Origin of the sequence: Methylobacterium sp. WSM2598 (assembly GCF_000379105.1) — a bacterium.
Taxonomy (GTDB): Bacteria; Pseudomonadota; Alphaproteobacteria; order Rhizobiales; family Beijerinckiaceae; genus Methylobacterium.
This window is the reverse complement of the sequence record NZ_KB900609.1, coordinates 2579641-2636731: the sequence shown is the minus strand read 5'-3', so window position 1 is coordinate 2636731 and position 57091 is coordinate 2579641. Positions and strand designations below refer to the sequence as shown.

Here is a 57091-nt window from a genome sequence, read left to right as displayed (position 1 = left end):
GCTCCCGCGACCGGCCTCGTCCGCGCCGTTCGCGACGCCGATCCGGCTCGTCGCGGTCCTGCCGCCGACCCGCGCCTTCTCTTGACGGCCGAGGCTCCGCCGGCGGGCCGCCCTCGCCGACGGGCGCTCACGGCGGCGCGAGCGCCCGCGCCATCGCCACGAAGCCCGCCACCGGCACCTCCTCGGCCCGGGCCGTCTCGGGGATGCCGGCGGCGGCGAGGAGCGGGCCGGGATCCGGCGTCGCGGCCCGCAGGCTCTGGCGCAGCATCTTGCGGCGCTGGCCGAAGGCCGCGCCCGTCACCGCCTCCAGCGCCCGCACCCGGCAGGGCAGGGGCGCGGCGCGCGGCACCAGCCGCACCACGCTCGACGTCACCTTCGGGGGCGGCACGAAGGCGGAGGGCGGCACGTCGAACAGGATGCGCGCCTGCGTCCGCCAGCCGCACAGGACCCCGAGCCGCCCGTAATTCGCCCGGTCGCGCTCGTCGGCCACGATGCGCTCGGCCACCTCGCGCTGGAACATCAGGGTCAGCGAGTCGAACCAGGGCGGCCACGCCTCCGCGGCGAGCCAGCCGGTCAGCAGCGCCGTGCTGACATTGTAGGGCAGGTTCGCCACGATCCGCGCCGGCCCCGCGCCGACGAGCGGGCGCGGGTCGAAGGCGAGCGCGTCCGCCTGGACCACGGTGAGCCGGCCCGGGTAATGCGCGGCGATCTCGGCCAGGGCCGGCAGCGCCCGCTCGTCGCGCTCGATCGCGACCACCCGGGCCGCGCCCTCGGCGAGGAGCGCGCGGGTGAGCCCGCCCGGTCCCGGGCCGACCTCCACCACGGTCACGCCCGCGAGCGGCCCGGCCGCGCGCGCGATCCGGCCCGTCAGGTTGAGGTCGAACAGGAAGTTCTGGCCGAGCGCCTTGCGGGGCATCAGGTCGTGCGCCCGCACGACCTCCCGCAGGGGAGGCAGCCCGTCCGCGCTCACCGCGTCCGCACTCATCCCGTCCGCGCTCACGCGGCCGGGCGGCCGGCCGCCGCCAGGCGCCCGGCGAGGCGCAGCGCCGCGATCAGGCTGGCGGGCTCGGCGATGCCGCGCGCGGCGATGTCGAAGGCCGTGCCGTGGTCCGGCGAGGTGCGCAGGAAGGGCAGGCCGAGCGTCACGTTCACCCCCTCGTCGAAGGCCAGCGTCTTGATCGGGATCAGCGCCTGGTCGTGGGTCGGGGCGAGGGCGACGTCGTAGCCGGCCCGCGCCCGGGCGTGGAACAGCGTGTCGGCGGGGAGCGGGCCGCGGATCTCGATCCCCTCGGCGCGCAGCCGCGCCACCGCCGGGGCGAGCACGTCCCTGTCCTCGTGGCCGATGCCGCCCTCCTCGCCCGCGTGCGGGTTGAGGCCGGCCAGGACCAGCCGCGGCCGCGCGAGGCCGAACCGCGCCCGCAGATCCCGGTCGACGATGCGGGCCGTCTCGACGACGAGGTCCTCGGTCAGCAGCTCCGGCACCTGCCGCAGGGGCACGTGGATCGTCACCGGCACCACCGCCAGCAGCTCCGACCACAGCAGCATCACGGGCCGCGGCGCGACGCCGTCGGGCCCCGCCGCGAGGGCGGCGAGGTACTCCGTGTGGCCGGGATGGCGGAACCCCGCCGCGTAGAGCACGTGCTTGGCGATCGGGTTCGTGACCAGGGCCGCCGCCCGGCCCTCGCGCACCAGCCGCACCGCCGCCTCGATCGAGGCCAGGGTCGCGGGCGCCGTCGCCGGGTCGGGGCGGCCGGGCTCGGCCCGCACCCGCTCGCCCAGCGGCCAGACCGGGAGCGCCCGGGAAAAGGCGGCGGCGGCCTCCTCGGGCGCGGCGGCCGCGACCGGCACGGCGAGGCCCAGGCGCGCGGCCCGCTCCGCCATGAAGTCCGGGTCGCCGATCAGCACGAAGGGCGCCAGCCCCGCCGCCTCGCGGGAGGCCCAGGCCTTGAGCGCGATCTCCGGGCCGATGCCCGCCGGGTCGCCCTGGGTCAGGGCGAGGATCTGGCGCATGGCGCGTCTCCTGCCGGCCGGGCCGTCACCGCACCGTCGTCGTGGCGATCCCGTCCGTGGTCGTGCTGGAATTCAGGTTCTGGCGCAGGTTCGCCTCGCCGAGCGTGCGCAGCTCAAGGCGCAGCAGCACGGTCTGGTTCCGCTCGCGCAGGCCCACCGCCGTCTCGATCGGCGAGGTATAGTAGCTCAGCGACACGGTCGTGCACTCGTCCCGGTAGCCGAACCCGAACTGCGCCGACGAGACGTAGAACTTGTTGCCCTTGGCGTAGACCGGCGGCGTGCCGACCGGGTTGAGCAGGTAGGCGTCGAGCGAGGCGGCGTACTGGTCGCGCACTTCGAGGTAGTGCGAGAGGTCGAGGAGCAGCGAGCCGGTGATGAACCAGTTCGGCGTGATGCTGTAGGTGGCCGCGGCCTGGATGCCCTCGCGTCGGTAATCGTAGCCGAGCGCCGGCTGGGCGGCGTAGCGGGCGTAGAGCAGCGAGGTGTCGAGGGGCAGGAAGGGCGACAGCTTGGCGAAGATGCCGGTCTCCAGCCGCTTGAGCGCGAAGGTGTCGTTGTCGAAGCGCGCCCGGGTGATGAAGCTGATGTTCTGGTTCGGCGAGACCTGGAGCCGGGACACGAAGTCCGAGCCCTGGGTCTCCAGCCCCGAATTCAGCCCGACATTGGCGATGTCGCCGCGCCGGAAGGAGTTCACGCCCGCCACAGCGATCGATTCGCCGAACATGGCGTTGAGGTGGAACCCCGTCCGGGTGGTGATGGCGTACTCGGCGCCCAGATTGGCGCGCACGCCGCCCTCGACGCGGTCGTAGCCCGAGAACTTGTCCCACTGGAACAGGGAGGTGTCGTCGAAGACGAGGCTCTGGGCGTCCTCGTTCGGCAGCCGCCCGATATGCGTCTCGCTCGGCCGCGCGATCACCTGGGCGATCGGCGTCACCGTGTGCACCCCGAGCCCGCCCAGATCGGCCACGAACGGGTAGCGGTATTCCAGCCCGACCGCCGGCGTCACCCGGCCGGAGAAGTCGACGTCGGGCGAGAACAGGTTGGTGATCTGGCTGTTCTGGTACGACCTCGTGTTCGGGTCGACGTAGAAGGCGTCGGTGCGCAGGTACGCGAAGGGCTGCCAGACCTGCCCGAACTCGTCGATGAATTCCCGTCGCCAGGAGACCTGGGTGGAGAGGCGGGTGTCGGTGCCGGCGAGGCCGCGCACCACGCACTGGCCGCGCTCGAAGACCGTGCAGGTCGGGTAGAGCGGGTAGGAGATCCCGTAGAGGCTCGGCGACAGCAGGTAGGACCGGGTGCGCGGCACCTCCTGGTACTGGGTCGCGTCGCGCGTCAGGTTCTGGAAGTTCATCTGCACGCGCACCTCGCCGCCGAGCGGGTCGGGGCCGTTGACGCGCTTGTCGTAGTCGATCACCGGGGCGACGATCGGCTGCTGCTTCTGCCAGTCGTAGGTCGACAGGCCCTTGAAGTAGTAGGCCCGCGCCTCGAACCAGGAGCGGTCGCCCTGGCCGATCAGGTAGGCGGTGGAGACCGCCTCGCGGAAATAGTCGGTGGAGATGGCCTGGTTGCGGATGCGGTAATTGTCGAGGAACCACTTGTCGGTGACGCCGACCACGTCCCAGCCCGCGCGCCATTGCGGGCTCAGGTAGAACTGGCCCGCCGATTCGATCGAGCCGCGGAACTCCCGGTCGCCCGGCCCGAGCGGCGAGGCGAGGAAGACGCTCGGCGTCGACTGGAAGATGCCGCTGAGCCGCAGGTTGTAGAAGCCGTTGGCGAGGCGCTGGCGCCACTCCAGCTGGCCGAGCACGCCCTGCTTGGTCGAGAAGGTCGGCGTCACCGTCAGGTCGTAGTCGGGCGCGATGTTCCAGAAGAACGGCGTGCCGATGCCGTAGCCGAACACGCTCGAATTCACGAAGTGGGGCGTGAGGAAGCCGGTCTCGCGCCGCACCGTCGGGTCCGAGGTGTAGAAGTAGGGCAGGTACGCGACCGGGATGCCGCCGATCTCGATCGAGGCATCCTCGTAGTAGATGCGCCGCTCCTGATTGTTGTGGATGATCCGCGCGGCCTTGACCTGCCAGAGGGGCGGGCGCTCGGGATGGTCCTTGCAGGGCTCGCAGGCCGTGTAGGTGCCGCGCTCGAAGGTGGTGGTCTCGCCGTCGACCCGCTCGGCCCGCGGGGCCGAGAACCGCACCCGCGCCACCCGCCCGCGCGGCGAGATCGTCTGCTGCAGGCGCAGGGAATCGATGAAGCCGTTGCGGAAATCGTCCGTCAGCTCCATCCGGTCGCCGGTGACGATGGCGCCGGTCTCGTCGGTGAGCCGGACGTTGCCCTCGGCGAAGACCCGGCCGCTGTCGCGGTCGTAGCGCACCCGGTCGGCCAGCAGCGTGCGGGCGCCGTAATGCAGCTCGGCATTGCCGACCGCCGAGACCGTGTTGCGGTCGTTGTCGTAGACGAGTTCCTGCGCCTCCACGAGGAGGCGCTGCTGGTTCGCGCTCTTGGAGGCGCCCGCGTTGATGCGGTCGTTGAGGGTGGGCTGGGCGCGCGCCGCGTCCGGCAGCCCCGCCGCCAGGGCGAGGGCCGGCAGCGTCGCCAGCACCGGGGAGGCCACCCGGAGGGCGCTCCTACGCACGACTCGACCCATCCCCGCACCCGTTGCCGTCGCGTCGCCCGTCCGAGGGGAAGGCATCAGCCATCCTCCTGGTACAGAAGCGCGAGCGTACCGAGCAGACTCCCTACCACGGCCGGGAACCACGCCGCCACGGGGGCCGCGACGATCCCCGAGGCGCCGAGGCCCTCCATGACCTGCCGGGCGACGTAGAGCGCGAAGCCCGCCGCCACACCCGCCAGCGCCATCCTGCCGATGCCACCAAAGCGGAAGAATCTTAATGAAACGGAGGCGGCCACCAGCACCATCGCGACGAACAGCATCGGCCGGGCGAGGAGCACCGCCCGCTGCAGACGATAGCGCGCGGCGTCGAGCCCCGCCCGCTCGCTGCGCGCGATCGTCTCGCTCAGTTGCCAGAAAGGCACGGAATCCGGGGGCGTGACGCGCTGGCGGACCTGGCTCGGGGCGAGGTTCGAGGCGACCAGGTAGGTGTCGTAGCTCTCGGGCCCCGAATCCTGAGTGAGGACGCGCGCGTCCTGCAGCTCCCAGTAGCCGTCGTGCAGGGTGGCCCGGCGGGCCTCGATCTGCTGGCCGAAGGCGCCCTGCGCGTCGAAGGTGAAGATCGTGACGCCCGCGAGCGAGGTCGTGCCCTCGATGGCGGTGCTCGCCCGCACGATCGCCTGCCCGTCGACGCTGCGCTGGCGGATCCAGAGGTCGTTGCTCAGGCCCCCCTTGGTGGAGCGGGCGAAGATCCGGGCCTCGACCTGCGTCGAGCGCTGCTTGAGGGAGGCCGCCAGGGGGTTGTAGGCCCCGACCATCAGGGCCCCGATCCCCACCGCGACGAGCACGCCCGGCTGCAGGAACTGCCAGGCCGAGATGCCGGCGGCCCGCGCCACCACCAGTTCGAGCTTGCGGCTGAGCTGGAGCAGCGCCCCCATCGCGCCGAACAGGATCGCGAAGGGCATGATCTGCTCGGCGACCGCGGGCGTGCGCAGCAGGGAGAGATGCGCGACCGTGAGCGCGCTCGCCCCGGGCGCCTCGCCGGCGCGCCGCATCAGCTCGACGAAGTCGAGGGTGTAGACGAGGGCGAAGACCGTCAGGAACACCCCGGCGATCATGCGCAGGAAGCGGGCCGCGATGTAGCGGCCGAGGGTGGCGCCGATCAGCATGGCGGCCTCAGCCGTGGCTCGGCCGCAGCCGCGGCAGCCCGGCCCCGACGTGGCGCAGCCGCAGCGCCAGGGCCGCGTTGAAGGCCCGCACCCGGTTGCCGTGGAAGGCCACGAGCAGCGCCGCGAGGCCGGCGAGGAGGGGCACCGCGTAGAGGGCGGCGGCGGCCCCGGGGCTGCGCACGGCCGCGCTCGCCGCCGCGAAGCCCGCGATCCGCAGCGCCACCACCGCCGCCACCGCCGCGGCGATGGCGAGCCCCCGCCCCTGGCGGGTGGTGCGCGGGTCGCCGAGCGCCGCGAAGGCGATCAGCGCCATCGCCAGCGGGTAGAGCCAGCTGGTGAGCCGGTCGTGCAGCTCGGCCCGGAACCGCCCCTTCACCAGCTTGTAGTAGTGCTCGTTCGGGTCGGGGAACAGCAGCTGCGCCGTCGAGCGCTCCCGCGGCTTGTAGACCGTGTCCGTGTCGGGCGGCGTGAAGGCCGCGAGGTCGACCGCGTAGCGCGCGAAGCTGATGATCGAGGCGTCGCGGCTGTTCTGCTGCTGGCGGTGGATGCTGCCCTTCTCCAGGACGAGGTAGGTCTGCCCGTCGAGGTCGAGGGCCTGCCCGCGCTCGGCCAGGTAGGTCACGCTGCGCCCGGCCTCCCGGCGGTCCTGCATGAAGATGCCGAGCAGCACGCCGCCCGGCGCGCGCTCGCGGAAGTGGAAGGTGATGCCGTTGTCGAGGCTGGTGAACTGCCCCTCCTGCACGACGTTGGCGATGAAGTCGCCGCGCACCCGGGTGAGGAGGTCGCGCAGCTCCTGGAAGCTCGACGGCAGCACCTGGATGGTCAGGAAGCCGAGCGCCGCGCTCACGATCAGCGCCAGGGTCAGGAAGGGGCGCAGGAGCTGGCGCGGCGACATCCCGGCCGCGCTCATCACGATCAGCTCGGAATCGCCGTTGAGGCGGTTGAGCGCGTGCACCACCGCCATGAACAGGGCGACGGGCGCCACGACCGTGAGGAGCGCCGGGATCGACAGGCCGGTGATCAGGAAGAAGATCAGCACGGTCTGGCCCTTGGCGGTCACGAGGTCGAGCTCGCGCAAGGCCTGCGTCACCCAGATCACGCCGGTGAGGCCCGCCAGGCAGGCCAGGAAGGCGCCGAGGGCGATGCGGAAGATGTATCGCTCGATCTGCTTCATCGGCTCGGTGCGGTCGGGCCCCCTTCCGCGGCTCCTGCGTTAAGCCGGGGGGCTTCCCCGCACAAGCGCTTTCGATGGAAGCACCCGGAACGCGGCCTTTTGCGGGCGCTCCTGTGTCCGGCGTGCCTCGGCATGCCGGGCGCGGCGAATGCGCGGCCGGGCGACGCGCGGGCGGCGCGTTGCCTTCCGGCGCGGGCCTTGGCTACACAGGGGCTTTCCGGCGCCTCCGGGTTTCCCAAGGGATTGAAAGCAGCGTCATGGCGGACGGCATCAGCATCGCGTTCGAGTCCTTCGGATCGGCCAGGGCCGAGCAGGGCAGCGACCTCGTCGTGTTCGTCGGCGAGGATCTCGCCCTCTCCGCCCGCGCCGCGGAGGTGGCGGGCGCCGGGGCCGGCGACATCCTGGCGCGGGCGGCGGCCGTCGAGCGCTTCAAGGGCAAGGCGAACAGCGCCATCGCGGTGACCGCGCCGGCAGGGCTGCGGGCGGACCGGCTGGTCGTGGTCGGGCTCGGGCCCGAGGCGGAGCGGGCCAAGCTCGACTGGGCCGCGCTGGGCGGCGTCGTGGCCGGCAAGGTCGGCGGGCGGCAGGCCGTCGTGGTCCTCGACTGGGCCGGCGGGGCCCCGACCCCCGAGGCGGCGGCGGACTTCTCCCTCGGCCTGCGCCTGCGCGCCTACAAGTTCGACCGCTACAAGAGCAAGAAGGGCGAGGGCGAGGAGGCTGGCGGGGCCAAGGTCACGGTGCTGACGGCCGAGCCCGGCGCGCTCAAGAAGCCCCTGCGCGCCGCCGAGGCGGTGGCGGACGGGGTGATCCTCGCCCGCGAACTCGTCAACGAGCCGCCGAACGTCCTCGACCCGGAGGAGTTCGCCCGGCGCACCGAGCCGCTGGAGAAGCTCGGAATCGCCGTCGAGGTCCTCGATGAGAAGGCGATGCGCCGGATCGGCATGCGCGCGCTCCTCGCGGTGGCGCAGGGCTCGGGCAAGGAGGCGCGCACCGTCATCATGCGCTGGAACGGCGCCGAGGATCCCTCGGAGCCGCCGGTCGCCTTCATCGGCAAGGGCGTGTGCTTCGATTCCGGCGGCATCTCCATCAAGGGGAGCGGCGGCATGGAGGACATGAAGGGCGACATGGCCGGCGCCGCCTGCGTGGTCGGGCTGATGCAGGCCCTCGCCGCCCGCAAGGCCAAGGTCAACGCGCTCGGCGCCATCGGCATCGTCGAGAACATGCCCGACGGCAAGGCCCAGCGCCCGGGCGACATCGTCACCTCGCTCTCCGGCCAGACGATCGAGATCATCAACACCGACGCGGAGGGCCGCCTCGTCCTGGCGGACGTGATCACCTACGTCCAGCAGGAGGCCAAGCCGAAGTTCATGATCGACCTCGCGACGCTGACCGGCGCCATCCTGGTCGCGCTCGGCCAGGAATACGCCGGGATGTTCAGCACCAGCGAAGAACTCGCGGCGCGGCTGTCGGCGGCCGGCGAGGCGACGGGCGAGAAGGTCTGGCGCATGCCGCTCGCTCCGGGCTTCGACAAGCTGATCGACTCGAAATTCGCCGACATGAAGAACACCGGCGGGCGCCACGGCGGCTCGGCGACGGCGGCGCAGTTCATCAAGCGCTTCGTGAACGACGTGCCCTGGGTGCATCTCGACATCGCCGGGGTCGGCATGAACGCGCCGTCGAGCGAGATCAGCCGCTCCTGGGGGTCGGGCTGGGGCGTGCGCCTCCTCGACCGCCTGGTGCGCGACCACTACGAGGATTGAGCTCCGCCCCGGCGGGCGCGGCCCGCCGGACCGGGACGGCGATCAGGCCCGCTCGGCCGCCACGCGCGGCCGCGGCGCGACGAGTTCGTGCCGGCGGGACCACGTCAGGCCGGCGAGCAGGACGAGGAGCACGAGCGCGGGGAGGGCCATCGGCAGCGGGTCGCCCGCCCGCAGGTGGCTCCCGACCGCGCCCGCCATGATCGCCGCGAGCAGGAAAGCGCCGAGGGCCGTCGCGCCCCGGATCCAGAGCAGCGCCGCTCCGGCGAGCTGCGCCGCGCCGACCGCGTACATGAACCAGAGCGGGTAGCCGAAGCGCAGGAAGCCCGACACCTCGAACGGGACCGCGGCGAATTTCATTCCGGCCGCGAGCACGAAGACGGCCGTGATCAGGCCCCGCAGCACCAAGCTCCCCGTCCGCATCCCGCGTCGTGTGGCGTTCATCGCGATCTCCCTCCGGGGCCAGTGGCGGCCCGGGCGGGGAGGCCTAGGGCGCGCGCGTTGCGGCGGGATGTCGTGCCGTGTTGCGTCGCGGGCGGCCGCCGGGCTGGACCGGCGCCCCGCGCGCGGCGACGATGGCGGGCCCGCGCCGTCCCGCCCGCCGCCTGGAGGCCCATGGCCGCTCCCGGAGACCACCCCGCCGCCGCCACGCTGAGCCGCCTTGACCTGAAGACGCTCCGGCTCTTCGCCGCCATCTGCGAGGAGGGCACCCTCAACGGCGCCGCGCGCCGCGCCGCCATCGCCCCCTCGGCGGTCAGCAAGCGCCTCGCCGAGCTCGAACACGCCCTCGGCTGCGCGCTGCTCACCCGCGAGCCGCGGGGCATGCGGCCGACCCCGGCCGGCGAGACGCTGCTGCACCACACCCGCCGCATGCTGGCGAGCGCGGACCGGATCGCCCTCGAACTCGCCGAGCACGCCAAGGGCGTGCGCGGCATCGTCCGGATGCTCGCGAACCTCTCGGCGATCGTGCAGTTCCTGCCCGAGGATTTGCGCGCCTTCCTGGCCGCGCAGGGCGCCATCCGCATCGACCTCGAGGAGCGCCCCAGCACCGGCGTGGTGCGCGGCGTGGCCGAGGGCGCGGCCGAGATCGGGATCTGCTCGGCCAGCGTGCCGGCCCAGGGCCTCGCCACCCACCTCTACCGCCGCGACCGGCTGGTGGTGGTGATGCGGGCCGGGCATCCCCTGGCGGACAGGGCCGAGCTCGCCTTCGCGGAGACGCTCGACCACGACTTCGTCGGCCTGCACGCGGCGAGTTCGATCCACGACAGCGTGCGGGCCGAGGCGCAGCGCGTCGGCCGCCCGCTCAGGCTGCGGGTGCACGTCCCCGGTTTCGACGCGGTCTGCCGCATGGTCCAGGCCGATATGGGCCTCGCGGTGGTGCCGGAGCGCGTCGTCGGCCTGTTCGGCGCCGCGATGCAGCTCGTCGCCGTCCCGCTCTCCGATGCCTGGGCGCGGCGCGAGCTGCGGCTGGTGACGCGGCCCGGCCGGCTCTCGCCGGCCGCCACCCTGCTGCGCGACCACCTCGCGGCCTCCGCCTCATGAGGCGGCGTTCTCCAGCGTGAGGGAGGATCCGGCCGCCGAGACCGTGCGGAACGGAGGGCCGGAGAGCCGGATCGTACGCCCTGCAGGGCGAGCGAGGTCGTCTCGCCGGCGACGCGACGCGAGCGCCCGGGCGCGCCCTCAGGCGGCCCGGAAGGCGGCGAGGAAGCTCTGGACCTGCCCGCGCAGGGTCTCGGTCTGCGCCGCGAGCTCGGAGGAGGCGTCCAGCACTTGGCCCGCCGCGCCCCCCGTATGGGCGGCGGCGTCCGAGACCTCCCGGATCGTCGCCGTCACCTCGCTAGTCCGGCCGGAGGCGCAGGTCACCGCCCCGAGGATCTCGCCGGTCGCCGCGTGCTGCTGGCGCATCGTGCCGGACACCGCCTGCGTCGTCTCGTTGAGGGAGCCGATCGTCTGGGCGATGCGGCCGATCGCCTCGACGGCCCGTCCGGTGGAGGTCTGGATCCACACCACCTGCTCGCCGATCTCCGTCGTGGCGCGGGAGGTCTGGGCCGCCAGCGCCTTCACCTCGGCGGCGACCACCGCGAAACCCTTGCCGACCTCGCCGGCCCGGGCCGCCTCGATCGTCGCGTTGAGCGCGAGCAGGTTCGTCTGCTGCGCGATGCCGGAGACGAGCCCGATCACCTCCCCGATCTTGTTCGCGGCGTTCGAGAGGTCCGCGACGATGGCGCCGGCCTGGGTCGCCTCCGTCGCCGCCCCCCGCGCCATGCTCTCGGTGCGCTCGACCTGGCGGGCGATCTCGCTCACGGAGGATGCGAGCTCCTCGGCGGCGCCCGAGACCGTGATGACGTTCTGGGCGGCCTCGCCGGCGGCCTGCGCCACCGCGGCGGATTGCCGGGCCGTGCCCCCCGCCGTGGCGGTCAGCTGCCCGGCCGTGGCCTGCAGCTCCGTCGCGGCCGCCGAGACGCGGCAGAGCACGGCCTCCACCGACGCGTCGAAGCGCTTGACGAGGTCGTCGATCACGGCGGTCCGCCGCTCGCGGTCGGCGAGCCCCTCGGCCTGCGCGCCGCGCAGCGCCTCGGCCTCGATCAGCTGGTCGCGGAAGACCTGGAGCGAGCGGGCCATCGCGCCGATCTCGTCGGGGCGCTCCGTCGACGGGATCTCGGTGCGAAGGCGGCCGCCGGCGAGGTCGTGCATCGTTCCGGTGATGGCCCGGATCGGCCCCACGAGGTGGCGCGTGACGCGCCGCGCGACCAGGCCGCCGGCGGCGGCCACCGCGGCGAGGACGGTGACCAGCGTGAGCATCGCCGCGCGCCGCGCCGCGATGAAGTCGGAGATGTCGAGCGCCATCTCGATCGTGCCGATCGCCTGTCCGGCATAGTTGCGCAGGGGGCCCGCCATCACGGCGACCGGACGCCCGTCGAGGGTCGCCTCCCGCCAGTGCATCCCGGTCCCCATCGCGGCGGCGTGGCCCTGCGGATCGAGGAGCGTCCTGCCCGGGAAGGTGGCGGCGAGCGTCGTGACCGCAGCGTCCCTCACGAGGTGCATGGCGAGGTTCACCCCGTACTGCCCCTTCATCTCGGCGAGGAAGGGCTCGCCCAAGGGAAGGCCGACATCCGCCACGCCCCGCAGGGCGCCGGCCTCGCGGACCGGGGCGACCGCGAAGATCGCGATGGTCTCGCGGCCGGGCTCGACGCCGCTCACAGGGCGCATCGCCGCGACCGCGTCCCGCACGGTGCCGCGGCGCGCCAGGACCGAGTCGCCGAACGTGCCGGGCGCGTGGTAGCGCAGGAAGGCCGTCCCGTCGGCCCGGTGGATCGTGATGAAGGACAGGTTCAGGCCCGCGCTCAGAGGCTCGAACAGGAGCCGGTAGCGCTCCAGCAGGCCTGTCCGATCGTCGCGGCGCAGCGCCTCCGCGACCGCGGGGTCGTGCGCGAGGGTCAGGGCGACGCCGAGGGCGCGCTGCGTGCGGTCGGCCATCGCGGCCGTGACGGACTTGTAGCGCTCGGCCAGGGCCGCGGCCACGGCGAGGTCGGTGGCGTCCCGCTGCTGCCGGTACGCCGCGGCACCGATGACCGCCACCGCCGCGAGCGAGCAGGCCAGCAGGGCCGCGGTCAAGCGGCCGCCGATCGACAGTCTCCCCAGGAATCGTCGAACCATCATGGTCGCTGCTCTGCTCTGTGTTCCGCGTCGGGGGATTTCGGCTGCCGGGGAGGCCCCGGACCGCAGGTTGGGAATTATTTCAAAAAGTCGACGGTTCGGATTGTTCAGTGACGAACCCTGCGTCATCAGGCCCGGCCATCAAACGTGACGAGTCCTAAGATAGCGTTATCTTGGCAGTCTGGTTACGGGCGCCGGTCTCTCCTGGGTGAGAGTTCCGGGGTCCATGTTGCGTCGCAGCAAAGACCGTCGCGCCGCGTGGCATCATAGAGAAGCCGTGCCTGAGACCTGCTTCGTCACGCCGCGGCAAGGCCATCGCGGCGCATGATCCGGCCCCGTGACAGGTGGATATCGGGCGATCTCGGTCGAATTGCCTGATCTCCGGCACTGCCCAGGCGGAGCATCGTGCCGGCAGCGCGGCGCGGCCGCGGAGCATCATTCGCCGAAGGGGTCACCGGTTCGGCGGCGAGCACGATGCGGGAACGCGACTCCCGAGCAGAAGCCCGGCGGGCCGCTCCGCCCGCCCCGAGGAGGCTCACGGTCGCGGCCCGGGGCCGGTCCCGCGCCGCCGCGCGGCCCCCGCCGGAGGACGTCCGCGTTCTCGAATCGCGAACGGTCATTGGCGAGATGCGGTTGGATCCGCGACCGCCTTCTCCGTTACGTCTTCGGCAACAGGGAAAGATGGAGGAAAGGCCATGAGCGGTCCCCTCGCGGGCATTCGCGTGCTGGAACTCGGCCAGCTGATCGCCGCGCCCTTCGCCACGCGGCTGATGGCGGAGTTCGGCGCCGAGGTGATCAAGGTCGAGCCGCCGGGACAGGGCGACCCCCTGCGCAAGTGGCGCAAGATGCACGAGGGCACCTCGCTCTGGTGGTACCTGCAGTCGCGCAACAAGAAGTCGATCGCCGTCAACCTGAAGTCGCCCGAGGGGCTCGAGATCGTCCGCGACCTCGCCCGCGGCGCCGACGTGGTGGTGGAGAATTTCCGGCCCGGCGGCCTGGAGAAGCTCGGCCTCGGCTGGGACGTGCTCTCGGCCCTCAACCCGAACCTGGTGATGGTGCGCATCTCGGGCTACGGCCAGACCGGCCCCTACCGCGACCGCCCGGGCTTCGGCGCCATCGGCGAGTCGATGGGCGGGATCCGCTTCACCACCGGCAGCCCGGACGCCCCGCCGGCCCGGGTCGGGGTCAGCATCGGCGACACGCTCGCCTCGCTGCACGGGGTGATCGGCGCCCTGATGGCGCTGTTGCGGGTGAAGACCGGCCAGGGCGGCGGCCAAGTGATCGACGTGTCGCTCGTCGAGAGCGTGTTCAACGTGATGGAGAGCCTCGTGCCCGAGTACGACCTCCTCGGCGAGGTCCGCACGCGGACGGGCGGCGCGCTGCCCGGCATCACGCCCTCCAACACCTACCCGACCCGGGACGGCGGCTACGTCGTCATCGCGGGCAACAGCGACCCGATCTTCCGCCGGCTGATGGCGGCGATCGGCCGGCCCGACCTCGCCGAGGCCCCGGCGCTCGCCAGCAACGACGGCCGCTCGCGCCAGGCCGGGATGCTCGACGACGCCATCGCGGACTGGACGCGGGCGCGCAGCGTCGAGGAGGCGCTGGCGGCGCTCGACGCGGCCGACGTGCCGGCCGGCCGCATCTACTCGGTGGCCGACATCGTCGCCGACCCGCACTACCAGGCCCGCGACATGATCCTGCAGGCCGAGCTGCCCGGCGGCGCCCGGGTGAAGATGCCGGGCATCGTGCCCAAGCTCTCCGAGACCCCCGGCACGGTGCGCTGGCAGGGGCCGGCGCTCGGCGCCCACACCGACGCGGTGCTGACCGAACTCGGCCTCGACGCCGAGCGCATCGCCCGCCTGCGCGACGCGGGAGCGGTGGCATGAGCGACGCCATGATCGTCCAGGAGGTCGCGACCCGCGACGGCTTCCAGATCGAGCCCACCTTCGTGCCGACCCCGGAGAAGATCCGGCTGATCGACGCGCTCTCGGCCTGCGGCTTCAGCCGGATCGAGGTCTCCTCCTTCGTCTCGCCGAAGGCGGTGCCGGCCCTCGCCGACGCGGCCGAAATCTTCTCCGGCATCCGGCGCCGCCCCGGCACCACCTACGTGGCCCTGGTGCCGAATCCGCGGGGCGCCGAGCGCGCCCTGGCGGCGGGCGCCGACGAGATCAATCTCGTCGCCTCGGCGAGCGAGACCCACAACCGCGCCAATATGGGCATGACCCCCGAGGCCTCGATCGCCGGCTTCGCGCGGATCATGGAGACGGTGCGGGGCGCGCCCGTCAGCGTCAACGCCACGGTGGCGACCGCCTTCGGCTGCCCCTTCGAGGGCGCGCAGCCCGAGGACAAGGTGCTGGCTCAGGTCGAGCGCTACCGCGCGCTCGGCGTCGACGGGGTGACCCTCGCCGACACGACCGGCATGGCCAATCCCCGGCAGGTGGCCCGGCTCGTCGCCCGCGCCCTCGCGCTGGTCGGGCCGGAGCGGCTGACGCTGCACTTCCACAACACCCGCGGCTGCGGGCTCGCCAACGTGCTCGCCGCCTACGAGGCCGGGGCCCGCCGCTTCGACGCCGCCCTGGGCGGCCTCGGCGGCTGCCCCTTCGCCCCGGGGGCGACCGGCAACATCTGCACCGAGGACCTGGTGAGCATGGCCCACGAGATGGGCGTGCCCACCGGCCTCGACCTCCCGGCCCTGATCGCCCTGTCGCGGGACCTGCCGCGGCTCGTCGGGCACGACGTTCCGGGCCAGGTCGCCAAGGCCGGCCGGCCCTGCGACCTCCACCCGAGCCCGCCGCTCAGGGCGGCCTGATCCGGGATCCGGTTGATCCAAGCGGCTCCCGGATCACGAGCCCGCGCGGCGCTTGAGCGAAGCCCAGATCCGCCATCCCGAAGGGATCAAGCGGATTTGGAATGACCCGCGCGGGAAGCCGCCCGTCCGAAGGCGGCCCCGCGCTCCCCCCATGCGCGACGACGCGGCCCCTCACGGGCGCGTGCGCCCATCCAAACCAGGAGGAAACGATGGCCATCGCCACCGCCGGCCCGCTCGCCGGAATCGATGAGGTCACGGAGCGGAGCGTCGTCCGCAAGGTCGCGTGGCGGCTGATGCCGCTCATCATGATCTGCTACATGGTCGCTTTCTTCGACCGCATCAACATCAGCTTCGCCAAGTTCCAGCTGCAGAGCGACCTCGGCTTCAGCAACGTGGCGTACGGTCTCGGCGCCAGCATGTTCGTGGTCGGCTACGTCATCTTCGAGGTGCCCTCGAACCTGATGCTCTACCGGGTGGGGGCGCGGCGCTGGATCGCCCGCATCATGATCTCCTGGGGCATCGCCACCGCGCTGATGATCTTCATTCGCGCGGAATGGCACTTCTACGCCCTGCGCTTCGTGATCGGCGCGATGGAGGCGGGTTTCGCCCCGGGCATCCTGTACTACCTCACCCTGTGGTTCCCGGCCTCGCATCGCGGCCGCATCACCTCCTTCATGTTCGTGGCCTCGGCCTTCTCGGGGATCTTCGGGGCGCCGCTGGCCGGCCTGATCCTCGGCGGCCTCGACGGTGCCCTCGGGCTCACCGGGTGGCAGTGGCTCTTCCTGGCCGGCGGCCTGCCCTGCCTCCTCCTCGGCGCGCTGGTCCTGACCCGCCTCGAGGACCGGGTCTCGGAGGCGCGCTGGCTCTCGGCGCGCGAGAAGGACCTGCTCGCCTCGCGCATCGCCCACCACAACCGCGACATCGGCGACCACTCGCTCTGGGGCGCGATCCGGCAGCCGGGCTTCCTGCTCATCGCCTTCGTGTACTTCCTGCTGCAGGTGGGCTCCTACGGCCTGAACTTCTGGGGGCCGGACCTGATCAAGACCGCGAGCGGCGGCGCGGCGGCCTCGGTCGGCCTGCTGACGGCGATCCCCTACATCTGCGGCGCGATCAGCATGGTGGTGGTCGGGCGCCTGTCCGACGCCTCGGGCGAGCGGCCGAAATTCGTGGCGGCCCTCGCCGTCGCGGCGGCGCTCGGCTTCTTCGCCGCCGGCCTGTTCGACCGCCAGATCGTGCCGCTGATGCTGGCGCTCGCCCTGCTCGGCTCGGGCATCATCGCCTCGATCCCGGCCTTCTGGACGCTGCCGGCGAAGCTCACCACCGGGGTCGGCGCGGCGGGCGGCATTGCGCTCATCAACACGCTGGGCCAGTTCGGCGGCATCGTCAGCCCGGTGATGGTCGGCTGGGTCAAGGACCTGACCGGCTCGACCACGCCGGCCCTCTACGGCATCGGCGCGCTCTGCCTGCTCGCCGCCATCCTGCTGCTCACCGCGATGCCGGAGAGCCTGCGCCGGAGCGACCGGGCCGCCTGATCCGGGATCCGCTTGATCGAAGCGGATCCCGGATCACGAGCCCGCGCGGCGCCTGAGCGACGCCCGAATCCGCCATCCCGAAGGGATTAGGCGGATTTGGTAAGAGCCCTCCGGCCCCCGCCCCGCATCCTTCGCCGCGGACCGCGAGTTGGTGCGGCCGGGGCGACGACCAGCGGGCGGGATTCGAGGCCGGAGCATGCTGAGCTTCACGAGTGGCGGGACGCGGATCGCGGTGGAGTGGTTCGCGGCGGGGGGCGGGCCGGCCGCCCCGGCCCTCCTCCTCCTGCACGGGGCGGACGGGCTCAGCTTCGCGGAGGGCTACCGGTTGGCGGCCCGCACCTTCGCGGCCGCGGGCTACCCGGTCGGCTTCGTGCACTACCTCGACCGCACCGGCGACCGCCGGGTCGCCTATTCCCGGCTCCGGCAGGATTTCCCGCTCTGGGCCGGGACGGTGCGCGACGCGGTCGGCTGGCTCGCGCGCCAGCCCGGCGTGGACGCGCAGCGGATCGGCCTCGTGGGGGTCTCGCTCGGCGCGGCCCTGGCCTTCGAGACGGCCGCCTCCCTGGCCGGGATCAGGGCGATCGTCGATTATTTCGGGCCCCTGCCCGAGGGGCTCGCGGCGCGCCGGCCGCGCCTGCCGCCGACCCTGATCCTGCACGGGGCGCGCGATCCGATCGTGCCGGTCGCGCAGGCCCACGCGATCGCCCGCCTGCTGGCGGAGCAGGGCACCCCCCACGAGATCCGGATCTATCCCGACCAGGGGCACGCCCTGGTCGGGGCCGCGCAGTTCGACGCCGCGGCGCGGGTGCGGCGCTTCCTGCAGCGGCACCTCAGCGGGGCGTGAGGGGGCTCCGGAGGCGCCGCGCCGCGCTGGCCTGCGCGCGGGAGATGCGGCAGAGGAGGCGCGGGGGAGGAGCCGCCATGGAGCAGCGGGACCGGGACGGGCCGTCGGGATGGCCGCGCTGGCGCCTCAGCCGGGGAGGGGTGATCCTGCCCGACGAGCGGCCGCCGCTGGGCCAGATGCTCGTGCTCGCCCTCCAGCACGTCGTCGCGATGTTCGGCTCGACGGCCCTCGCGCCGCTGCTGATGGGATTCGATCCCAACCTCGCCATCCTGTTCTCCGGCATCGCCACGCTCCTGTTCTTCGTCGTGGTCGGCGGCCGGGTGCCGAGCTATCTGGGCTCCAGCTTCGCCTTCATCGCCGTGGTGATCGCCGCGACCGGCTACGGCGGCAGCGGCCCCAACCCGAACCTCCCGGTGGCGCTCGGGGGCATCGTGGCGGCCGGGGCGCTCTACGCCCTCATCGGCGGCGTCGTCATGGTCGCGGGCCATGCCTGGATCGGCCGGCTGATGCCCCCGGCGGTGACCGGCGCGATCGTCGGGGCGATCGGCCTCAACCTCGCGCCGATCGGCGTGAAGGGCATCTCGGGCTCCGGGCTCGCGGTGGGGGTGGGGCTCTTCACGGTGGCGGCGGTGGGGCTCGCCGCCTCGCTGCCGGGCGCCGCCCGGCGGCTGCCCCTGCTGATCGGGGCCCTCGCCGCCACGCTCCTGTATGCCGGCCTCGCGAACGGTCTCGGCCTCGCCCCGCCCCTCGACCTCGCGCGGGTGGCCGAGGCGCCCTGGTTCGGCTGGCCGCGTTTCGCCGCGCCGGTCTTCGAGCCGGCGGCGATCGCGCTGATCGCCCCGGTCGCCCTGGTGCTGGTCGCGGAGAATCTCGGCCACGTGAAGGCCATCGCGGCCATGACCGGCCGCGACCTCGACCCCTATCTGGGCCGGGCCTTCCTCGGCGACGGCCTCGCCACGATGCTGTCGGGGGCCTTCGGCGGCACGGGCGTGACCACCTACGCGGAGAACATGGGCGTGATGGCGGTCACGCGCATCTACTCCACCCTGGTCTTCGCCACCGCCGGCCTCGTCGCCATCCTGTTCGGGCTCTCGCCGAAATTCGGCGCCGCGATCCTGCTGATCCCCGGCCCGGTGATCGGCGGCCTGGCGGTGGTGGTGTTCGGCCTGATCGCCGCCACGGCGGGGCGCATCTTCGTGGAGAACCGGGTCGATTTCTCGCGCACCCGGACCCTGCTCACCGTCGGCACCGCCCTGGTGCTCGGGGCCGGCGACTTCACGGTGAGCCTCGGTCAGTTCCGGCTCGGCGGCATCGGCACGGCGACCGCCGCCTCGATCCTGCTCTACCACCTCCTGCGGGACGAGCCGGATTGAGCCCGACCGCCGGGCCGGCCGCCCCGCCGGGCCCGGCAGCAATCCGCGTGCCACCTGTCCCGGCCGGCGCAGCGCAGGCACCGGTCCGGCGCCCCGGCCCGCCCCCTCCGTGCCGTAATGGCGCAGCGTCAATCGCCTTGAGCGCAACCTTTCTCAGGGCAGACCGGGCCACGGGATCGGTCCTGTTCGCTCAGAGGCCCCGCCCGCGCCCGGGACGACCGCAATCCTTGGCGCGCGGCCGCGGATCACGCGCGCGCATTACGATCGCGGCGGGCCTGAGGTCCGATTTTAACCATACCTGTTCTTGAGAGAAGCGCGCCTGACGGCCGGGTGGAACTCGCGCGGCGCGATTCTTAATTCCAAGTCTCGAATCGGATCAGACGCGCGACCGCATTAACCAACACTCAACCATACGCTCGTAAACTGACCGTAAGCGACAAGTGCGCGCATCCCCGAACCCGGGGATACCGAACGACAGGATTCCGCTCGGATGTCGTCCATCACCCTCTCGGCTGCGACGCGTCAGAACCTGCTGTCGCTGCAGGACACGGCGAGCCTGCTCGCCACCACCCAGAACCGCCTCGCGACCGGCAAGAAGGTCAACACGGCCCTCGACAACCCGACCAACTACTTCACGGCCGACGGGCTGACGGCGCGGTCGGCCGGGCTCAGCGCGCTCCTCGACGGGGTCTCGAACGGCATCCAGGTGATCCAGGCCGCCAATACCGGCATCACCAAGCTGAAGAGCCTCACCGAACAGCTGAAATCGGTGGCCCAGCAGGCGCTCTCCTCCGCCAATGCCTTCTCGGCCAAGGCCAGCGTGGCCTCGACCACCCTGACCGGGGCCACGAGCACGAACCTGCTCTCGATCGGCCCGACCGCGGCGGCGAGCGATGCCGCGATCGGCTCGCTGCCGCCCGCCACGGCCGTGCAGCTGACCATGACGGGCAGCGTCGATCTCAGCAATACGGCCGCGATCCAGGCGGCATTGTTCACGTCGAGCAACAGCCTGACGGTGACCATCGACGGGGTTCAGGTCACGGTGAACAAGGGGATCGACGACGCCAGCCCGACGGCTTTGGCCGCCTCGATCACGGCCCAGCTCAAGGCCGCCGGATCGTCGATCACGGTCGCGCCGAGCGGCGCCACCCCCAACACGCTGGTCGCCAAGGGCACGGCGGACGGTGCGCCCTTCAGCATCGGGACCGACGCCGCGACCACCAAGCTGTTCGGCACGGTCACGCAGTCGAGCAACGTCTTCGTGCCGACGGCGACGACGCTCGCCACCGGCCTCGGCTTTCAGGTCGGGGATTCCTTCACGGTGAACGGCCGCTCGGTGACGATCGCCCGCAACGACACCCTGGCCTCCCTCGCCCAGAAGGTCGGCACCGCCACCGGCGGCGCCGTGACCGCGGCCTACGACGCGGTGAGCCAGAAATTCGTCTTCACGGCGGCGGATCCCGCCACCACCATCGCCCTCGGCGACGGCGGCACCGCCACCGGCAAGGTCGCCAATCTCGGCTTCAGCACCACGAGCTTCGGGGCCGGCCTCGGGGCCGGTTCCGGCACGAACTTCAAGCAGAGCCCGCTCAACGGCCAGACCATCACGGTGCGGGTGGCGAACGGCACCGGCGTGACCCTGACCTTCGGCCCCGCCGCGGGCCAGATCTCGACCCTGACGCAGCTCAACGCGGCGCTCGCCCCGGCCAACGCGCAGGCGACCCTCGATCCCACGACGGGGCAGATCAAGCTCACCACCACCAACGAGGCCGGCGCCGACAGCCTGACGTTGATCGCCTCGCCGCCCCCGACCTCGAACAACGTCGCCAACCCGTTCAACACCGGCACGGCGATCGCCACGATCGGCGGCGACGGCCTCACGGCGCGCAACGGCCTCGTGACGACCTATAACGGCCTGCTCACCCAGATCGACCAACTCGCCGCCGATGCGAGCTTCAACGGCGTCAACCTGCTCGCCGGGGACAACCTGACGCTCAACTTCAACGAGCGCAGCACGTCGCAGCTCTCCGTGACCGGGGTCAACGTGTCCGCGGCGAGCCTCGGCCTGACGCCGGTCGGCCAGGCCGACTTCGTGGAGAGCATCGCGATCAACAAGGTGCTCGCCACCATCAACTCGGCCGCCAGCGCGCTGAAGAACCAGGCCGCGTCGCTCGGCGCGAACCTCGCCGTGGTGCAGAACCGGCAGGACTTCACCAAGCAGCTCATCACCGTGCTCGACACCGGCGCGGCGAACCTGACCAACGCGGACATGAACGAGGAAGCGGCGAATTCGCAGGCGCTGCAGACCCGCACCTCGCTCGGCACGTCGGCGCTGTCGCTCGCCAACCAGGCGCAGCAGGCGATCCTCCAGCTCCTGCGCTGAGCGCTTCCCGGCGCGCGCCGCGCGAGGGCGCGCGCCTCGCGGCCGCGCCCGCCCCGGGGCAGGGGGCGGATCGTCCGCCGCGCCGGCGGCGCCGCGCCGGATCCCGACCCATCGACGGCTCCGGGCCCGCCGCGGCTGCGGCGCGCGCGATCCGATCGTGCTCGCGGCGCGATCATCGAGAGCCGGTCGATGTCCCGCCTCCTTCGCGCCCCGCCCCTTTCCCGGGTCCAGTATTGATGCGGAGCTGACGCAAGGAAGGTCGGGTTCCGCGGCCCGGACGACGTGGGATTAAGAACGCGTTAACCATTTGGGCGCAGGGTCCCGGGGAGCCCAGCCCGAGGCCGAACGATGCCGCAGACGGATCCGCTGCTCCCCCGCCCAGCCCTCACCCATCCGGCCCACCTCGCCGCCGCGCTCGCCAGGCTGGGCCGCGATGCGGGAAGCCGCCGGGAGGTCTGGCGCCTGCTGACCGACCGCTACACGGTCGATCTGGACGCGGTGGCGGCGGCCCTGCCGCCCGAGGAGCCCGAGCCGATCTGGCTGCCGCTCAAGGGCTGATCCGGGATCGGCTTGATCGAAGCGGATCCCGGATCACCAGCCCGCGCGGCGCCCGAGCGAAGCCGACATCCGCGTTGCCGAAATCGGGGATGGCGAAGCCATCGACCGGATGTCGCATGAGCCCGCGCGGCGCCTGAGCGACGCCGACATCCGCGTTGCCGAAATCGGGGATGGCAAAGCCATCGACCGGATGTCGCATGAGCGGTCAGGCCGCCGCGGAGAGCGCGTCGTCGCGGCGCAGGGCGCCCCCGGCCACTACCGTCGCGTAGACTCCGCAATCGGCGTGGCCGAGGCGCCGCATCAGCGCCCGCGGGATCGCGAGGTCGCGCTGGCCGGTCGCCGGATCCACGTTGGTGGCCGCGCAGCGCTCCGTCCGCTTGGTCACGCGCAGGCGCAGCCCGTTCTCCGCCGCCAGCTCGGTCCCGACCAGGTCCAGCTCCGCGAAGGGCGCGAGGCCGGTGACCTGCAGGTTGCCCCGGAAGCGCAGCGGGTCGACCGGCGCCCCGACCATGTCCTCGATCGCCGCCACGCTGGCGAGGTTGATGAGCGAGACGAAGCCCTGCCGCGAATCCGTGAAGCGGAACCCCTCCGGCGCCGCGAGCAGCTTCGGGGGCCCGCGCAGGGCGTCCGGCACGACGCGGCGCATCAGGGCCTCGACCGCGAGCCGCCCCTCGCGCGTGCCGAGGTCGGCCCGCAGCACCTCCCGGTCCCCCTCGCGGATCGTCAGCGTGCCGCTCGCGTCGTCGTAGCGGGTGGCGAGCCGCGCCAGCGCCTCGTCGCGCATCAGCATCAGGAACTTGATCTTGGGCTGGTGGGCGGGCGCGGCCGGGTCGAACCCGCTCGGGCCGTTCTCGATCGCGAACAGCCGGTCACCCGGGAAGTAGCGCCCGGCCTCCAGCTCCGCCGCCTCCAGCGGCTCGGGGGAGAGGCCCTTGACCGGGTAGCGGTGGAGGGCGGCGACGCGCAGCGTGACGGTCATGGCCCAGCGCTACGCCGCCCAGGCCCGCGGAGCAAGCCGCCCCGTCCCCCGCCGCGCGCATGACGGATCGGCGTCGCCGCGGCGTGCCGCCCCTTGTGTTACCGATATGTCACACCACATGCAGGTCACCGGCGGCTCGCTGCGAGCGCCGGGGGCCCCGCGCCGGAGCGGCGGGGGCGCCTGTCGGTCCGTCCGCGCCCGGTGGGGCGGGCGGTCGCGCACGAGGAGGGGAGACGAGATGAATTTCGAGAAATACACCGAGCGCGCCCGCGGCTTCGTTCAGGCCGCGCAGAATCTCGCGCTGCGCGAGGGGCACCCGCAGCTCTCGCCCGGCCACGTGCTGAAGGTCCTGCTCGACGATCCCGAGGGCCTCTGCGCCGGGCTGATCGAGCGCGCCGGCGGCCAGTCGCGGGTGGCGCTCGCGCAGACCGAGGCGTGGCTCGCCAAGCAGCCCAAGGTCTCGGGCGGCGCCTCGCAGCCCCAGGCGACCCGCGACCTGATGCGCCTGTTCGACACCGCCGAGAAGGCCGCCGAGAAGGCGGGCGATTCCTACGTCACGGTCGAGCGCCTGCTGCTCGCCCTCGCGGTCGAGAAGGACAGCGAGGCCGGCCGCGCCCTCGCGGCCGCGGGCGTCACCTCCCAGTCCCTGAACGCGGCCATCAACGCCCTGCGCAAGGGCCGCACCGCCGACAACCCGACGGCCGAGAACGCCTACGACGCGCTCAAGAAGTACGCCCGCGACCTCACCGAGGCGGCGCGCGAGGGCAAGCTCGACCCGGTGATCGGCCGCGACGAGGAGATCCGCCGCACCATCCAGGTCCTGTCCCGGCGCACCAAGAACAACCCGGTGCTGATCGGCGAGCCCGGCGTCGGCAAGACCGCCATCGTGGAGGGGCTGGCGCTGCGCATCATCAACGGCGACGTGCCGGAGAGCCTGCGCGACAAGCAGCTGCTCGCCCTCGACATGGGCGCGCTGATCGCCGGCGCGAAGTACCGCGGCGAGTTCGAGGAGCGGCTGAAGGGCGTGCTCTCCGAGGTCACGGCGGCCGAGGGCGGCATCATCCTGTTCATCGACGAGATGCACACCCTGGTCGGGGCCGGCAAGGCGGACGGGGCGATGGACGCCTCGAACCTGCTCAAGCCCGCCCTCGCCCGGGGCGAGCTGCACTGCGTCGGCGCCACGACCCTCGACGAGTACCGCAAGCACGTCGAGAAGGACGCGGCGCTCGCGCGGCGCTTCCAGCCGGTCTTCGTCTCGGAGCCGACCGTGGAGGACACGGTCTCGATCCTGCGCGGCATCAAGGAGAAGTACGAGCAGCACCACGGCGTGCGCATCCAGGATTCGGCGCTGGTGGCGGCCGCGACCCTGTCGAACCGCTACATCACCGACCGCTTCCTGCCCGACAAGGCGATCGACCTCGTCGACGAGGCCGCCTCGCGCCTGCGCATGCAGGTCGATTCCAAGCCCGAGGAACTCGACAACGTCGACCGCGAGATCGTGCGCCTGAAGATCGAGGCCGAGGCGCTGAAGAAGGAGACCGACGCCGCCTCCCGCGACCGGCTGACCCGGCTGGAGAAGGAGCTCGGCGACCTCGAGGAGCAGTCGGCGGCGATCACGGCGCGCTGGAAGGCCGAGAAGGACAAGCTCGGCCGGGCCGCGGAGCTGAAGAAGAAGCTCGACGAGGCCCGCACGGAACTCGCCTCGGCGCAGCGCCAGGGCCAGTACCAGCGGGCGGGCGAACTGGCCTACGGCATCATCCCGGGGCTGGAGCGCGAACTCGGCGACATCGAGGCCCGGGGCCCGGACGGCAGCCGCGGCAACGGCTCGGGCTTCATGGAGGAGGCGGTGACGCCCAACCACGTGGCCGGCGTCGTCTCGCGCTGGACCGGCGTGCCGGTCGACAAGATGCTGGAGGGAGAGCGCGAGAAGCTGCTGGCGATGGAGGAGGCGCTGGGTCGCCGGGTGGTCGGCCAGCGCGAGGCGGTGGAGGCGGTGGCGACCGCGGTCCGGCGCGCCCGCGCCGGCCTGCAGGACCCGAACCGGCCGATCGGCTCGTTCATGTTCCTCGGGCCGACGGGCGTCGGCAAGACCGAGCTGACCAAGGCGCTGGCGAGCTTCCTGTTCGACGACGAGACCGCGATGGTGCGCCTCGACATGTCCGAGTACATGGAGAAGCACTCCGTCGCCCGCCTCATCGGCGCCCCCCCCGGCTATGTCGGCTACGAGGAGGGCGGCGCCCTCACCGAGGCCGTGCGGCGCCGGCCCTACCAGGTCGTGCTGTTCGACGAGATCGAGAAGGCGCATCCGGACGTGTTCAACGTCCTGCTGCAGGTTCTCGACGACGGGCGGCTCACCGACGGGCAGGGGCGGACGGTCGACTTCCGCAACACGCTCCTGGTGATGACCTCCAATCTCGGCGCCGAGTACCTGGTGAACCAGCCCGAGGGCCAGGACACCGACGCGGTCCGGGACGAGGTGATGGCGGTGGTGCGGGCGCATTTCCGGCCCGAATTCCTCAACCGGGTGGACGAGATCATCCTGTTCCACCGGCTGAAGCGGGCGGAGATGGGCGCGATCGTCGACATCCAGCTCGGCCGCCTGCAGAAGCTCCTCGACGAGCGCAAGATCACGCTCGACGTCGAGCCCGATGCCCGCGCCTGGCTGGCCGAGCGCGGCTACGACCCGGCCTACGGCGCGCGCCCGCTCAAGCGCGTGATCCAGAAGTCCGTGCAGGACCCGATGGCCGAGCAGATCCTCGCCGGCAGCGTCCACGACGGCGAGGCCGTGCGGGTGCGGCTCGGGCCGGAGGGGCTGATGATCGGCGACGTGGCGGTCACCGCCGCGCGCCGGCCGGCCGGCGTGCCGCTGAACTGATGCCGGCGGCCCGGGATGCGGACGCATCGGGCCGTCGACCCTCTCGCATGCGCGAGCCAAGCCAGCGGCTCGGCGACCGGTCGAGCACCGTACCGGCGGTCACGTCTCGTGACCGCCGGTACGGGCCGGAGCGACGACGGCGAGGGCCGGTCACCGCGCGGGGCCGGCCCTCTCTGCCGTGGGAGCCGCGCCGCGGTCGCGGATCGGGATCGTGCCGCCGGCGTTCCGGTTGCTCTATGATGGCCCGGACCGGGCGAGAGGTCCTGCGAGGGAACGCGGATGGACGGCGAGGGGCTCACCTACGCGATCGGGGACATCCACGGTTGCGCCGACCAGCTCGACCGGCTGCTCGCCGAGATCGAGGTGCATCGGGCGGGGCGGCCGCGGCGCATCGTCTGCCTCGGCGACTACGTCGACCGCGGGCCCGACAGCGCCCGGGTCATCGCCACCCTACGCGCCCTCCAGGAGCGGGAGCCCGGCCAGGTCACCTGCCTGAAGGGCAATCACGAGGCGATGCTGCTCGGCGCCCTCTCGGGCGCCGACGAGCCGCTCTGGCTGTTCAACGGCGGCCGGGCCGTGCTCGCCTCCTACGGCGTGGCGCGGGTCGACCAGCTGCCCCGGGGCGACCTCGACTGGATCGCCGCCCTGCCGACGCTGCACGAGGATGCGCGGCGCTGGTACGTCCATGCGGGGTTCCGGCCCGGCCGGCCCGCCCCCGACCCGGATCCGGAGCAGCGGCTGTGGATCCGCGAGCCCTTCCTGTCGGCCGATTACGATTTCGGCAAGCACGTGGTGCACGGCCACACGCCCCTGCGCAGCGGCCATCCGGACGCGCGGCGCCATCGCACCAACCTCGACACCGGGGCGGTGTTCGGCGGGCCGCTCACCGCCGGGGTGTTCACCCGCGAGCAGGCGGCGGCGGTGACGTTCCTGCAGGTGCGCTGACCCGCAGCAGGCCCGCGAGGGCGGCGAGCGCCCAGCCGAGCATCAGGACGAGGCCGCCGGTCGGCGCCGCCATCGGGAAGAGCGGATGGCCCGCCAGCGCCCGCGCGGACAGGTCGCCGCTGAACAGGACGAGGCCGAGGACGAGGCAGGCGGCGGCGGGCCGGGCGAGGCCCGGGCGCAGGCGGCCGCTCCCGCTGAGGCCGGCCAGCGCCAGCACCGGGCCCGCGTGGACGAGCAGGAACTGCGCGGCGGTCGCGAGCGTGCCGCCGGTCAGGTGGGCGGCCGCCGCGGAGGCGGCGACGCCGAGCAGGCCCGCGAGCGCGCCGAGCGCGAACAGGATGCGCTCGGGGCGGGGCATCAGCCGCGCTCGGCGAGGAGCCGCGCCACGCTGGCCCGCAGGGCCGGGATGCCCTCGCCCGTGCGGCTCGAGGTCAGGATGATCTCCGGATAGGCCGCCGGCCGGCGGGCGAGGGCGGCCGCGGTGGCGTCGAGCCGGGACGCCACCTCGCCCTTCTTGAGGTCGTCGCCCTTCGTCAGCACCACCTGGTAGGAGACGGCGGCCGCGTCGAGCTCGTCCAGCACCTCGCCGTCGTTCGGCTTGATGCCGTGGCGGGCGTCGATCAGCACGTAGACCCGGGCGAGGTTCGCCCGGCCCTGCAGGTAGGCGTGGATCAGCTCGGTCCAGGAGGCGACCTTGGCCTTCGACACCGCGGCGTAGCCGTAGCCCGGCATGTCGACCAGCGTGAGCTTGCCGCCGAGGTCGAAGAAGTTGAGCTGCTGCGTGCGCCCCGGCGTGTGCGAGGTGCGCGCCAGCGTGTTGCGGCCGGTGAGCGCGTTGATGAGGCTCGACTTGCCGACATTCGAGCGGCCCGCGAAGGCGATCTCCAGGCCGCGCATGGGCGGCAGACCCGCCAGCGTGTCGGACGCGGTGGCGAAGTCGGCGGGGCCCGCGAAGAGCAGGCGCCCCGCCTCGATCAGGGCCGCGTCGGCCTCGTCCGGCCCCGCCATCAGCCCTTGGCCGTCTTCACCTGGGTGCGGCGCTGGAACGTCGAGCGCAGGTTGTCCCACAGCTCCACCTTCACCCCGTTGCGCCGCATGATCCAGTATTGCTGCAGGATCGACAGCAGGTTGTTCCACGCCCAGTAGATCACCAGCCCGGCCGGGAACGAGCCCAGCATGAAGGTGAAGATGATCGGCATGAAGGTGAAGACCTGGGCCTGCACCGGATCGGGCGGGGCCGGGTTCATCTTCATCTGCAGGAACATCGTGATGCCCATGACGATGGGCCAGACGCCGAGATGGAGCAGGTCCGGCGGCGTGAAGGGCAGGAGGCCGAACAGGTTGACGATCGAGGTCGGATCCGGGGCGGCGAGGTCGCGGATCCAGCCGAAGAACGGCGCGTGCCGCATCTCGATCGTGACGAACAGCACCTTGTAGAGCGAGAAGAAGACGGGGATCTGGATCAGCACCGGCCAGCAGCCCGCCACCGGATTGATCTTCTCCTTCTTGTACAGCTCCATCATCGCCTGCTGCTGCTTCACCTTGTCGTCGGCGTAGCGCTCGCGGATCGCGGTCATCTCCGGCTGGACGGCCTTCATCTTGGCCATCGAGACGTAGGAGCGATTGGCGATCGGCAGGAAGAACAGCTTCAGGATCAGCGTCACTACCAGGATCGAGACGCCGAAATTGCCGAAGAGCTTGTAGAACAGGTCCAGGGCTTTGAACATCGGCTTGGTGATGAAGTAGAACCAGCCCCAGTCGATCAGGAGATCGAATTGCTTGATGTTCAGCTTCTCGCGGTAGGCGTCGACGGTCGAGACCTCCTTGGCGCCGGCGAAGAGGCGCTGGCTCGCCTGCACGGAGGCGCCGGGCGCGACCGCCCTGGCCTCGCCGAGGCTGCTTGCCTGGTAGACCTTGGTCGCGCCCTCGTCGCGCTCGGTGAAGCTGCCGGTATAGGGCGCCTGCTGGTCGGGGATCGTCGCCGCCGCCCAGTACTTGTCGGTGATGCCGAGGAAGCCGCCGGTGGCGCCGGGCCAGGACACGCCGCGGGTGCCGGGGGCGCCGAGCGGGTTCTCCTTGGCCATCTTGTCGTAGGTGTATTCCTGGAGGCCCTTGTCGCCGACCACGCCGATCATGCCCTCGTGGAGCACGTAGTAGCCCTGGGTGTGCGGCTTGCCCCAGCGCGAGACCAGCCCGTAGGGGTAGAGCGTGACCGGGTTCGGGCCCTTGTTCTCGACCGAATCCTCGATCGTGAACATGTACTTGTCGTCGACCGAGAGGGTCCGGCGGAACACCAGGCCGGCGCCGTTGTCGAAGGTCAGGACCAGGGGCTTCTTCGCGGTCAGCACGTCGCCGTCCGCGGTCCAGACCGTGTCGCTGCCCGGCAGCGGCCCGGCATTCTGGCCGACCCAGCCGAACTCGGCGTAGTAGGGATTGGCCGAGCCCGCCGGCGAGAGCAGCACGATCTCCGGGCTCTTCGGGTCGACCGTCTCGTGGTAGCCCTTGAGGGCGACGTCGTCGATGCGCCCGCCCTTGAGCGCGACCGAGCCCCGCAGGGCCTCCGTGTCGATGCGCACCCGCGGGGCGCGGGCGAGCGCCTCGTCGCGGGCGAGCGCCGCCTGCGGGCTGCCGCCGGCGGCGCCCGGGAGCGTGCCGGGCACGGGGGCGGAGGGGCCGCCCTCCTTCGGGCTCGGGGAGGCGTTGACGCCCTGCGAGGGATTGACGCCCTGCGAAGGGTTGACGCCCTGCGAAGGGTTGACCTGGGCCGCCTGCTGCTGGCGCTGGCGCTCGACCTGCGGCGCCGTCACGAAGTAGTTCCAGCCGAGGAGCACCGCCAGCGACAGCGCGATGGCGATGATCATGTTGGTCTTGTCGTTACCCATGAAGGTCCCGCGACGGCTGCCGCCTCATGCACGAGGCCGGGCGCGCGTCAGGCGGCGTCCGGCCCGGATTCTTCTGCAAGAGGCGAGGCCGGGCGACCCGGTATCGCCTCACGGTTGTGGTTCGGGCGGCGCGGCCTCGCGGCGGGGCCGGCCCGGCTGTCCCGCCGGCTTCGGCTTCGTCACGGTGGCGAGCGCCCGCCGGATGTCGTCGACCAGAACCTCGAAAGGCGCGCCCAGGGCCTCGCGCCGGCCGATCAGCACCAGGTCGAGGGCCCGCTCCGCGTGCTCCGGTCCGATCTCGGCCGCGGCGGCCTTCAGGCGGCGCCGGATGCGGTTGCGCTCGGTGGCGTGGCCGGTCTTCTTGGTGACCGTGAAGCCGAACCGCAACCCGGTGGCGGGCTCCTCCGCCCGCCGCGGGCGCCCCTGCGCGGTCATGCGCCCGGTGTGGAAACGGCGGCCCGTGGCCGCCGCCAGGTAGTCGGGGCGCCGCGTGATCCGCCCGATCGGCGGCCTGCCGGCGCCCATGCGGCTGAGGGCCTTGGCCGAGGGCCTGGGCCGAGGCCTGGCCGGACCGCTTACGCCGACAGGCGCTTGCGGCCGCGGGCGCGGCGGGCGGCGATGACCTTGCGGCCGCCGACCGTGGCCATCCGCGCGCGGAAGCCGTGACGGCGCTTGCGCACGAGCTTGGAGGGTTGATACGTTCTCTTCACGGCGATGCCTCAGAAGGCCGGGGCCGACGATGTGCGACACCGCCGCAGCCCTCGTGGATGACTGAACTGTTCAGACGAATGGCGAGCGCCCGCCCTCGTCGGGCGGCGGCCTCGCGTCCGGCGCTGTATGGCGGAATGGCCGGGGCGAGTCAATCGCGTTGGGACAGGTGCGGCCCGGGTCTCCGGGCCCGGAGGGGTTCCGGCGGCGGGCCAAGCCGGACATGCTTGCCGGACATGCTTGCGGCCCGGGACGCGCCCGCGCAGGGAGAGACGCGCCCGCGCCCAGAAGACCGGCGCCCGCGCCCAGAAGGCCGGCGCCCGCCCCAAGGAGACCCCGCATGCTCACCGACGACGACCGCCCGCGGCCCCAGACCTCCACCCACGTGCTCGGCCAGGACCTCACGGCCCTCTCGCTCGGCGACCTCGACGCCCGCATCGCGCTCCTGCGGGCGGAGATCGCCCGGCTGGAGGAGGCCCGCCGGCACCGGCAGGCCTCGCAGGAGGCGGCGAAGTCCGTGTTCAAGTTCTGAGCGCTAGAGCGATTTCCGACGAAGTGGATGCCGGTTCGTCGCAGACAATGCGGCAAGATCAAAGATCGAGAGCGGCACCCGGTTGCAACGTGATCGGGTGCTGCTCTAGGCCCCGGCCGCGAGGTCCCGCGCCTCCTCCTCCGGCACCACGTCGACGGCGACCGTCAGGCGCTGCGACCCCGACCCGGCGATGATTCCGGCGACCGGGGCGACGTCGGCGTAGTCGCGCCCCGTCGCCAGCACGATGTGGTCGTCCTCGACCGCGACCGCGTTGGTCGGGTCGAGGCCGTGCCAGCCGTCGCCGCACCAGACCGAGACCCAGGCGTGGCTCGCATCCGCCCCTTCGAGGCGCTTCATGCCCGGGGGCGGGCGGGTACGCAGGTAGCCGCTGACATAGGCCGCCGGCAGGCCGAGCCCGCGCAGCCCCGCGATCATGATGTGGGCGAAGTCCTGGCAGACGCCCCTGCGGCCCGCGAAGGCCTGCGCCACCGGGGTCGCCACGTCGGTGGCCCCGGCGTCGAAGGTGAAGTCCGCGTGGATGCGCCGCATCAGGTCGACCGCCCCCGCGTAGAGGCCGCCCCCCGGCGGGAAGCTCGCCCGGGCATAGGCCGTCACCTCGGCCGCGAGCGGCACCCGCCGGCTCGGGCCGGCGAAGTGCACCGGGGAATGCGGCGCGAGGCTCGGATGCGCCAGGACCCGCTCGCGCACCTCCTCCCAGGCGAGGCCCGAGGCGAGGTCGGGCAGTTCCGACCGGTCGACGTCGATGCGCGACAGCGCCTCGATCCGGAAGGCCCGGTGCGGCGTCTCCACGGTGAGCGTCGTGGTCGCGTTGCCGAAGAAGTCGGCCCCGGTCGCGCGCCGGTGGGAGTGCGGCTGGATCGTGATCTGGTGCGAGAGCACGCGCTGCCCCTCGCCGGTGGCCGGCGTCAGGCGCAGGACGCAGCGCGCGTGGGTCACCGCGTCCCGGTAGGCGTAGGAGGTGACGTGGCGCAGGAGGTAGATCACGCGAGGGCCACCAGTCGCTCGGGGCGGGCGGCGTCGGAGCCCCCCGGGAAGTAGCGCGCCGCCGCCGCCTCGGCGATGGCCCAGAGGCGCGCCTCCCAGTCCTGCGCCACGGCGGGGGAGAGGGCGGCGGCCTCGGCGCTGGCGATCTCGCCCGCGAGCCGGAGCACCATCCGGGTCGGCGGCTCGGGCAGCCCGTCCTGGCGCAGGGCCGGCAGCCCGTCGAGGTGCTCGGCGAGCCGCTCGACCTGGAAGGCCACCGAGCGCGGGTTGAAGGGGTCGAGCAGCACCAAGTCGCGCACCGGCGCCAGGGCCACGCCGAGCAGGTAGCGCGCCCCGTAGGAGATGCGGGAATCGACGAGCTGCAGCAGCGTGGCGAGGTCGTCGCCGCTGGCCTCGTCCGCCGCGAAGATCTCGGCGAAGCGGCAGGTGTTGATCGCCCGCTCGATCCGCCGGCCCATGTCGACGAAGGGCCAGCCGCCGGCCCGGTTCATGTTCTCCTGCGCGAGCCCCGCCAGCGCGGCGGCGAGTTCGAGCGCCCGCTCCGCGCGGTCGAGCCACGCCGCCTCCGAGCCGGGAACGGATTGCGGCCGCTCCAGCAGGTCGTGCAGGGCGCTGAGCGCCCGCCAGGTCTCGAGGGAGAGCCGCTCGCGCAGGGAGGCGGCGTTGCGCCGCGCCGCCGCGACGTGGGCGCGGGCCGAGCCCCAGGCCTCGCGGCCCGAGAGCGCGTGGGCGGCGAGGGCGGCCGCGGGTCCGAGCGTCGTCGGCACCGCCCCCCAGCTGTGCAGGAGGTTGCGCAGCCGCGCGTGCGTGCCGAGATCCGCCTCGCTGCGCGCGAGCCCGCCCGCCCCGCTGAGCAGGCAGGAGGTGAGGCGCAGCATCGCCTCGGCCCGCTCCAGGTAGCGGCCAAACCAGAACAGGTTGTCGGCCGCCCGGCTCGGCAGCAGGCCCTGCACCCGGCGCACCGAGGGCTGCTCCAGGCGCGGCAGGGCCGCGGCGGGATCGCCGTCGCTGCCGCCCAGCACCCAGACGTCGGCGGCGCGCACCCCCGCCCCCATGGCGAGCGGCTGCACGTCCGCCTGGGCCGAGATGCGGCAGAACCCTCCCGGCATCACCTGCCAGCCCCCCGGCGTCGCCGCGGCGAAGACCCGCAGCACGAAGGGCCGCGGCACCAGCCCGTCCCCGTCCCAGACCGGGGCGGTCGAGAGCTGGACCGGCTCCTGGGCCACGAGGTCGCCGGGGCGGTCGCGCAGGACGGCGAGGAGGCGGGCGGTCTCCTCGGGGTCGCGGGCGCCGAAGGCCCTCGTGGTGAAGGCGCCCTGGGCCGGCGCCGCGGCGGGGCGCAGGGTCAGGGTCTCGACCCGCTCCAGCACCGCCTCGCGCTGGGCGCGGTCGCCGCACCACCAGGTCGCGAGGCCCGGCAGGCGCAGGGGCTGCCCGAACAGGTGCTCGGCGAGCCGCGGCAGGTAGGCGGCGAGCCAGCCGCCCTCGACCAGCCCCGCCCCCGGCATGTTGCCGATCACGCAGGCGCCGGCCTTCACCGCCTCGACGAGGCCCGGCACGCCGAGCCGGGAATCCGGCTCGAGGGTGAGGGGATCGACGTAGTCGCCGTCGACCCGGCGCCAGAGCACGTCGGCGCGCTTGAGGCCCGCCACCGTGCGCACGTAGAGCCGGCCGTCCTGGACCAGCAGGTCGTCGCCCTCGACGAGGGCGAGGCCGAGGTAGCGGGCGAGCACCGCCTGCTCGACGTAGGTGTCGCCGTAGGGGCCGGAGGTGAGCAGGCCGATGCGGGGCTCGACCCGCTCGGCGGCGGCGGCGAGCCCGTCCCGGAAGGCCTGGAAGAACGGCGCGAGGCGCTCGACGTCGAGGGCCCCGTGCACCTCCGGCAGGGCGCGGGCGAGCACCATCCGGTTCTCCAGCGCGTAGCCGACGCCGGAGGGGGCCTGGGTGCGGTCGGCGAGCACGCGCCAGCGCCCGTCCGGCCCGCGCGAGAGGTCGGCGGCGTAGAGGTGGAGCTGGCGCCCGTGGCCGGGCTGGCGCACCCCGTGCAGGGGGCGCAGGAATTCGGGGCTGCCCGCCACCGCCGCGGCCGGGATCAGGCCCGCCGCGACGAGGTGGGCCTCGCCGTAGAGGTCGGCGAGGATCGTCTCCAGCAGGCTCGCGCGCTGGGCGACGCCCGCGGCGATCTCCGCCCACTCGTCGCCCTCGATCAGCAGCGGCAGCACGCCGAGGGGCCAGTCGCGCTCCGCCGCCTCCCCGTAGACCCGGTAGGCGATGCCGGTGTTGTGGATGTGCCGCTCGGCGGCGGCGAGCCGGGCGGCGATCTCCTCCTCGGCCAGGGCGGAGAGCCGGTCGAGGAAGCCGTCCCAGGCCCGGCGGGGCGTCCCGTCCGGGCCGATCAGCTCGTCGGGCACGCCCGGGAGCGGCCGGTAGCCGGCGCTCCAGCGCGCGCGCCGCTCCGCCCGCTCCGCGTCGGGATCCGGGGCGGCGGCGAGCGAGGCCGCGGCGCTCATCGGGGCGCGGGCGCGCGCAGGTCGAGGGTGAGCGGGAATTCGCGCCGCGGCTCCTCGGGGGCGGGGGTGACCCGGCCGGGCGTGTGGCCGTGGTCCTGGAAGCGGGCGAGGCGCCGCCCCTCCGCCTCGTAGGTGTTGACCGGGAAGGTCTCGTAATTGCGCCCGCCCGGATGGGACACGTGGTAGGTGCAACCGCCCAGCGAGCGGCCCGACCACGCGTCGACGATGTCGAAGGTCAGCGGCGAATGGACCGGGATCATCGGGTGCAGCGCCGAGGCCGGCTGCCAGGCCTTGAAGCGCAGGCCCGCCACCGCCTCGCCGGAGCGCCCGGTCTCGGTCAGGGGCAGGCGCCGCCCGTTGCAGGTGACGACGTGCCGGCTCGGCACGTAGCCCTCGACGCGCACCTGCAGCCGCTCGACCGAGGAATCGACGAAGCGCACCGTGCCGCCGGACGAGCCCTCCTCGCCCAGCACGTGCCAGGGTTCGAGGGCCTGGCGCAGTTCCAGCGTGACGCCGCCGTGCTGGACCGTGCCGTAGAGGGGGAAGCGGAACTCGGCCTGCGCCCGGTACCAGACCGGGTCGAAGGCGTAGCCCGCCCCGCGCAGGTCGCCGAGCACGCCGAGGAAATCCTGCCAGAGGAAGTGGGGCAGCATGAAGCGGTCGTGGAGCGCGGTGCCCCAGCGGACGAAGCCGCCCTCCTGCGGCTCGCGCCACAGCCACGCGATGATCGCCCGCAGCAGCAATTGCTGGGCGAGGCTCATGCGCGCGTCCGGCGGCATCTCGAAGGAGCGGAATTCGAGCAGGCCGAGCCGCCCCGTCGCCCCGTCCGGCGAGTAGAGCTTGTCGATGCAGATCTCGGCCCGGTGGGTGTTGCCGGTCACGTCGACGAGGACGTTGCGGAAGAGCCGGTCGACGAGCCAGAGCGGCACCTCGGGCCCGCCCGGGGGCGGCACCTGCGCGAGGGCGATCTCCAGCTCGTAGAGCCCGTCGTGGCGCGCCTCGTCCATGCGCGGCGCCTGGCTCGTCGGGCCGATGTAGAGGCCCGAGAACAGGTAGGACAGCGACGGGTGGCGCTGCCAGTAGAGCACGAGGCTCTTCAGCAGGTCGGGCCGGCGCAGGAAGGGCGAATCCGCCGGGGTCGCGCCGCCGAGCACCACGTGGTTGCCGCCGCCGGTGCCGGTGTGGCGCCCGTCGATCATGAATTTCTGCGCGCCGAGCCGGATCTCGCGGGCGTCCTGGTAGAGGCCGGTGGTGATCTCGACCGCCTCCCGCCAGGTGCGGGCCGGGTGCACGTTGACCTCGATCACGCCGGGATCGGGCGTGACCTTGATCACCCCGAGGCGCGGGTCGTAGGGCGGCTCGTAGCCCTCGATGTGGATCGGGATGCCGGTCTCGGCCGCGGCCTTCTCCAGGGTCGCGACGAGTTCGACGTACTCGTCCGCCCGCTCGACGGGCGGCATGAACACGCACACCGCCCCGTCCCGCGGCTCGATCGCGAGCGCGGTGCGCACCGGGACGCCGGGGGCGGGGCGGCTGCGCGCCGCGGGCCGGGAGGGCAGGGGACCCCGCGCCTCCAGCGGATCCTGCGGGGCGTAGTAGGGAAACTCCTCCTGCGGCAGGGAGATCAGGGAGTTGAGCGGCAGCCGGAAGCCCACCGGCGAGTCGCCCGCCGCGAGGTAGAGGGCTCCCCGGCGCGTCTGCCACTTCTCCGAGACCCAGACCCGCCCGGCCCCGGCCTGCACGCTGGCGAGGGGCAGCACGTAGCCGACCGGCTCCGTGAGGCCGCGCCTGTAGATCCGCGCCATCCGCTCCTGGAACTCGGCGTCGCCGACCCGCGGCTGAAGCGGCGTGGTGTTGATCGGGAGTTCCGCCTCCTTGCGCTCCCAGTAGACCGGGTCCTCGAAGGTCGGCTGCAGGTAGGGCCCCAGGCCGAGCGCCTTGGCGAGCGCCTTGCCGAAGGCCTCCGCGTGCTCGATGCCGGTATCCTGCGGCCCGGCCACGCGGGCGATCAGCGCCTCGTCGCGCCAGATCGGCTGCCCGTCCTTGCGCCAGTAGAGGGCGAAGGCCCAGCGGGGCAGGCTCTCGCCCGGATACCACTTGCCCTGGCCGTAATGCAGGAGGCCGCCCGGCGCGAAGCGCTCGCGCAGGCGGCGGATCAGCTGGTCGGCGAGCGCCCGCTTGGTCGGGCCCACCGCCGCGGTGTTCCACTCGGGCGACTGGAAATCGTCCACCGACACGAAGGTCGGCTCGCCGCCCATGGTCAGGCGCACGTCCTGGGCGGCGAGGTCCCGGTCGATCCGGTCCCCGAGCGCGTCCATGGCGCCCCAGGCCTCGTCCGAGAACGGCCGCGTCACCCGGGGCGCCTCGGCGACCCGCATCACGTTCATCTCGAAGTGGAAATCCACCTCCGCGGGGTCCGCGAGGCCGGAGATCGGGGCGGCCGAGCGGTAGTGCGGCGTGGCGGCGAGCGGGATGTGGCCCTCGCCGCAGAGCAGGCCGGAGGTTGCGTCGAGGCCGATCCAGCCCGCGCCCGGCACGTAGACCTCGGCCCAGGCGTGCAGGTCGGTGAAGTCCTTGGAGGTGCCGGCCGGCCCGTCGACCGCGGTGGTGTCGGGGACGAGCTGGATCAGGTAGCCGGAGACGAACCGGGCCGCGAGGTTGAGGCGGCGCAGCACCTGGACGAGGAGCCAGGCCGAATCCCGGCAGGAGCCGCTGGCGGCGTCGAGCGTCTCGTCGGGCGTCTGCACGCCCGGCTCCATGCGCACCACGTAATTGACGCTGTCCCGCACCATCTCGTTGAGCGCGACCAGGAACAGGACGGTGTTCTTCTCCTCGGGCAGGCGCGTCAGGAACGCGTCGAGCAGCGGCCCGCCGTCGTTCGGCACCAGGTAGGGCGCGAGTTCCTCCTGCAGCTCCGCCGGATACGCGAAGGGCAGGGTCTGGGCGTAATCGTCGACGAAGAAGTCGAACGGGTTGATCACCGCCATGTCGGCGGCGATGTCGACCTCGACCCGGAACTGCGTCGTCTTCTCGGGGAAGACGAGCCGGGCGAGCCAGTTGCCGCTCGGGTCCTGCTGCCAGTTCACGAAGTGGTTGCCGGGCGTGACCTTGAGCGAATAGCTCAGGATGCGGGTGCGCGTGTGCGGCGCCGGCCGCAGGCGGATCACCTGCGGGCCGAGGCTCACCGGACGGTCGTAGGTGTAGGAGGTGACGTGGTGCAGGGCAGCCTTGATCGACACGGTGTCTCCGGATGTCTGGCGGCGTCGCGGCGCGCGCGTCGGTCCTGATCGCGATCCTGGTCCTTCGGGCTTCTACACGTCCGCCCCCGGCGCGTCAGCCGCGGACGGGACGCGGGGACCGCCGCATTCCCGCGGGGCGGCGCGGTCCCCGGTCGAGGCAAGTCCCGTGCCGCCGACGGCGGAACTTTGCCGGGTTTGAGCCTTTTCAGGGCTGATCCGGGACGCGGCGCATCGCCGATGCGGCGGAGGGCGCGATGAAGATCTTCCAGTGCGAAGCCTGCGAGCAGCCCTTCCACTTCGAGACCAAGCGCTGCGCCAGCTGCGGGCGCCGGGCGGGCTACGACCCGCAGGCCGAGACCGTCGTGACGGTGAGCGGGGCCGAGGGGCCGCTGCGCGGCTCCTGCCCGCCCCATCGCCGCTACCGCGCCTGCGCCAACGCGGCGCTCGGCGCCTGCAACTGGCTGATCCCGGAGGAGGCCCCCGACTCCTACTGCGTCGCCTGCCGCCACAACCGCACGGTGCCGGACCTCTCGATCGCCTGGAACCTCACCCGCTGGCGGGAGATCGAGATCGCCAAGCGGCGCCTGTTCTACACGCTCCTGCGCATGCACCTGCCGCTCACCCTGCGGCGCGACGATCCCGAGGGGCTCGCCTTCGACTTCCTGGTCGATCCGGCCGAGGCGCAGCTGGCCGGCCCGGCGGTGCTCACCGGCCACGACAACGGGCTCATCACGGTGAACCTCGCGGAGGCCGACGACGTCGAGCGCGAGCGCCGGCGCACGCAGTTCGGCGAGCCCTACCGCACGCTGCTCGGCCATTTCCGGCACGAGATCGGGCATTATTTCTGGAACGTGCTGGTCCGCCACGACCCGAGCCTGCCGGCCTTCCGGGACATCTTCGGCGACGAGCGGGCCGATTACGGCGCCGCCCTGCGGGGCTACTACGCGCACGGCGCGCCGCAGGCGTGGCAGGAGCGCTTCGTCTCGACCTACGCGGGCGCGCACCCTTGGGAGGATTTCGCCGAGACGTTCGCGCATTACCTCCACATCGTGGACACGCTCGAGACCGCGTCGAGCTTCGGCCTGCGGGTGCGGCCCAAGCTGCGCGCCGGCCTCGCGACGACGATGGACTTCGACCCGCACCACGCGCCGGATCTCGGCCGGCTGATCGAGGCGTGGCTGCCGCTCACCTTCGCGATGAACTCGCTCAACCGCAGCATGGGGCAGCCGGACCTGTACCCGTTCCGGCTCACGCCGGTGGTGATCGGCAAGCTCTCCTTCGTGCACGACCGCATCCACGCGCGGACCGATTCGCCGGGCGCGGTCGCCGGGACGCTCAAGGCGGTGATCGCGGGCCTGCGCACCCCGATCGCGCCGCCGCGCTCGGCGTAGCGCGCGCCGCCGTCCGGCCGGACGCGCGCCGGAGGGGCCCGGCGCTTCCTTGAGGGCAGCCGACGGCATGATCGGGTGATCCGGGATCCGCTTGATCGAAGCGGATCCCGGATCACGCCTTCACGAGCGGGCAATTGCCCTTGTCGAGCGGGCGGAACGCCTCCTCGGCCGGGGTGGTGCCGATGAGCTTGTAGTAATCCCAGGGCTTGCTGCTCTCGCCGGGCGTCTTCACCTCGAACAGGTAGGAGGGGCAGAGCTTGCGGCCGTCCTCGCGGATGCGCCCGGGTCCGAAGGCGTCGTCGTCCGTCGGCATCGCCTTCATGCGGTTCACCACGTCGACGCCCGAGGCCTTGGCGGCCTTCACCCCCATGTCGGCCACCGCCTTGAGGTAGTGCAGCGTCGCGGAGTAATCGGCGATCGAGGCCATGTTCGGGTAGACGCCGCTCAACCGCGGCAGGGCGCGCCTCGTCACCGCGCGGGTGCGGTCGTTGAGGTCCCAGTAGAAGCTCTCGGTCAGGATCAGGCCCTGCGCCGCCTGCAGCCCGAGCGCGTGCACGTCGGAGAGGAACATCAGCAGGGCCGCGAGCTTCGTGCCGTGCTGGGTCACGCCGAACTCCGCCGCCTGCTTGATGCAGTTGACCGTGTCGGCGCCCGCATTGGCGAAGGCGATCACCTTGGCGCCGCTCGCCTGGGCCTGGACCAGGAAGGAGGAGAAGTCGCTGGTCGACGGGAAGGGGTAGCGCACGCTGCCGAGCACCCGCCCGTTCGCCGCCTTGATGAAGGCCGTGGTGTCCCGCTCCAGCGCGTGCCCGAAGGCGTAGTCGGCGGTGACGAAGAACCACGAGTCGCCCCCCGCCCGCACCATGGCGGCGCCGGTCGACTTCGCCAGCATGTAGGTGTCGTACATCCAGGCGATCGTCACCGGCGTGCACTGCACCCCCGTGAGGTCCGACGTCGCCGCCCCGGTATTGATGTAGACCTTGTTCTTCTCGCGGGCGACCTGGTTCACCGCGAGGCCGACCGAGGAAGTCGGCACGTCGATGATCATGTCGACGCCGTCGCGGTCGTACCATTGCCGGGCGATGCTGGCCCCGACATCGGGCTTGTTCTGGTGGTCGGCGGAGATCACCTCGACCCGGAAGCCGTTCGCGGCGAACTCGTCGACCGCCATCTGGGTGCAGGCGACGCCGTAGGGCCCGCTGATGTCCCGGTAGGGGCCGGACTGATCGTTCAGGACGCCGATCCGGATCGTGTCGGCGGCCTGCGCCTGCGGCAGGCGGGGCAGCATCGGCGTCAGGCTCGCGCCGACGCTGGCGGCGAGCACGCCGCGACGCGTCATCCTCATCCGACCTTCCTCCCTTCAGACGTTGCTTTATCGTTCTGAGCAGTCGGAAGCTTATTGCAAACGCAAGACTTCGCAACGACCGGATCGGCGCCGCGCACAACGGAGCCGGCCGGCCGCGGGATTGAGGCAGTCCGCGCGCGGGCGGGCCGCGCCGGGCGCGAGGACGGGCGCCCGACCCCGCGGCGGCCCCGCGCCGGGGCGCGGGGCGGTCCGGACCGCGGCTACTGCGCGGCCGCGAGGTTCGGCGGCGGCTCGTCCCTGCCGCGCCAGCGGTTGATGCGGATCAGGACGTGGCGGATCACCACGTAGAAGACCGGCGTCAGGAACAGGCCGAACACCGTGGCGCCGAGCATGCCGAACAGCACCGCGGTGCCGAGCGCCTGGCGCATCTCGGCGCCCGGGCCGGTCGCGATGGCGAGCGGCACCACGCCGAGGATGAAGGCGAAGGCCGTCATCAGGATCGGGCGCAGGCGCAGGCGGCAGGCCTCGACCGCCGCGGCGACCGGGCCGCGATGCTCGCTCTCCTCGATCTGGTGGGCGAATTCCACGATCAGGATCGCGTTCTTGGCCGCGAGGCCGATCAGCACGATCAGGCCGATCTGGGTCAGGATGTTGTTGTCCTGCGCCCGGAGCTGCACCCCCGCGAAGGCCGCGAGCACGCCCGTGGGCACCACCAGCAGGATCGCGAGCGGCAGCGCCCAGGATTCGTACTGGGCGGCCAGCACCAGGAAGACCAGGAGCACGCCGAGCGCGAAGACGTAGAGCGCCGTGTTGCCCACCGCCTTCTGCTGGAAGGCGATCTCGGTCCACTCGAAGCTCATCCCCTCCGGCAGGGTCTTCCTGGCCAGGGCCTCCATGGCGCCGAGCGCCTGGCCGGTCGACACGCCGGGCCGCGTGTCGCCCTGGACCGGGATCGCGTAGAACAGGTTGTAGCGCTGCACGATCTGCGGCCCGGCGATGTCGCGGATGCCCGCGAGCGACCCCATCGGCACCAGCGCGCCCGTCGAGGAGCGCACCTTCAGCCGCGCGATGTCGTCCTTCTCCAGACGGAACTTGGCGTCGGCCTGGGCCCGGACCTGGTAGATGCGCCCGAACGTGTTGAAGTCGTTGACGTAGGCGCCGCCGAGATTGACCTGCAGGGTCGAGAACACGTTGGCGAGCGGCACGTTCAGCATGCGCGCCTTGGTGCGGTCGATGTCGAGGTAGATCTGCGGCGTGTCGTTCCCGAAGGTGGTGAAGACACGGGTCAGGTTGGGGTCCTGGTTGGCGGCCGCGATCAGGTCGCCCGAGGCGGCGAGCAGGCTCGCGATGTCGGAGCCGGAGCGGTTCTGCACCTGCATCTTGTAGCCGCCCGCGTTGCCGAGGCCGCGCACGGGCGGCGGCGGGATGGCGATGATGCGCGCCTCGGTGATCGAGGCGGTCTTGCCGAAGACGTCGCCCACGATGGCGGCGGCGGTGCGCCCGCGCGCCTGCCGCTCCTTGAACGGCTTGAGCGTCAGGAACATCACCGCGCCGTTGGTGGTGTTGGTGAAGGTCGAGCCGTCGAAGCCCGAGATCACCACCGCGTTGGCGACGCCGTCGATGGTGAGCGCGCGGGTGGCCGCCTCCTTCACCACCGCGGTCGTGCGCTCCAGCGCCGAGCCCGGCGGCAGCTGCACCACCACGATCAGGTAGCCCTGGTCCTGGAGCGGGATGAAGCCCGTGGGGGTGGTGCGGGCGAGGTGGAGGGTGCCGGCGATCACCCCGCCGTAGAGGGCGAGCATCACGAGCAGCGGCACGGTGCGGCCGGTGAGGAAGCGGATCGTCGCCGCGTAGCCGTTCGCGGTCGCGTCGAAGGCCCGGTTGAAGGTGTTGGCCGCGAAGCTGCCGAGCCGCGCCAGGACGAAGCGCGACCGGCCGTGGGCGTGGTGGGGCTGCAGCAGCAGCTTGCACAGCGCGGGCGACAGCGTCAGCGAGTTGAACATCGAGATGATGGTCGAGGCCGCGATCGTCAGCGCGAACTGCCGGTAGAACTGGCCGGAGATGCCCGGGATGAAGGCGGTGGGGATGAACACCGCCGAGAGCACCAGGGCGATGGCGACGACGGCGCCGCCGACCTCGTCCATGGTCTTGTGGGCGGCCTCGCCGGGGGAGAGTCCGTCCGAGATGTTGCGCTCGACGTTCTCCACCACCACGATCGCGTCGTCGACCACGATGCCGATGGCGAGCACCAGCCCGAACAGGGTCAGGTTGTTGAGCGAGAAGCCGAGCGCCGCCATCACCGCGAAGGTGCCGACGAGGGAGACCGGGATCGCGATGATCGGCACCAGCGCGGTGCGCCAGCTCTGCAGGAAGACCAGGATCACCACCACGACGAGGACCACCGCCTCGCCGAGCGTCTTGTAGACCTCGTGCACCGACTCGGCGATGAACTCGGTCGGATTGTAGGCGATGCGGTACTCGAGCCCGGGCGGGAAGTCCTTGGCCAGCTCCTTCATCAGGCTCTGCACGGTCTCGGCCGCTTCGAGCGCGTTGGTGCCGGGGCGCTGGAAGACGCCGACGCCGATCGCCGGCTGGCCGTTCAGGAAGGACTGGGTGACGTAGTCCTTCTGGCCCATCTCGACGCGGGCGATGTCGGAGATGCGCACGAGCCGCCCCTCCGAGGCCTTCACGATCACCTTGCGGAACTCGTTCGGGTCCTGGAAGCGGCCCTGCGTCTGCACCACGAGCTGGAAGGCTTGGCTCGTCGGCGAGGGCGGGGCGCCGAGGGCGCCCGAGGCGACCTGGACGTTCTGCTCCTGCAGGGCGCCGATCACGTCGGTGGTCGAGAGCTGGTAGGCCGCGAGCTTGTCCGGGTCGAGCCACAGCCGCAGGGCGTACTCGCTGCCGCCGAACACCGTGATGTCGCCGACGCCGTTCAGGCGCAGCAGCTGGTCGCGGATGCGCAGGTAGATGTAGTTGGCGATGTAGTTCTGGTCGTAGGTGTTGTCGGGCGACAGCAGGTGAACGACCATCATCAGGTCGGGCGAGGACTTGCGGACCGTGACGCCGAGGTTGCGCACGTCCGGCGGCAGCCGCGGCGTCGCCACCGAGAGCCGGTTCTGGACCAGCACGTTGGCGATGTCGAGGTTGGTGCCGAGCGCGAACGTGATGGTCAACTGCATGTTGCCGTCGTTCGTCGACAGCGACGACATGTAGAGCATGTTGTCGACGCCGTTGATCTCCTGCTCGATCGGCGTCGCGATGGTGGCCGCCACGGTCTCGGCATTGGCGCCCGGGTAGGAGGCGCGCACCACCACGGTGGGCGGCACGATCTCGGGATATTGCGAGACCGGCAGCGAGATGTACGAGACGTAGCCGATGATCAGGATGACGATCGACGTCACCGAGGCGAAGATCGGCCGGTCGACGAAGAAGTGGGCAAACCGCATCGGAGACCTCCGGCCCGGCTCCGCCCGCGGGCGGCCGGCCGCTCTGTCGTGGCCTTGGGGGCGCGGCACCCCTCCGGGAGGGGCGCCCCGCTCGGAGGGGGCGGCGGCGCCCCCGCGTGTCGGGGCGCCGTGCGCCCCGGGTGTCGGGACGCCCGGTCAGGTCCGGGTCGGGGGCAGGTCCTTGCGGTCCGGCGTCACCTTGGCGCCCGGCCGGACCCGGGTGAGCCCGCTGATCACGATGGTCTCGTCGCCCTTCAGCCCGTCGCGGACGATCCGGTAGCCGTCGATCTTCGGCCCGAGGCGCACGTTGCGGGAGGAGACGGTGTTGTCGTCCGCGACCACGTAGACGATGCGCTTGTCCTGGTTGGCCGCCACCGCCTCGTCGGGGATCAGCACGCCCTTGTAGGGCTGCGAGGCCGGCATGCTCACCACCCCGAACAGGCCCGGCTTGATGAAGTTGTCCGGATTCTCGACCGTGGCGCGCAGCAGCACGGTGCCGGTCGATTCGTCGACGCGGTTGTCGACGAAGTTGAGCTGGCCCTTGCGGCTCGGCTTGTCCTCGCCGGTGAGCGCCACCAGGATCGGCACCGTGTGCTCCTTCTGGGTCGCGCCCATGCCGATCCGGAGGGTGCCCTGGTAGGTCAGGAAGGAGCGCTCGTCGACCGTGAACGAGAAGTAGATCGGGTCGAGCGACACGATCGTGGTCAGCATCGTCTGGTCGGTGATGACGATGTTGCCCTCGGTCACGTTGCGCTGGGAGATGCGCCCGGTGATCGGCGAGCGCACCTCGGTGAAGTCGTAGTTGAGCTGGGCCTGCCGCAGGGCCGCGGTGGCGTTGTCGACGTCGGCCTGCGCGGTGAGCGAGGCCTGCCGGCGCTGGTCGGTGACCTGCTCGGAGATGTTGCCCGAGCGGCTGAGCGTCTGGGCGCGCTCGAGGTCGGTCTGGGCGAAGGTGAGGCGGGCCTGCGCCGAGGCGAGGGAGGCCTGGGCCTGGTCGAGGGCCGCCTTGTAGGGGCGCCGGTCGATGGTGAAGAGCAGGTCGCCCTTCTTCACCACGGCGCCGTCCTGGAAGTGGATCTTCTCCAGGTAGCCGGTCACCCGGGCGCGCACCTCGACGTAGTCGACCGCGTTGAAGCGGCCGGTGTAGTCGTCGCGCTCGACCACCTCCTTCACCACGGGCTTGGCGACGACCACGGTCGGCGGGGCGCCGCCCGGGGCCTGCCCGAGCGCCCGCCCCCCCGCCGCCAGGACGAGCGCCGAGACCATCGCTGCCAGCCAGCGCCTGCGCATACTCACTCTCCCGTGTCTCGCTGCCACACGCGGCCGCCTGCCTTGAGGGAATCCGGCCAGGGGCCGGGGGGCGCGCCGGCCGCAGCGGGACCCGCGCCGGCGGGCGGCGCGCGGCCCTCCCGCGGGCCTCTCTGCCGATCCGAGCGCCGGGCCGCGGGGCGGCCCGGCGGATTGCCGTCCTACTCGACCGCCTCGCCGGCGCCGAGCCAATCCTTGAACCCGCCCGCGTAATGCTCGGTGAGCGCGACGCCCTGGCTCTGCGCGTAGGCGAGCGCCCGCGCGGAGCGCACGCCCGCCGCGCAGGAGAGCACCGGCCGCCGGCCGTCCCCGGCGATCAGCGCCTGCAGCGCGCCGAGGTCGAAGGTCGAGAGCGGATGCGACACCGAGCCCGGTATGTGCCCCCGCGCGAACTCGTCCGCCTCCCGCACGTCGATGAGGAGGACCGAACCCTCGGCCAAGCCGCGCTTCACCGCCTCGCGATCCCAATCCACGATCGTCATGTCGCCCACCCGAGTGCGGGCCCGGGCCCGCGGCCCGTTCCGCATGCTGGAGATCTGTCCGATCCACCGGTTCGGACAATGCTCCAGGTTAATCAATCTGCCCAAGATGTGCGACGCGCCGGTGCCCGCCCCGTCACCGATCGCCGCCATGGGCGAAGCCCGCCGGTGGGCGGGCTGCCGCTGACGATTGGGATTAATCATCACTGCTTAGGCTGGCAAGCGCTGCGACGTGCGGCATCGCACAGACCCTGGCCTCGGCCGGCCGGCCCGTCTATGGGCGCCCGGTCCTCTCTCGACTGGTCCTTCATGACAGATCGTGCCGTCGTCCTCGACCTGACCCGCCTCGTCACGCGCCTCGCCCAGGCGCATCCGACCGGCATCGACCGCGTCGATCTGGCCTATGCGCGCCACGCGCTCGGCCAGCCGGGACCGCGCTTCGGCCTCGTCTCGACGCCGCTCGGGCCGCGGCTCCTCCCGCGGCCGGCGGCGCAGGCCGTCGTGGAGGCCGCCGTCGCGGGCTGGGCGGAGGACGCCGCCGCCGAGGCCGACCCCGCCTACCGGGCGCTCGCGGCGCGCCTCGGCCAGGGCGTGCCGGCCGCGGCGGGCGGCGCCCCGGCGCCCCGGCGGCGGCGGGTTCAGGCGGCGATCCGGCTGCGGCTCGCCCGGATGCCCGGCATCGCCGGGCTGCCGCGGGGCGCGCTCTACCTCCACACCTCGCATCTGCGTCTCGACAGGCCGGCCCGGTTCGACTGGCTCTACGACCGCCCCGACGTGCGCCCGGTCTTCTTCGTGCACGACATCATCCCGATCGAGTACCCGGAATACGGCCGCGACGGCGAGGCGGCGCGCCACGCCCGCCGGATGCGCACGGTCTCGCGCCACGCCGCCGCGATCGTGGTGAACTCGGCCGACGTGGGCGCGCGGGTCGCGGCCTACCTCGCGGGCGCGGGCCTGCGGGTGCCCCCCGTCACGGTGGGCCCCCTCGGCGTCGAGCCCGCCTTCGCGGCCCGGGCCGGGGAGGCGCTCGCGCCCGACCGCCCGACCTTCCTCGCCTGCGGGACGATCGAGCCGCGCAAGAACCATTCCGGGCTCCTCACCCTGTGGCGGGAGCTCGACGCCCGGCTCGGCCCCGCGACGCCCCGGCTGGTGATCGCCGGGCGCCGGGGCTGGGAGAGCGAGAACCTGATCGACCTCCTCGACCGCTGCCCGGCGGTGCGGCGGCACGTCGTCGAGGTGGCGGGCCTGTCCACGGCGGGGCTGGTGCGGCTGATGCGGGGCGCCACCGCGCTGCTCATGCCCTCCTTCGCGGAGGGCTACGGCCTGCCGGTGGTGGAGGCCGCCGCCGCCGGCCTGCCGGTCGTGGCCTCGGACATCCCGGTCCACCGGGAGGTGGCGGGATCCTTCGCGGCCCTCCTCCACCCCCTCGACGGCCTCGGCTGGATGCGGATGGTCGAGGATCTGGCGGCGCCCGGCTCGCGGACGCGCCGGGACCTCGCGGCGCGGCTCGCCGGCTTCGCGCCGCCGAGCTGGGCGGACCATTTCGCGCGGGTGGATCCGATGCTCGACGCGCTCGGCTGAGCGCGCCCCGGGGCCCGGTCTCGCGGCCCCGGGGCCGCCGGGGGCTCGCGGCGGATCACGCCCTGGCGTCCCGGCGGCGGGGAGCTAAACTGGGCGGTTCCCAATCCGGACCGGAGCCATGACCGAGACCTCCTACCCGCGCGACCTGATCGGCTACGGCCGCACCCCGCCGCAGGCCGAGTGGCCGAACGGTGCCCGCCTCGCGGTGCAGTTCGTCATCAACTACGAGGAGGGCGGCGAGAACTGCCTGCTGCACGGGGACCGGGCCTCCGAGGCCTTCCTGTCCGAGATCGTCGGCGCCGCGCCCTGGCTGGGCCAGCGGCACATGACCATGGAATCGATCTACGAGTACGGCGCCCGGGCGGGCTTCTGGCGCCTGTGGCGGCTGTTCACCGCGCGCGGCCTCCCGGTGACCGTGTACGGAGTCGCGACCGCGCTGGCACGCAACCCGGAGGCGGTCGCGGCGATGCGCGAGGCCGGCTGGGAGATCGCCTCGCACGGCCTCAAGTGGATCGACTACAAGGACTTCTCCGCCGAGGAGGAGCGCGCCCATATCGGCGAGGCGATCCGCATCCACGCGGAGGTGACCGGCGCCCGGCCGCTCGGCTTCTACCAGGGCCGCACCTCGGAGCACACCCTGCGCCTCGTGCAGGAGGAGGGCGGCTTCCTCTACGGCGCCGATTCCTACGCGGACGACCTGCCCTACTGGGTGTCCGGCCCGCGCGGGCCCTTCCTGATCGTGCCCTACACCCTCGACGCCAACGACATGCGCTTCGCCACGCCGCAGGGCTTCAACAGCGGCGACCAGTTCTTCACCTACCTGAAGGACACGTTCGACCTGCTCTACGCCGAGGGCGAGCGCGCGCCGAAGATGATGTCGGTCGGGCTCCATTGCCGGCTGGTCGGGCGGCCGGGCCGGGCGGCGGCCCTGGCGCGCTTCCTCGACTACGTGGCGGGCCACGCGGACGTCTGGGTGGCGACGCGGCTCGACATCGCCCGGCACTGGATCCGCCGGCACGCGCCGGGCGACCTGGCGCCCAGCACGATGAGCCCGGCCCTGTTCCTGGAGCATTTCGGCGACCTCTTCGAGCATTCCCCCTGGGTGGCCGAGCGCACCCTCGCGGGCGGGATCGGCCCCGAGCAGGACAGCGCCGAGGGGCTGCACGCCGCGATGGTCGCGGCGATGCGCGCCGCCGATCCCGAGCGGCTCACCGCCCTGATCCGGAGCCACCCGGATCTCGGCGAGCGGGTCGCGGCGCTCACGCCGGATTCCGCCTCCGAGCAGGCGAGCGCCGGGCTCGACGCCCTCTCGGAGGCGGATCGCGGCCGCTTCCTCGACCTCAACGCCCGCTACCGCGACCGCTTCGGCTTCCCCTTCGTGATGGCGGTGCGGGACCGCCGGCCCGAGGAGATCCTCGCCGCCCTGGAGGAGCGCCTCGGCCACGACCCGGAGACCGAGCGCGAGGCGGCGCTCGCCGAGATCGAGGCGATCACGCGGCTGCGCCTGCGCCAGCGCCTGCCCGCCCGGCCCGACCCCTCGGCGGCGACGGCCTGAGGCGGCCGCCGCGGCGGCCCGTCGCGGGCGCTGAGCGGCCCCTCGGGCGGCTCGCGCCGCCCCGGACCTCCTGCGCCGAAGGGGGCGCCGGCTCGGGGCGGCCGCGATGCGGGCCGGCGGGCCGAGCGAAGCCCCCGCGCCGGCCGGGTCAGTGGCCCTCGGGCGGATCGCCCGGCGCGGCGCGGGCCCGGCGCGGCGCGATCCCGTAGCGCCGCCGGAAGGTGCGGTTGAAGTAGGAGAGGTCGCCGAACCCGACCTCGAAGGCGATCGCGCTGATCGGCTTGCGCCGCCGCGCGGGCGAGCGCAGGAGGCGCAACGCCCGGTCGAGCCGGCGCTCCAGCACGAAGTCCGAGAAGGTCCGGCCCTCCGCCTCGAACAGCTTCTGGAGCGAGCGCAGGCTGATCCCGTGCTGCTGCGCGACGCGCCGCGCCGTGATCGTGCGGTCGTCGAGGCGCAGCTCGATCTCGGCCTTGATCGCCCCGATCCGGGCCGCCGCGCGGTCGAGGGGCGCGGGGACGGGGCCCGGCGCCGGGTCGGCGCACAGGATCGCGACGAGGCCCGCCATGTGCCCGAGGGCGTGCTCGCGCAGCGCGCCCGTCGCCACCGGCAGCAGCCCCCGCATCAGGGCCGCGCCGTAATGGTGCAGCAGGGCCAAGGCCGCGCTGTCCCGAGGGAAGACCCGGAGGGAGGCGGCCACCTCCGCCATGGCGGGCGTGACGGCGCGCGCGGGCAGCGCGAGCGCGTCGAGGCGCCCCGCATCCGCGACGCGCAGGCTCGCCGGCCCCGCAAGCAGGATCGCCTCGCCGTCCTCGACGAGGACGTGGGTCCCCCCCACCCGCGCCCGGACGGCGCCGCCGTGCGGGCGCAGCAGCACGGCGCCGCCCGGCAGGACGGGGCTCGCCACCGGGAGGTCGGTCTCGGGCGTCGGGCGGAAGCAGGACATCAGCCCGATATCCGGCTCCAGGCGCAGCAAAGCCGCGGCCCCGAACGGGAGCTCCGGGGGCGGCGCGCGGCGGACGGGGGCGGTCCGGCCCGCGGCGCGGGGCGGCGCGTAGCCGCCGCCCGGCGGCGCGCCCTCGGCGAGGATCCACACCGGCGCGAGGCCGCCCGGCGGCGCCCCCGGATCCGGGTTTCGCGTGAGTCCGTCTTCCACTGCGCTCCCGTCCTAGACAGCTGTCGTCGCCCAATCCTACTAGCCAGAGAACATTACGAAAGAACACGGCCGCCGAAAATCGGCCGGAATGCAGCAAGATCACATTGTAACGATTAAAAACTGGCACCGAACATTGGGTCAGCTCCGAATGCTCCGCGAGGGCAGGGGCTCGGGACCCCGGATGTGCGGGGGAGCTTTGGAGGCATGCGAGGAACGATGCGGACCATCTTGATCTCGACGACGGCCCTGATCGCCGCGACGGCGCAGGCCGCCGCGCAGGGCGCCCCCGACGGCACCGTCGCCCTCGACGCGATCACGGTGACGGCGGCGCGGGCCGAGCGCTCGGTGTCGGAGATCCCGCAGACGGTGCAGGTCGTGGGCCGGCCCGCGATCGAGGAGCAGCTCAAGCAGAGCCCGAGCGCCTCCGCGGCCCTGGCGCGGCTGCTGCCGGGCTTCTCGGCGTCGAACCAGACGGTGTCGGGCGCCTCCGAGACCTATCGCGGCCGCGACCTCCTCGTGCTGGTGGACGGGGTCCCGCTCAACACGCCGCTGCGCGACGTCTCGCGCATCCTCTCGCTCATCGACCTCAACGCGGTCGAGCGGATCGAACTGGTGGCGGGCGCCTCCAGCCTCTACGGGGCCGGCGCCACGGGCGGCACCGTGAACTTCATCACCAGGAAGGCGGAGCCGGGGCCGCCGCGGGTCACGATCAACGCGGCGACGCGCGCCTTCACGCACGACGTCGGCGCCTCCGTCGTGCCGGAGCTCTCGGCCACGGTCTCGGGGCGCGAGCCGAGCGGCTTCGACTACGTCTTCACGGGCACCGGCCGGATGAGCCGGCGGACCTACGACGGGGCCGGCCGCGAAATGCCCTCCGACGCCATGCTGGGCCAGGGCGGCGGCGACCGCTTCGGCAGCGGGACCATCCTGGCCAAGCTCGGCTACGACATCGACGCCTCGCGGCGCGTCGAGATGTCGTTCAACTGGTTCACCTTCGACCAGACGCCCCGCTACCTGACCGACTATTCCCCGCCCTTCGCCCGCCCGCTCTTCGGCAAGCCCTACACGGGCCTGAGCGTGCTGGAGGACACCAAGTCGCTGCAGCTGCGCTACCTCGACCGCGACTTCGCCCTCGGCTCGCTCAGCATCCTCGGGTTCTACAACGACATCCAGAAGCGCTTCAATTTCAACACGTTCTCGTTTCCCTACAACGCGCAGGTCTATTATTCCTTCAATCCGAACGACCCGACGAGCCGCAACAACCAATCGACGCTGTTCTCCAACCGCGGCGGCGTGAACGCGACCGTCGACACGCCCCTCGACTGGCTCTGGCCGGGCGCGCGCCTGACCTGGGGCAGCGACGTGATCGTCGAGAAGACCCGGCAGACGCTCACGAGCGGCGAGGACGTGTTCACGCCCCTCCAGCAGGTGACCGCGGCGGGCTTCGCGCAGCTCCAGATCCCGGTCACCGACCGCCTGACCGTGCGCGGGGGCATGCGCTACGAGGCCTTCATGCTCGACGTGCAGGACTTCACGCGGCCGGCCGCCTTCGTGGCGCTCGCGGCGCGCAACGCGCTCGGCTACCAGGGCTACGTGCTGCCGGCCCTCGCGGTGACGGGCAGCCGCTTCGACTATGCGGCGCCGACCTTCAACGTCGGGGCGACCTACCGGGTCACCGACTTCGCGGAGGTCTATGCCGGCTTCTCCCAGGGCTTCGCCCTGCCGGACGTCGGCGCCTACACCCGGCGCGCGGGCCTCTCCACCGCCTTCGCCTGCCCGGTGGCGAACCCGACCTGCCTGCCCGCCGCGCGCCGGACGATCGGCTTCCAGCAGATCGCCCCGGAGGCGCAGATCGTGAACAACTACGAGCTCGGCCTGCGCGGCGGCGAGGGTCCGTGGCGCGCGAGCCTCGCGGGCTTCATCAGCACCTCGCGGGAGGGCGTGACCTTCGACCCGGTCAGCAACACGATCTCGCAGCAGCGCGAATTCATCTACGGCACGGAGGCGACCGCCGACTACGCCCTCACCGAGCGGGCGCGCGTGGGCGTGATCGGCACCTACCGGGAGGGCCGCTTCGACAGCAACAAGGACGGCCGCCTCGACAGCTGGCTGCCCAACAACCGCATCGCCACGCCCTACCGGGGAACGGTCTGGCTGAGCTACCTGTTCGACGGCGGGGTCTCCCTGCGCCTGGAGGGCGAGGGCTATTCGGGGCGCGACGCGCGCATCGACCTCGCGGGGACGCGCTACCGGATCAAGCCCGGCGCCACCATGAACGCGGCGCTCTCGGTGCCGGTCGCGGGGGGCGAGGCCTATCTCGCGGTCAACAACCTGCTCGACGCGGTCGTCCAGAACCCGTCCGCCACCTCGGTGCGCAACCTGCCGGTCTATTCCCTCGGCCGCACCGTCACGGCCGGCTACCGGGTGACCTTCTGACCATGGTGAGCCTGGAAGACGAGGGCGCGCTGCGCGTGCTGCGCTTCGTGCCGCCCCACGGCGAGCGCGACGAGGGCGACTACCTCGCCGCCCTCGCGGCGATCGCGGAGACGGGGCGCCCCTTCGCGCTCCTCGCCGTGTTCGGCGGCGAGGGCCGGCTGTCGCAGGCCGGGGAGCGCGCGCAGGCGCTGTGGTTCAAGGGCAGCCGCGCCCGCATCGAGCGGGATTGCTGGGCGATCGCCCTGGTCCGGCCGGGCGCGACGCCCCGGATGGCCGAGACCTTCCGGAAGCTCTGGTCGATGCCGCTCGCCGTCACGCAGGACGAGGCGGGCGCCCGCCGCTTCCTCGCCGCGCAGGCCCCCGGCCGCTCCGCGGGCAGGGAGGAGACCGAATGACCGCGACCGCCGGACCGCGCCCGTCCTCCCCGCCCGCCCTCGCGGCCGGGCCCGCGCCCGGCCGCGCGCGGCTCTTCGCGGTGCTCGCCGGGCTCTACGTCGCGCAGGCGATCCCCTCCTACCTGATCGCGGCGGCGCTGCCGCCGATCATGCGCGAGGCGGGGGTCTCGCGCGCCGCGATCGGCTCTCTCAGCCTCCTGTTCCTCCCCCTCGTGCTGAAGTTCCTGTGGGCCCCGGTGGTCGACCGCGTCCGCCCCTTCGCGCGCGCCCACCGGGCGGGCTGGGTGATCGTCACCCAGCTCGGCGTCATCGCCTGCCTGCTCGCGCTGGTGCCGTTCGGGCCGACGCAGGTCGGCCCGATCATGGCGGTCGGCTTCCTCGCCTCGCTCCTGATCTCCACGCAGGACATCGCCACGGACGGCTACGCCGTGAAGCAGCTGCGCGCCGAGGATCGGCCCGTCGGCAACGCCATCCAGGGCGGCTCCGTCGCCCTCGGGGTGGTGGTCGGCGGGACGCTCGGGCTCGTCCTCTACCACCGCGTCGGCTGGACCTGGATGCTGCTGACGCTCGCGGCCGCCTCGACCCTGCCGCTCGCCGCGGCCCTCGCCATGCGGGAGGGCGATCCCGCCCCCGAGGCCGGCGCGAGGCGGCCCTCGGTGGGCGCCTTCCTGCGCCGCCGCGAGGTGCGCAGCATCCTCTGGGTCGCGCTCACCTACCGGGTGAGCGAGGGCCTCGTGAAGGCGATGGAGGGGCCCTACCTCGTCGATGCCGGAGTGCCCCTCGACCGGATCGGCTACCTCTCGGGCGTCGCGGCGACGACCGCCGGGCTCGCCGGCTCGGTGGTGGCGGCCGTGCTGGTCCGGCGCCTCGGCACGGCGGCCACCCTCGGCCTGCTCGGCCTCCTGCGCACCCTCTGCTTCGGCCTGTTCGCCGCCCACGCGCTCGGCCTGGTCGCCGGCCACGGGCCGCTCTTCGGGGCGGCGGGGTTCCAGACCCTGATCCGCTACATGGAGATCGTCGCCCTCTACAGCCTGTTCATGGCGGCCGCCTCCGCGGGGCAGCCGGGCACGGATTTCACGGTCCTCGCCTGCGCCCAGCTCGTCGTCTACCTCGCCGGGTCCCTCGTCTCGGGCAAGCTCGCCGACCTCTTCGGCTACGGCGCGCTGTTCGGCCTCGCGGCCCTGCTCTCGGGCGCCGCCACCGCGGCGACGGTCGGCCTGCTGCGGCGCGCCGGCCGGGAGGCGGCGGGGTGAGCGGGCGCGCGCTCCTCCGGCGGCCGCGGCCCCGCGGGGGCGTCCGTCCCGGCGCCGGTGGGCTCCTCGCTCAGCCCGAGGCAGAGCGCGAGGGCGGCGAGGGCCACCGCCGCGCAGGACCAGAAGGGCGCGGCGGGCGCCAGCGCCAGCGCCGCGCCGCCCGCCAGCGCGCCCGCCCCCTGGCCCGCCACGTGGGCGCTCGCGAGCCAGCCGGCGGCGCGCGCCTGCGCGGCCCCGGCGGTGCGGGCGGCGATCCAGGCGGCGTAGTGGGGCGTCGCGAGCGCCGTGCCGGCACCGGCGAGCGCCCCGCCGACGACCAGGAGGCCGGGCCACGGGCTCGCCGCCATGACGGCGGCCCCGCCCGCCAGGGCGGCGAGGCCGCGGCGCAGGTTGCGCCCGAGCCCGGGGCCGAGCCGGGGCAGGAGGACGAGCTGCGTCGCGACCGCCGCGAGGGCGACGGCGGCCAGGGTCGAGCCCGCCAGCGCCGCGGCCGCCCCGGCGGAGAGGCCGAAGCGCTGCTGCACGAGCAGGCCGAGCGCGATCTGGACCTGTCCGAGCGCGAAGCTGACCGCGAAGGCGACGGCGAGGAGCGGCGCCACGCCCCGGCCGGGCCGCACCCGCCCGGCCGCGTCCGGCGCCCGGGCCGGCGCCGCCCAGTCGGGGGCGGCGAGGAGCACGAGCGGGCTCGCCAGCAGCAGCAGGACGGGCGCGGCGGGGGACGCCGCGCCCGCGAGCATCGCCAGCGACCCGGCGATCCGCCCGAGCGAGAACCCGGCCCCGAGCCGGCCGAGCATGGCGGGCCGCGCCGCCTCGGGCGTGCGCCGCACGAGCGCGGCCTGGGCGTGCGGCACCACGCCGGCGGCCCCCGCCGCGTGGACGAGCCGCGACAGGGCGAGGAGGCCGAGCGCCGCCGCGCCCTTCGTCAGGAGGGCGGCGGCGAAGAGGCCGTGGCCGAGCACCATCAGGCCGCCGAGGAGCGCGCAGAGCCGGCGCAGGCGCCACCCGGCCCCGAGGCCGCCCCACAGCGGGGCCGCGACCAGGAAGGTGAGCGCGCCCAGGAAGGCCAGCGCCCCCATGGCCGCGCCGCCGAGCCCGGTCCGCTCGCTCGCCACCGGTACCAGGGCGAGCAGCGCCGATTGCCCGAAGCCGACGCCGGAGACCGCCAGGGCCAGCCGCCACGCCGCGCCGCGCTCCGTCGGATCCTCCATCGCACGCCTCCGCCCGCTCGCGCCGCGCATCCCATAGTCAGACGCAACGTAAACATCAAGTCGTAATAATTCTATCTAGAACAATCACAAAGTGTTTTTTTGCTCGACACGCGGCTAGTTTCAGCTAGATGGGCGGCATTGCGCAGCGATACGGGGTGCTTTCCGATGGATGAACTCGGACCGCGATCCGGCGGCGAGGCGTGCCGGGTCGCGACGCGGTGCTTCCTGAACAGCCTGATGCGGGAATGGTCCGGCTGGTCGCTGCACGGCGATGGCGAGGGCGCGCCGGTCGTGGTGCGCGTCCCGCTGCCGGCGCGCGGGACGCAGGTCGAGGTGGAGGTGGCGCACCTGTCGCGGGTCGGGCAGCACGCCTTCCGGCTGCCGCTCCGCGAGCACCGACCGGGCCTGCCGCCGCGCGCGCTGGGCCTGCCCGAATTCGCCGCCATGGTGACGGGCGAGCCGGCGATTGCCGGAAGGGCGCATCGCACCAGGGCGGTGACCTTCCTGCGGCGGGTGCTCCACAGCCTCGAGGAGACGGCCGACCTCCTGGCGGACCCGGCCGCCCCCGGGGGCGCCTTCCGGGAGCGCGACCCCGCCTTCCTGGAGGGCGAGCAGGCGCTGCGCTTCGGCCACTCGGTCCACCCGACGCCGCGCAGCCGGGACGAGTTCACCCGCGCGGATGCGCGCCGCTACGCGCCCGAATACGGCCGGGGCTTCTCCCTGCGCTGGTGGTCGGCCGCGCCCTGGTGCGTGGCGCAGGGCGCCTCCCGCGCCCGGAAAGCCGCCGCGCTGGTCCGGGATCTCGCCGAGGAGGATCCCGTCTTTCCGACCCGGATCCTGGAGGAGGCGGAGGGGCGGGTGCTGCTGCCGATGCATCCCTGGCAGGCGGCGCGCCTCGCCCTCGATCCGGAGGTCGGGGCGCTGATGCGGGCCGGGCTCGTCGTCGACCACGGCGAGGCCGGCGCCTCCTGGTTCGCGACCTCGTCCCTGCGCAGCCTCTACGCCCCGGGCGCGGCCTTCATGCTGAAGGTCTCGCTGTCCCTGCGCCTCACCAACTCGGCCCGGGTGATCCGGCCGGCCGAGGGGGAGCGCGGCCTCGTGGTGGACCGGCTGCTCGCCGGCCCGGTGGGCGAGCGCGTCGCCGCGCGCTTTCCCCGGTTCCGGGTCCTCGGCGAGCCGGCCTACCTCCTGCTGCGGCGCGAGGACGGGACGGCGCTGCCGCAGACCATGGTGGTCCTGCGCGACAACCCCTTCCGCGAGGGGGCGGGACCGGCCGCGGTCCTGGCGGCCCTGTGCGAGGTCGGGCCGGACGGGCGCGAGAGCGGGCTCTCCCTCACGATCCGCCGCGTCGCGGCCCGCGAGGGGACCGCCCCGGAGAGCGTGGCACCGCGCTGGTTCCGGCGCTTCCTCGAGGTCGCGGTCGCCCCGCTCCTGGTCCTGCAGGCGGACGAGGGCCTGCTCTTCGGCGCGCACCAGCAGAACCTCGTGCTCGGCCTGAGCGGGGGCTGGCCCGACCGGGCCTGGTTCCGCGACTGCCAGGGCACGGGCTACGTGCGCGAGGCCCTGCCGGCCCTGCGCGCGGCCGCCCCGGGGCTCGCCTTCGAGGCCGGCCACCTGTTCGGCGCGCCGGAGGCGGCCCGCATCATGGGCTACTACCTCGTCGTCAACAGCCTGTTCTCGGTCGTCGGCGCCCTCGCGCTCGCGGGGCTCGCCGCCGAGTCCGACCTGATCGGCCTCCTGCGGGACGTCCTCGCGGAGCTCGCCGCGGGGCCGCTGCGCGACCGCACCTGCCTCGACCACCTCCTCACCAGCCCGACCCTGGACAGCAAGGGAAACTTCATGATCGGCTTGCGCGACATCGACGAGAACACCCAGGTCACCGACCCGCTCGCGGAATACGTGCCGCTCCCCAACCCGATCGCGGGGCGCTGAGGTGACCGTGCAGGGAAGGATCGCGGCCGGGGCCGGGCTCGCCCTCGACGTCGCGGCCGCGACGAGCCGGCACTGGCCGGCCCGGCGGGAGGGGAT

General features: G+C 73.1%; 43 protein-coding genes (1 of these 43 cut by a window edge). 20 read left to right on the top strand and 23 right to left on the bottom strand.

Going from position 1 to position 57091, the window contains the following annotated elements:
• Positions 1–127: 127 nt before the first annotated feature.
• Genes rsmA through lptF form a run of 5 tightly spaced genes read right to left on the bottom strand, consistent with a single transcriptional unit; the run spans position 128 to position 6958 of the window.
• The gene (rsmA, locus tag MET2598_RS0112335) at positions 128–985 is read right to left on the bottom strand and encodes a 16S rRNA (adenine(1518)-N(6)/adenine(1519)-N(6))-dimethyltransferase RsmA (RefSeq protein WP_018261034.1); all 858 of its coding nucleotides are present in this window, start codon (positions 983–985) and stop codon (positions 128–130) included.
• 11 nt (positions 986–996) lie between these two features.
• A complete protein-coding gene (gene pdxA, locus MET2598_RS0112330) occupies positions 997–2010 on the bottom strand; it encodes a 4-hydroxythreonine-4-phosphate dehydrogenase PdxA (RefSeq protein ID WP_018261033.1) in 1014 nt (337 codons plus the stop codon).
• 25 nt (positions 2011–2035) lie between these two features.
• Entirely contained in the window at positions 2036–4651 is a 2616-nt protein-coding gene (locus MET2598_RS0112325; protein ID WP_026190685.1) for an LPS-assembly protein LptD, read from the bottom strand.
• 44 nt (positions 4652–4695) lie between these two features.
• On the bottom strand, positions 4696–5784 hold the full coding sequence (lptG, locus tag MET2598_RS0112320; protein WP_012334811.1) for an LPS export ABC transporter permease LptG: 1089 nt from the start codon (positions 5782–5784) through the stop codon (positions 4696–4698).
• Between the two features lie 7 nt (positions 5785–5791).
• Complete coding sequence (gene lptF / locus MET2598_RS0112315) at positions 5792–6958, bottom strand: LPS export ABC transporter permease LptF (protein ID WP_018261031.1); 1167 nt, start codon at positions 6956–6958, stop codon at positions 5792–5794.
• Positions 6959–7215: 257 nt separating this feature from the next.
• Here lptF and MET2598_RS0112310 point away from each other — a divergent pair, with 257 nt between their 5' ends.
• Positions 7216–8718 carry a leucyl aminopeptidase gene (locus MET2598_RS0112310; protein ID WP_018261030.1) on the top strand — a complete coding sequence of 501 codons (1503 nt, stop codon included), beginning with the start codon at positions 7216–7218 and terminating at the stop codon, positions 8716–8718.
• 42 nt (positions 8719–8760) lie between these two features.
• Here MET2598_RS0112310 and MET2598_RS0112305 read toward each other — a convergent pair whose 3' ends face one another.
• The gene (locus tag MET2598_RS0112305; protein ID WP_012334808.1) at positions 8761–9159 is read right to left on the bottom strand and encodes a DoxX family protein; all 399 of its coding nucleotides are present in this window, start codon (positions 9157–9159) and stop codon (positions 8761–8763) included.
• 171 nt (positions 9160–9330) lie between these two features.
• Between MET2598_RS0112305 and MET2598_RS0112300 the strand changes: the two genes are divergently transcribed.
• The gene (locus MET2598_RS0112300) at positions 9331–10257 is read left to right on the top strand and encodes a LysR family transcriptional regulator (RefSeq protein WP_012334807.1); all 927 of its coding nucleotides are present in this window, start codon (positions 9331–9333) and stop codon (positions 10255–10257) included.
• A 138-nt stretch (positions 10258–10395) separates the two neighbouring features.
• Here the strand turns inward: MET2598_RS0112300 and MET2598_RS0112295 are convergent, their stop codons facing one another.
• Complete coding sequence (locus MET2598_RS0112295; protein ID WP_051086509.1) at positions 10396–12375, bottom strand: methyl-accepting chemotaxis protein; 1980 nt, start codon at positions 12373–12375, stop codon at positions 10396–10398.
• Positions 12376–13067: 692 nt separating this feature from the next.
• Between MET2598_RS0112295 and MET2598_RS0112290 the strand changes: the two genes are divergently transcribed.
• The 7 genes from MET2598_RS0112290 (at position 13068) to MET2598_RS0112260 (ending at position 21874) form a co-directional block, all read left to right on the top strand.
• The gene (locus MET2598_RS0112290; RefSeq protein ID WP_012334805.1) at positions 13068–14261 is read left to right on the top strand and encodes a CaiB/BaiF CoA transferase family protein; all 1194 of its coding nucleotides are present in this window, start codon (positions 13068–13070) and stop codon (positions 14259–14261) included.
• On the top strand, positions 14258–15184 hold the full coding sequence (locus tag MET2598_RS0112285; protein WP_018261027.1) for a hydroxymethylglutaryl-CoA lyase: 927 nt from the start codon (positions 14258–14260) through the stop codon (positions 15182–15184). The genes MET2598_RS0112290 and MET2598_RS0112285 overlap by 4 nt, the downstream gene beginning before the upstream one ends.
• Positions 15185–15393: 209 nt before the next feature.
• Positions 15394–16716, top strand: coding sequence for an MFS transporter (locus tag MET2598_RS0112280; protein WP_018261026.1), 1323 nt, complete (start codon positions 15394–15396; stop codon positions 16714–16716).
• A 196-nt stretch (positions 16717–16912) separates the two neighbouring features.
• Entirely contained in the window at positions 16913–17560 is a 648-nt protein-coding gene (locus MET2598_RS0112275) for a dienelactone hydrolase family protein (RefSeq protein WP_018261025.1), read from the top strand.
• A 77-nt stretch (positions 17561–17637) separates the two neighbouring features.
• Entirely contained in the window at positions 17638–18933 is a 1296-nt protein-coding gene (locus MET2598_RS0112270; protein ID WP_018261024.1) for a solute carrier family 23 protein, read from the top strand.
• A 490-nt stretch (positions 18934–19423) separates the two neighbouring features.
• Complete coding sequence (locus MET2598_RS0112265) at positions 19424–21316, top strand: flagellin N-terminal helical domain-containing protein (protein ID WP_012334800.1); 1893 nt, start codon at positions 19424–19426, stop codon at positions 21314–21316.
• A 348-nt stretch (positions 21317–21664) separates the two neighbouring features.
• Complete coding sequence (locus tag MET2598_RS0112260; protein ID WP_012334799.1) at positions 21665–21874, top strand: hypothetical protein; 210 nt, start codon at positions 21665–21667, stop codon at positions 21872–21874.
• On the opposite strand, the gene MET2598_RS39080 is transcribed toward MET2598_RS0112260, so the two are convergent.
• Both MET2598_RS39080 and MET2598_RS0112255 read right to left on the bottom strand, forming a co-directional pair.
• A complete protein-coding gene (locus MET2598_RS39080) occupies positions 21864–22073 on the bottom strand; it encodes a hypothetical protein (protein WP_083784731.1) in 210 nt (69 codons plus the stop codon). The genes MET2598_RS0112260 and MET2598_RS39080 overlap by 11 nt on opposite strands.
• A 6-nt stretch (positions 22074–22079) precedes the next feature.
• On the bottom strand, positions 22080–22853 hold the full coding sequence (locus MET2598_RS0112255) for an MOSC domain-containing protein (protein WP_018261023.1): 774 nt from the start codon (positions 22851–22853) through the stop codon (positions 22080–22082).
• Positions 22854–23091: 238 nt separating this feature from the next.
• Here MET2598_RS0112255 and clpB point away from each other — a divergent pair, with 238 nt between their 5' ends.
• Both clpB and MET2598_RS0112245 read left to right on the top strand, forming a co-directional pair.
• Positions 23092–25728 (top strand): ATP-dependent chaperone ClpB, encoded by a 2637-nt coding sequence (gene clpB, locus MET2598_RS0112250; protein ID WP_018261022.1) that lies wholly within the window; start codon positions 23092–23094, stop codon positions 25726–25728.
• Positions 25729–26007: 279 nt separating this feature from the next.
• A complete protein-coding gene (locus MET2598_RS0112245) occupies positions 26008–26673 on the top strand; it encodes a metallophosphoesterase family protein (RefSeq protein WP_018261021.1) in 666 nt (221 codons plus the stop codon).
• Here MET2598_RS0112245 and MET2598_RS0112240 read toward each other — a convergent pair.
• The 5 genes from MET2598_RS0112240 to rpmH all read right to left on the bottom strand — a co-directional run bounded on the left by MET2598_RS0112240 (position 26627) and on the right by rpmH (position 30265).
• Positions 26627–27031: a DUF423 domain-containing protein gene (locus MET2598_RS0112240; protein WP_012334795.1), complete on the bottom strand. Its 405-nt coding sequence runs from the start codon at positions 27029–27031 to the stop codon at positions 26627–26629. The genes MET2598_RS0112245 and MET2598_RS0112240 overlap by 47 nt on opposite strands.
• The gene (gene yihA, locus MET2598_RS0112235) at positions 27031–27681 is read right to left on the bottom strand and encodes a ribosome biogenesis GTP-binding protein YihA/YsxC (protein ID WP_012334794.1); all 651 of its coding nucleotides are present in this window, start codon (positions 27679–27681) and stop codon (positions 27031–27033) included. Before yihA ends, MET2598_RS0112240 begins: the two co-directional genes overlap by 1 nt.
• Positions 27681–29555 carry a membrane protein insertase YidC gene (yidC, locus tag MET2598_RS0112230; RefSeq protein ID WP_018261020.1) on the bottom strand — a complete coding sequence of 625 codons (1875 nt, stop codon included), beginning with the start codon at positions 29553–29555 and terminating at the stop codon, positions 27681–27683. Before yidC ends, yihA begins: the two co-directional genes overlap by 1 nt.
• A 108-nt stretch (positions 29556–29663) precedes the next feature.
• Positions 29664–30080 (bottom strand): ribonuclease P protein component, encoded by a 417-nt coding sequence (gene rnpA, locus MET2598_RS0112225; RefSeq protein ID WP_018261019.1) that lies wholly within the window; start codon positions 30078–30080, stop codon positions 29664–29666.
• Positions 30081–30130: 50 nt separating this feature from the next.
• Positions 30131–30265 (bottom strand): 50S ribosomal protein L34, encoded by a 135-nt coding sequence (rpmH, locus tag MET2598_RS0112220; protein ID WP_010300405.1) that lies wholly within the window; start codon positions 30263–30265, stop codon positions 30131–30133.
• Positions 30266–30603: 338 nt separating this feature from the next.
• Here rpmH and MET2598_RS0112215 point away from each other — a divergent pair, with 338 nt between their 5' ends.
• Complete coding sequence (locus MET2598_RS0112215; RefSeq protein WP_012334791.1) at positions 30604–30795, top strand: DUF1192 domain-containing protein; 192 nt, start codon at positions 30604–30606, stop codon at positions 30793–30795.
• Positions 30796–30900: 105 nt separating this feature from the next.
• Here MET2598_RS0112215 and MET2598_RS0112210 read toward each other — a convergent pair whose 3' ends face one another.
• From MET2598_RS0112210 to MET2598_RS0112200, 3 genes are read right to left on the bottom strand one after another with little or no spacing between them, the layout of a single operon-like run.
• The gene (locus MET2598_RS0112210; RefSeq protein ID WP_012334790.1) at positions 30901–31800 is read right to left on the bottom strand and encodes a transglutaminase family protein; all 900 of its coding nucleotides are present in this window, start codon (positions 31798–31800) and stop codon (positions 30901–30903) included.
• Complete coding sequence (locus MET2598_RS0112205) at positions 31797–34310, bottom strand: circularly permuted type 2 ATP-grasp protein (RefSeq protein ID WP_018261018.1); 2514 nt, start codon at positions 34308–34310, stop codon at positions 31797–31799. Before MET2598_RS0112205 ends, MET2598_RS0112210 begins: the two co-directional genes overlap by 4 nt.
• Complete coding sequence (locus MET2598_RS0112200) at positions 34307–37549, bottom strand: transglutaminase family protein (RefSeq protein ID WP_018261017.1); 3243 nt, start codon at positions 37547–37549, stop codon at positions 34307–34309. Before MET2598_RS0112200 ends, MET2598_RS0112205 begins: the two co-directional genes overlap by 4 nt.
• Before the next feature lie 254 nt (positions 37550–37803).
• Between MET2598_RS0112200 and MET2598_RS0112195 the strand changes: the two genes are divergently transcribed.
• Positions 37804–38940, top strand: coding sequence for a zinc-binding metallopeptidase family protein (locus tag MET2598_RS0112195; protein WP_012334787.1), 1137 nt, complete (start codon positions 37804–37806; stop codon positions 38938–38940).
• Positions 38941–39052: 112 nt separating this feature from the next.
• Here MET2598_RS0112195 and MET2598_RS0112190 read toward each other — a convergent pair whose 3' ends face one another.
• The 4 genes from MET2598_RS0112190 to MET2598_RS0112175 all read right to left on the bottom strand — a co-directional run bounded on the left by MET2598_RS0112190 (position 39053) and on the right by MET2598_RS0112175 (position 45485).
• Positions 39053–40285: an ABC transporter substrate-binding protein gene (locus tag MET2598_RS0112190; protein ID WP_018261016.1), complete on the bottom strand. Its 1233-nt coding sequence runs from the start codon at positions 40283–40285 to the stop codon at positions 39053–39055.
• 221 nt (positions 40286–40506) lie between these two features.
• On the bottom strand, positions 40507–43695 hold the full coding sequence (locus MET2598_RS0112185; RefSeq protein WP_012334785.1) for an efflux RND transporter permease subunit: 3189 nt from the start codon (positions 43693–43695) through the stop codon (positions 40507–40509).
• A gap of 156 nt (positions 43696–43851) precedes the next feature.
• Complete coding sequence (locus tag MET2598_RS0112180; RefSeq protein WP_012334784.1) at positions 43852–44985, bottom strand: efflux RND transporter periplasmic adaptor subunit; 1134 nt, start codon at positions 44983–44985, stop codon at positions 43852–43854.
• Between the two features lie 179 nt (positions 44986–45164).
• Positions 45165–45485, bottom strand: coding sequence for a rhodanese-like domain-containing protein (locus MET2598_RS0112175; protein WP_012334783.1), 321 nt, complete (start codon positions 45483–45485; stop codon positions 45165–45167).
• 306 nt (positions 45486–45791) lie between these two features.
• On the opposite strand from MET2598_RS0112175, the gene MET2598_RS0112170 reads away from it, so the two are divergent.
• Both MET2598_RS0112170 and puuE read left to right on the top strand, forming a co-directional pair.
• Positions 45792–47063 carry a glycosyltransferase family 4 protein gene (locus MET2598_RS0112170; protein ID WP_018261013.1) on the top strand — a complete coding sequence of 424 codons (1272 nt, stop codon included), beginning with the start codon at positions 45792–45794 and terminating at the stop codon, positions 47061–47063.
• A 118-nt stretch (positions 47064–47181) separates the two neighbouring features.
• Positions 47182–48618 carry an allantoinase PuuE gene (gene puuE / locus MET2598_RS0112165; RefSeq protein ID WP_018261012.1) on the top strand — a complete coding sequence of 479 codons (1437 nt, stop codon included), beginning with the start codon at positions 47182–47184 and terminating at the stop codon, positions 48616–48618.
• A 148-nt stretch (positions 48619–48766) separates the two neighbouring features.
• Here puuE and MET2598_RS0112160 read toward each other — a convergent pair whose 3' ends face one another.
• Positions 48767–49771, bottom strand: a complete 1005-nt coding sequence (locus MET2598_RS0112160; RefSeq protein WP_018261011.1) for a helix-turn-helix transcriptional regulator — start codon at positions 49769–49771, stop codon at positions 48767–48769.
• Positions 49772–49987: 216 nt separating this feature from the next.
• On the opposite strand from MET2598_RS0112160, the gene MET2598_RS0112155 reads away from it, so the two are divergent.
• Genes MET2598_RS0112155 through MET2598_RS0112145 form a run of 3 tightly spaced genes read left to right on the top strand, consistent with a single transcriptional unit; the run spans position 49988 to position 53855 of the window.
• Complete coding sequence (locus MET2598_RS0112155) at positions 49988–52207, top strand: TonB-dependent receptor (protein ID WP_018261010.1); 2220 nt, start codon at positions 49988–49990, stop codon at positions 52205–52207.
• Between the two features lie 2 nt (positions 52208–52209).
• Positions 52210–52602, top strand: coding sequence for a hypothetical protein (locus MET2598_RS0112150; RefSeq protein ID WP_018261009.1), 393 nt, complete (start codon positions 52210–52212; stop codon positions 52600–52602).
• On the top strand, positions 52599–53855 hold the full coding sequence (locus tag MET2598_RS0112145) for an MFS transporter (protein ID WP_018261008.1): 1257 nt from the start codon (positions 52599–52601) through the stop codon (positions 53853–53855). The genes MET2598_RS0112150 and MET2598_RS0112145 overlap by 4 nt, the downstream gene beginning before the upstream one ends.
• Here the strand turns inward: MET2598_RS0112145 and MET2598_RS36390 are convergent.
• Complete coding sequence (locus tag MET2598_RS36390) at positions 53756–55063, bottom strand: MFS transporter (RefSeq protein WP_012334777.1); 1308 nt, start codon at positions 55061–55063, stop codon at positions 53756–53758. The genes MET2598_RS0112145 and MET2598_RS36390 overlap by 100 nt on opposite strands.
• A gap of 165 nt (positions 55064–55228) precedes the next feature.
• Here MET2598_RS36390 and MET2598_RS0112135 point away from each other — a divergent pair, with 165 nt between their 5' ends.
• Positions 55229–56995: an IucA/IucC family protein gene (locus MET2598_RS0112135; RefSeq protein WP_018261007.1), complete on the top strand. Its 1767-nt coding sequence runs from the start codon at positions 55229–55231 to the stop codon at positions 56993–56995.
• 7 nt (positions 56996–57002) lie between these two features.
• A protein-coding gene (locus MET2598_RS0112130) for a GNAT family N-acetyltransferase (RefSeq protein WP_236728712.1) crosses the window boundary here: on the top strand, positions 57003–57091 show its start. The gene runs 970 nt beyond the window's last position; the window shows 89 of its 1059 coding nt (coding positions 1–89); the start codon lies at positions 57003–57005; its stop codon lies off the right edge, out of view.

Excerpts from the sequence above, each read along its gene's own strand:
- rsmA (WP_018261034.1), bottom strand. The coding sequence starts at position 985 with ATGAGTGCGGACGCGGTGAGCGCGGACGGGCTGCCTCCCCTGCGGGAG.
- pdxA (WP_018261033.1), bottom strand. The coding sequence starts at position 2,010 with ATGCGCCAGATCCTCGCCCTGACCCAGGGCGACCCGGCGGGCATCGGC.
- MET2598_RS0112325 (WP_026190685.1), bottom strand. The coding sequence starts at position 4,651 with ATGGGTCGAGTCGTGCGTAGGAGCGCCCTCCGGGTGGCCTCCCCGGTG.
- lptG (WP_012334811.1), bottom strand. The coding sequence starts at position 5,784 with ATGCTGATCGGCGCCACCCTCGGCCGCTACATCGCGGCCCGCTTCCTG.
- lptF (WP_018261031.1), bottom strand. The coding sequence starts at position 6,958 with ATGAAGCAGATCGAGCGATACATCTTCCGCATCGCCCTCGGCGCCTTC.
- MET2598_RS0112310 (WP_018261030.1), top strand. The coding sequence starts at position 7,216 with ATGGCGGACGGCATCAGCATCGCGTTCGAGTCCTTCGGATCGGCCAGG.
- MET2598_RS0112305 (WP_012334808.1), bottom strand. The coding sequence starts at position 9,159 with ATGAACGCCACACGACGCGGGATGCGGACGGGGAGCTTGGTGCTGCGG.
- MET2598_RS0112300 (WP_012334807.1), top strand. The coding sequence starts at position 9,331 with ATGGCCGCTCCCGGAGACCACCCCGCCGCCGCCACGCTGAGCCGCCTT.
- MET2598_RS0112295 (WP_051086509.1), bottom strand. The coding sequence starts at position 12,375 with ATGATGGTTCGACGATTCCTGGGGAGACTGTCGATCGGCGGCCGCTTG.
- MET2598_RS0112290 (WP_012334805.1), top strand. The coding sequence starts at position 13,068 with ATGAGCGGTCCCCTCGCGGGCATTCGCGTGCTGGAACTCGGCCAGCTG.
- MET2598_RS0112285 (WP_018261027.1), top strand. The coding sequence starts at position 14,258 with ATGAGCGACGCCATGATCGTCCAGGAGGTCGCGACCCGCGACGGCTTC.
- MET2598_RS0112280 (WP_018261026.1), top strand. The coding sequence starts at position 15,394 with ATGGCCATCGCCACCGCCGGCCCGCTCGCCGGAATCGATGAGGTCACG.
- MET2598_RS0112275 (WP_018261025.1), top strand. The coding sequence starts at position 16,913 with ATGCTGAGCTTCACGAGTGGCGGGACGCGGATCGCGGTGGAGTGGTTC.
- MET2598_RS0112270 (WP_018261024.1), top strand. The coding sequence starts at position 17,638 with ATGGAGCAGCGGGACCGGGACGGGCCGTCGGGATGGCCGCGCTGGCGC.
- MET2598_RS0112265 (WP_012334800.1), top strand. The coding sequence starts at position 19,424 with ATGTCGTCCATCACCCTCTCGGCTGCGACGCGTCAGAACCTGCTGTCG.
- MET2598_RS0112260 (WP_012334799.1), top strand. The coding sequence starts at position 21,665 with ATGCCGCAGACGGATCCGCTGCTCCCCCGCCCAGCCCTCACCCATCCG.
- MET2598_RS39080 (WP_083784731.1), bottom strand. The coding sequence starts at position 22,073 with ATGCGACATCCGGTCGATGGCTTTGCCATCCCCGATTTCGGCAACGCG.
- MET2598_RS0112255 (WP_018261023.1), bottom strand. The coding sequence starts at position 22,853 with ATGACCGTCACGCTGCGCGTCGCCGCCCTCCACCGCTACCCGGTCAAG.
- clpB (WP_018261022.1), top strand. The coding sequence starts at position 23,092 with ATGAATTTCGAGAAATACACCGAGCGCGCCCGCGGCTTCGTTCAGGCC.
- MET2598_RS0112245 (WP_018261021.1), top strand. The coding sequence starts at position 26,008 with ATGGACGGCGAGGGGCTCACCTACGCGATCGGGGACATCCACGGTTGC.
- MET2598_RS0112240 (WP_012334795.1), bottom strand. The coding sequence starts at position 27,031 with ATGCCCCGCCCCGAGCGCATCCTGTTCGCGCTCGGCGCGCTCGCGGGC.
- yihA (WP_012334794.1), bottom strand. The coding sequence starts at position 27,681 with ATGGCGGGGCCGGACGAGGCCGACGCGGCCCTGATCGAGGCGGGGCGC.
- yidC (WP_018261020.1), bottom strand. The coding sequence starts at position 29,555 with ATGGGTAACGACAAGACCAACATGATCATCGCCATCGCGCTGTCGCTG.
- rnpA (WP_018261019.1), bottom strand. The coding sequence starts at position 30,080 with ATGGGCGCCGGCAGGCCGCCGATCGGGCGGATCACGCGGCGCCCCGAC.
- MET2598_RS0112215 (WP_012334791.1), top strand. The coding sequence starts at position 30,604 with ATGCTCACCGACGACGACCGCCCGCGGCCCCAGACCTCCACCCACGTG.
- MET2598_RS0112205 (WP_018261018.1), bottom strand. The coding sequence starts at position 34,310 with ATGAGCGCCGCGGCCTCGCTCGCCGCCGCCCCGGATCCCGACGCGGAG.
- MET2598_RS0112195 (WP_012334787.1), top strand. The coding sequence starts at position 37,804 with ATGAAGATCTTCCAGTGCGAAGCCTGCGAGCAGCCCTTCCACTTCGAG.
- MET2598_RS0112190 (WP_018261016.1), bottom strand. The coding sequence starts at position 40,285 with ATGAGGATGACGCGTCGCGGCGTGCTCGCCGCCAGCGTCGGCGCGAGC.
- MET2598_RS0112185 (WP_012334785.1), bottom strand. The coding sequence starts at position 43,695 with ATGCGGTTTGCCCACTTCTTCGTCGACCGGCCGATCTTCGCCTCGGTG.
- MET2598_RS0112180 (WP_012334784.1), bottom strand. The coding sequence starts at position 44,985 with ATGCGCAGGCGCTGGCTGGCAGCGATGGTCTCGGCGCTCGTCCTGGCG.
- MET2598_RS0112175 (WP_012334783.1), bottom strand. The coding sequence starts at position 45,485 with ATGACGATCGTGGATTGGGATCGCGAGGCGGTGAAGCGCGGCTTGGCC.
- MET2598_RS0112170 (WP_018261013.1), top strand. The coding sequence starts at position 45,792 with ATGACAGATCGTGCCGTCGTCCTCGACCTGACCCGCCTCGTCACGCGC.
- puuE (WP_018261012.1), top strand. The coding sequence starts at position 47,182 with ATGACCGAGACCTCCTACCCGCGCGACCTGATCGGCTACGGCCGCACC.
- MET2598_RS0112155 (WP_018261010.1), top strand. The coding sequence starts at position 49,988 with ATGCGGACCATCTTGATCTCGACGACGGCCCTGATCGCCGCGACGGCG.
- MET2598_RS0112150 (WP_018261009.1), top strand. The coding sequence starts at position 52,210 with ATGGTGAGCCTGGAAGACGAGGGCGCGCTGCGCGTGCTGCGCTTCGTG.
- MET2598_RS0112145 (WP_018261008.1), top strand. The coding sequence starts at position 52,599 with ATGACCGCGACCGCCGGACCGCGCCCGTCCTCCCCGCCCGCCCTCGCG.
- MET2598_RS36390 (WP_012334777.1), bottom strand. The coding sequence starts at position 55,063 with ATGGAGGATCCGACGGAGCGCGGCGCGGCGTGGCGGCTGGCCCTGGCG.
- MET2598_RS0112135 (WP_018261007.1), top strand. The coding sequence starts at position 55,229 with ATGGATGAACTCGGACCGCGATCCGGCGGCGAGGCGTGCCGGGTCGCG.